The 55609-nt window shown below is 68.7% G+C and carries 59 protein-coding genes and 1 riboswitch (1 of these 60 running past the window's edge); of the genes, 18 read left to right on the plus strand and 41 right to left on the minus strand.

The annotated features are described in order from the left end of the window. Positions 1-203: 203 nt before the first annotated feature. Complete coding sequence (locus tag ACIQZO_RS13505; RefSeq protein ID WP_403624713.1) at positions 204-1847, plus strand: DNA repair helicase XPB; 1644 nt, start codon at positions 204-206, stop codon at positions 1845-1847. On the opposite strand, the gene ACIQZO_RS13510 is transcribed toward ACIQZO_RS13505, so the two are convergent. Both ACIQZO_RS13510 and ACIQZO_RS13515 read right to left on the minus strand, forming a co-directional pair. Beyond that, positions 1805-2572: a glycosyltransferase 87 family protein gene (locus ACIQZO_RS13510; protein WP_403624716.1), complete on the minus strand. Its 768-nt coding sequence runs from the start codon at positions 2570-2572 to the stop codon at positions 1805-1807. The two genes, ACIQZO_RS13505 and ACIQZO_RS13510, sit on opposite strands and share 43 nt — an antisense overlap. Before the next feature lie 58 nt (positions 2573-2630). After that, positions 2631-2810 (minus strand): hypothetical protein, encoded by a 180-nt coding sequence (locus ACIQZO_RS13515; RefSeq protein ID WP_403624719.1) that lies wholly within the window; start codon positions 2808-2810, stop codon positions 2631-2633. A gap of 300 nt (positions 2811-3110) precedes the next feature. On the opposite strand from ACIQZO_RS13515, the gene ACIQZO_RS13520 reads away from it, so the two are divergent. Continuing rightward, the gene (locus tag ACIQZO_RS13520; RefSeq protein ID WP_403624722.1) at positions 3111-5174 is read left to right on the plus strand and encodes a HelD family protein; all 2064 of its coding nucleotides are present in this window, start codon (positions 3111-3113) and stop codon (positions 5172-5174) included. A gap of 159 nt (positions 5175-5333) precedes the next feature. On the opposite strand, the gene ACIQZO_RS13525 is transcribed toward ACIQZO_RS13520, so the two are convergent. Further along, positions 5334-6020: a copper homeostasis protein CutC gene (locus ACIQZO_RS13525; protein WP_403624725.1), complete on the minus strand. Its 687-nt coding sequence runs from the start codon at positions 6018-6020 to the stop codon at positions 5334-5336. Between the two features lie 124 nt (positions 6021-6144). On the opposite strand from ACIQZO_RS13525, the gene ACIQZO_RS13530 reads away from it, so the two are divergent. Together ACIQZO_RS13530 and ACIQZO_RS13535 are read left to right on the plus strand one after the other, a co-directional pair. Next, positions 6145-6810, plus strand: coding sequence for a hypothetical protein (locus tag ACIQZO_RS13530; protein WP_403624728.1), 666 nt, complete (start codon positions 6145-6147; stop codon positions 6808-6810). An 84-nt stretch (positions 6811-6894) separates the two neighbouring features. Continuing rightward, positions 6895-8109 carry a Cmx/CmrA family chloramphenicol efflux MFS transporter gene (locus ACIQZO_RS13535; protein WP_403625034.1) on the plus strand — a complete coding sequence of 405 codons (1215 nt, stop codon included), beginning with the start codon at positions 6895-6897 and terminating at the stop codon, positions 8107-8109. A 57-nt stretch (positions 8110-8166) separates the two neighbouring features. Here ACIQZO_RS13535 and ACIQZO_RS13540 read toward each other — a convergent pair whose 3' ends face one another. Continuing rightward, positions 8167-9075 (minus strand): hypothetical protein, encoded by a 909-nt coding sequence (locus ACIQZO_RS13540; RefSeq protein ID WP_403624731.1) that lies wholly within the window; start codon positions 9073-9075, stop codon positions 8167-8169. Positions 9076-9180: 105 nt separating this feature from the next. Beyond that, a complete protein-coding gene (locus ACIQZO_RS13545) occupies positions 9181-10077 on the minus strand; it encodes a helix-turn-helix domain-containing protein (protein WP_403624734.1) in 897 nt (298 codons plus the stop codon). A gap of 709 nt (positions 10078-10786) precedes the next feature. Here ACIQZO_RS13545 and ACIQZO_RS13550 point away from each other — a divergent pair. Further along, positions 10787-12043 carry a serine hydrolase domain-containing protein gene (locus tag ACIQZO_RS13550; RefSeq protein ID WP_403624737.1) on the plus strand — a complete coding sequence of 419 codons (1257 nt, stop codon included), beginning with the start codon at positions 10787-10789 and terminating at the stop codon, positions 12041-12043. 33 nt (positions 12044-12076) lie between these two features. On the opposite strand, the gene ACIQZO_RS13555 is transcribed toward ACIQZO_RS13550, so the two are convergent. Both ACIQZO_RS13555 and ACIQZO_RS13560 read right to left on the minus strand, forming a co-directional pair. Then, positions 12077-12346, minus strand: coding sequence for a DUF4031 domain-containing protein (locus ACIQZO_RS13555; protein ID WP_398676636.1), 270 nt, complete (start codon positions 12344-12346; stop codon positions 12077-12079). Positions 12347-12353: 7 nt separating this feature from the next. Further along, positions 12354-12728 carry a hypothetical protein gene (locus ACIQZO_RS13560; protein ID WP_030727652.1) on the minus strand — a complete coding sequence of 125 codons (375 nt, stop codon included), beginning with the start codon at positions 12726-12728 and terminating at the stop codon, positions 12354-12356. Positions 12729-12924: 196 nt separating this feature from the next. Here ACIQZO_RS13560 and ACIQZO_RS13565 point away from each other — a divergent pair, with 196 nt between their 5' ends. The 4 genes from ACIQZO_RS13565 to ACIQZO_RS13580 all read left to right on the plus strand — a co-directional run bounded on the left by ACIQZO_RS13565 (position 12925) and on the right by ACIQZO_RS13580 (position 18141). Next, positions 12925-13776, plus strand: a complete 852-nt coding sequence (locus tag ACIQZO_RS13565) for a MurR/RpiR family transcriptional regulator (RefSeq protein WP_403625037.1) — start codon at positions 12925-12927, stop codon at positions 13774-13776. A 118-nt stretch (positions 13777-13894) separates the two neighbouring features. Beyond that, positions 13895-14824 carry an N-acetylmuramic acid 6-phosphate etherase gene (gene murQ / locus ACIQZO_RS13570; RefSeq protein ID WP_403624741.1) on the plus strand — a complete coding sequence of 310 codons (930 nt, stop codon included), beginning with the start codon at positions 13895-13897 and terminating at the stop codon, positions 14822-14824. A 38-nt stretch (positions 14825-14862) separates the two neighbouring features. Beyond that, on the plus strand, positions 14863-16401 hold the full coding sequence (locus ACIQZO_RS13575) for a PTS transporter subunit EIIC (protein ID WP_403624744.1): 1539 nt from the start codon (positions 14863-14865) through the stop codon (positions 16399-16401). Between the two features lie 408 nt (positions 16402-16809). Further along, positions 16810-18141 carry an alpha/beta hydrolase gene (locus ACIQZO_RS13580; RefSeq protein ID WP_403624747.1) on the plus strand — a complete coding sequence of 444 codons (1332 nt, stop codon included), beginning with the start codon at positions 16810-16812 and terminating at the stop codon, positions 18139-18141. On the opposite strand, the gene ACIQZO_RS13585 is transcribed toward ACIQZO_RS13580, so the two are convergent. Next, positions 18138-18755, minus strand: a complete 618-nt coding sequence (locus ACIQZO_RS13585) for a TetR/AcrR family transcriptional regulator (protein WP_403624750.1) — start codon at positions 18753-18755, stop codon at positions 18138-18140. The two genes, ACIQZO_RS13580 and ACIQZO_RS13585, sit on opposite strands and share 4 nt — an antisense overlap. Positions 18756-18875: 120 nt before the next feature. On the opposite strand from ACIQZO_RS13585, the gene ACIQZO_RS13590 reads away from it, so the two are divergent. Beyond that, on the plus strand, positions 18876-20174 hold the full coding sequence (locus ACIQZO_RS13590) for an amidase (RefSeq protein WP_403624753.1): 1299 nt from the start codon (positions 18876-18878) through the stop codon (positions 20172-20174). Between the two features lie 219 nt (positions 20175-20393). Here ACIQZO_RS13590 and ACIQZO_RS13595 read toward each other — a convergent pair whose 3' ends face one another. Then, positions 20394-20927 (minus strand): amidase, encoded by a 534-nt coding sequence (locus tag ACIQZO_RS13595; RefSeq protein ID WP_403624756.1) that lies wholly within the window; start codon positions 20925-20927, stop codon positions 20394-20396. Beyond that, positions 20924-21145 (minus strand): hypothetical protein, encoded by a 222-nt coding sequence (locus ACIQZO_RS13600; protein WP_393785780.1) that lies wholly within the window; start codon positions 21143-21145, stop codon positions 20924-20926. Before ACIQZO_RS13600 ends, ACIQZO_RS13595 begins: the two co-directional genes overlap by 4 nt. A 116-nt stretch (positions 21146-21261) precedes the next feature. On the opposite strand from ACIQZO_RS13600, the gene ACIQZO_RS13605 reads away from it, so the two are divergent. Together ACIQZO_RS13605 and ACIQZO_RS13610 are read left to right on the plus strand one after the other, a co-directional pair. Next, positions 21262-22098 carry a Scr1 family TA system antitoxin-like transcriptional regulator gene (locus ACIQZO_RS13605; protein WP_403624759.1) on the plus strand — a complete coding sequence of 279 codons (837 nt, stop codon included), beginning with the start codon at positions 21262-21264 and terminating at the stop codon, positions 22096-22098. Continuing rightward, complete coding sequence (locus ACIQZO_RS13610) at positions 22082-22348, plus strand: DUF397 domain-containing protein (protein WP_403624761.1); 267 nt, start codon at positions 22082-22084, stop codon at positions 22346-22348. The genes ACIQZO_RS13605 and ACIQZO_RS13610 overlap by 17 nt, the downstream gene beginning before the upstream one ends. Here ACIQZO_RS13610 and ACIQZO_RS13615 read toward each other — a convergent pair. After that, complete coding sequence (locus ACIQZO_RS13615) at positions 22332-23513, minus strand: S8 family peptidase (RefSeq protein WP_403624764.1); 1182 nt, start codon at positions 23511-23513, stop codon at positions 22332-22334. The two genes, ACIQZO_RS13610 and ACIQZO_RS13615, sit on opposite strands and share 17 nt — an antisense overlap. Positions 23514-23875: 362 nt before the next feature. On the opposite strand from ACIQZO_RS13615, the gene ACIQZO_RS13620 reads away from it, so the two are divergent. Continuing rightward, positions 23876-24208: a protease inhibitor I9 family protein gene (locus tag ACIQZO_RS13620; protein ID WP_403624767.1), complete on the plus strand. Its 333-nt coding sequence runs from the start codon at positions 23876-23878 to the stop codon at positions 24206-24208. A gap of 39 nt (positions 24209-24247) precedes the next feature. Here ACIQZO_RS13620 and ACIQZO_RS13625 read toward each other — a convergent pair whose 3' ends face one another. From ACIQZO_RS13625 to thrC, 8 genes are all read right to left on the minus strand, one after another. Then, entirely contained in the window at positions 24248-25033 is a 786-nt protein-coding gene (locus tag ACIQZO_RS13625) for a CocE/NonD family hydrolase C-terminal non-catalytic domain-containing protein (RefSeq protein ID WP_403624770.1), read from the minus strand. Then, entirely contained in the window at positions 24933-25460 is a 528-nt protein-coding gene (locus ACIQZO_RS13630) for a hypothetical protein (protein WP_403624773.1), read from the minus strand. The genes ACIQZO_RS13625 and ACIQZO_RS13630 overlap by 101 nt, the downstream gene beginning before the upstream one ends. A 353-nt stretch (positions 25461-25813) precedes the next feature. Continuing rightward, positions 25814-26419, minus strand: a complete 606-nt coding sequence (locus ACIQZO_RS13635) for a phosphoribosylanthranilate isomerase (protein WP_403624776.1) — start codon at positions 26417-26419, stop codon at positions 25814-25816. 41 nt (positions 26420-26460) lie between these two features. After that, positions 26461-27039, minus strand: a complete 579-nt coding sequence (locus ACIQZO_RS13640; RefSeq protein ID WP_403624779.1) for a hypothetical protein — start codon at positions 27037-27039, stop codon at positions 26461-26463. A gap of 158 nt (positions 27040-27197) precedes the next feature. Next, positions 27198-28820, minus strand: coding sequence for a chaperonin GroEL (gene groL / locus ACIQZO_RS13645; protein WP_403624781.1), 1623 nt, complete (start codon positions 28818-28820; stop codon positions 27198-27200). Between the two features lie 309 nt (positions 28821-29129). After that, complete coding sequence (locus ACIQZO_RS13650; protein ID WP_030009783.1) at positions 29130-29336, minus strand: cold-shock protein; 207 nt, start codon at positions 29334-29336, stop codon at positions 29130-29132. Positions 29337-29751: 415 nt separating this feature from the next. Then, positions 29752-30030 carry a MoaD/ThiS family protein gene (locus ACIQZO_RS13655; RefSeq protein WP_403624785.1) on the minus strand — a complete coding sequence of 93 codons (279 nt, stop codon included), beginning with the start codon at positions 30028-30030 and terminating at the stop codon, positions 29752-29754. A gap of 38 nt (positions 30031-30068) precedes the next feature. Further along, positions 30069-31367 carry a threonine synthase gene (gene thrC, locus ACIQZO_RS13660; RefSeq protein WP_403624788.1) on the minus strand — a complete coding sequence of 433 codons (1299 nt, stop codon included), beginning with the start codon at positions 31365-31367 and terminating at the stop codon, positions 30069-30071. After that, positions 31361-31516, minus strand: a riboswitch (SAM riboswitch). It overlaps the preceding gene by 7 nt. Before the next feature lie 184 nt (positions 31517-31700). On the opposite strand from thrC, the gene ACIQZO_RS13665 reads away from it, so the two are divergent. Together ACIQZO_RS13665 and ACIQZO_RS13670 are read left to right on the plus strand one after the other, a co-directional pair. Beyond that, on the plus strand, positions 31701-32678 hold the full coding sequence (locus tag ACIQZO_RS13665; protein ID WP_403625040.1) for a glucosyl-3-phosphoglycerate synthase: 978 nt from the start codon (positions 31701-31703) through the stop codon (positions 32676-32678). Between the two features lie 46 nt (positions 32679-32724). Continuing rightward, the gene (locus ACIQZO_RS13670; RefSeq protein ID WP_403624791.1) at positions 32725-34155 is read left to right on the plus strand and encodes a trehalose-6-phosphate synthase; all 1431 of its coding nucleotides are present in this window, start codon (positions 32725-32727) and stop codon (positions 34153-34155) included. A 146-nt stretch (positions 34156-34301) separates the two neighbouring features. Here the strand turns inward: ACIQZO_RS13670 and ACIQZO_RS13675 are convergent, their stop codons facing one another. The 4 genes from ACIQZO_RS13675 to ACIQZO_RS13690 all read right to left on the minus strand — a co-directional run bounded on the left by ACIQZO_RS13675 (position 34302) and on the right by ACIQZO_RS13690 (position 35569). Continuing rightward, positions 34302-34553 carry a hypothetical protein gene (locus tag ACIQZO_RS13675; protein WP_403624794.1) on the minus strand — a complete coding sequence of 84 codons (252 nt, stop codon included), beginning with the start codon at positions 34551-34553 and terminating at the stop codon, positions 34302-34304. Between the two features lie 100 nt (positions 34554-34653). After that, positions 34654-34962 carry a hypothetical protein gene (locus ACIQZO_RS13680; protein ID WP_403624797.1) on the minus strand — a complete coding sequence of 103 codons (309 nt, stop codon included), beginning with the start codon at positions 34960-34962 and terminating at the stop codon, positions 34654-34656. A gap of 35 nt (positions 34963-34997) precedes the next feature. Beyond that, complete coding sequence (locus ACIQZO_RS13685; protein ID WP_403624800.1) at positions 34998-35207, minus strand: hypothetical protein; 210 nt, start codon at positions 35205-35207, stop codon at positions 34998-35000. Further along, on the minus strand, positions 35204-35569 hold the full coding sequence (locus tag ACIQZO_RS13690) for a hypothetical protein (protein ID WP_403624803.1): 366 nt from the start codon (positions 35567-35569) through the stop codon (positions 35204-35206). Before ACIQZO_RS13690 ends, ACIQZO_RS13685 begins: the two co-directional genes overlap by 4 nt. Before the next feature lie 178 nt (positions 35570-35747). Between ACIQZO_RS13690 and ACIQZO_RS13695 the strand changes: the two genes are divergently transcribed. Next, the gene (locus tag ACIQZO_RS13695) at positions 35748-36017 is read left to right on the plus strand and encodes a GntR family transcriptional regulator (protein ID WP_403624806.1); all 270 of its coding nucleotides are present in this window, start codon (positions 35748-35750) and stop codon (positions 36015-36017) included. On the opposite strand, the gene ACIQZO_RS13700 is transcribed toward ACIQZO_RS13695, so the two are convergent. The 4 genes from ACIQZO_RS13700 to ACIQZO_RS13715 form a co-directional block, all read right to left on the minus strand. Beyond that, positions 36014-36451 (minus strand): hypothetical protein, encoded by a 438-nt coding sequence (locus ACIQZO_RS13700; protein ID WP_403624809.1) that lies wholly within the window; start codon positions 36449-36451, stop codon positions 36014-36016. The two genes, ACIQZO_RS13695 and ACIQZO_RS13700, sit on opposite strands and share 4 nt — an antisense overlap. A gap of 85 nt (positions 36452-36536) precedes the next feature. Further along, positions 36537-37682 carry a methyltransferase domain-containing protein gene (locus tag ACIQZO_RS13705; RefSeq protein ID WP_403624812.1) on the minus strand — a complete coding sequence of 382 codons (1146 nt, stop codon included), beginning with the start codon at positions 37680-37682 and terminating at the stop codon, positions 36537-36539. 16 nt (positions 37683-37698) lie between these two features. Beyond that, positions 37699-38568 carry a radical SAM/SPASM domain-containing protein gene (locus ACIQZO_RS13710; RefSeq protein ID WP_403624815.1) on the minus strand — a complete coding sequence of 290 codons (870 nt, stop codon included), beginning with the start codon at positions 38566-38568 and terminating at the stop codon, positions 37699-37701. 466 nt (positions 38569-39034) lie between these two features. Continuing rightward, positions 39035-39322: a hypothetical protein gene (locus ACIQZO_RS13715; protein WP_403624818.1), complete on the minus strand. Its 288-nt coding sequence runs from the start codon at positions 39320-39322 to the stop codon at positions 39035-39037. A 106-nt stretch (positions 39323-39428) separates the two neighbouring features. On the opposite strand from ACIQZO_RS13715, the gene ACIQZO_RS13720 reads away from it, so the two are divergent. Then, positions 39429-40265, plus strand: coding sequence for a helix-turn-helix transcriptional regulator (locus tag ACIQZO_RS13720; RefSeq protein WP_403624821.1), 837 nt, complete (start codon positions 39429-39431; stop codon positions 40263-40265). Then, positions 40262-40468: a DUF397 domain-containing protein gene (locus tag ACIQZO_RS13725; RefSeq protein ID WP_403624824.1), complete on the plus strand. Its 207-nt coding sequence runs from the start codon at positions 40262-40264 to the stop codon at positions 40466-40468. Before ACIQZO_RS13720 ends, ACIQZO_RS13725 begins: the two co-directional genes overlap by 4 nt. Before the next feature lie 64 nt (positions 40469-40532). Here ACIQZO_RS13725 and ACIQZO_RS13730 read toward each other — a convergent pair whose 3' ends face one another. The 14 genes from ACIQZO_RS13730 to ACIQZO_RS13795 all read right to left on the minus strand — a co-directional run. Further along, positions 40533-40763, minus strand: a complete 231-nt coding sequence (locus ACIQZO_RS13730; RefSeq protein ID WP_403624827.1) for a hypothetical protein — start codon at positions 40761-40763, stop codon at positions 40533-40535. An 884-nt stretch (positions 40764-41647) separates the two neighbouring features. Then, a complete protein-coding gene (locus tag ACIQZO_RS13735) occupies positions 41648-42172 on the minus strand; it encodes an HNH endonuclease (protein ID WP_403624830.1) in 525 nt (174 codons plus the stop codon). Then, the gene (locus ACIQZO_RS13740) at positions 42166-42978 is read right to left on the minus strand and encodes a sigma-70 family RNA polymerase sigma factor (RefSeq protein WP_403624833.1); all 813 of its coding nucleotides are present in this window, start codon (positions 42976-42978) and stop codon (positions 42166-42168) included. Before ACIQZO_RS13740 ends, ACIQZO_RS13735 begins: the two co-directional genes overlap by 7 nt. A gap of 479 nt (positions 42979-43457) precedes the next feature. After that, a complete protein-coding gene (locus ACIQZO_RS13745) occupies positions 43458-45311 on the minus strand; it encodes a DNA polymerase (RefSeq protein ID WP_403624836.1) in 1854 nt (617 codons plus the stop codon). A gap of 69 nt (positions 45312-45380) precedes the next feature. Continuing rightward, a complete protein-coding gene (locus ACIQZO_RS13750; RefSeq protein ID WP_403624839.1) occupies positions 45381-47645 on the minus strand; it encodes a phage/plasmid primase, P4 family in 2265 nt (754 codons plus the stop codon). Between the two features lie 157 nt (positions 47646-47802). Then, positions 47803-48003 (minus strand): hypothetical protein, encoded by a 201-nt coding sequence (locus ACIQZO_RS13755; RefSeq protein ID WP_403624842.1) that lies wholly within the window; start codon positions 48001-48003, stop codon positions 47803-47805. 1380 nt (positions 48004-49383) lie between these two features. Continuing rightward, positions 49384-49998, minus strand: a complete 615-nt coding sequence (locus ACIQZO_RS13760; RefSeq protein ID WP_403625043.1) for a DNA cytosine methyltransferase — start codon at positions 49996-49998, stop codon at positions 49384-49386. Next, positions 49965-50660: a hypothetical protein gene (locus tag ACIQZO_RS13765; protein ID WP_403624845.1), complete on the minus strand. Its 696-nt coding sequence runs from the start codon at positions 50658-50660 to the stop codon at positions 49965-49967. The genes ACIQZO_RS13760 and ACIQZO_RS13765 overlap by 34 nt, the downstream gene beginning before the upstream one ends. An 81-nt stretch (positions 50661-50741) precedes the next feature. After that, positions 50742-51578 (minus strand): hypothetical protein, encoded by an 837-nt coding sequence (locus ACIQZO_RS13770; protein WP_403624848.1) that lies wholly within the window; start codon positions 51576-51578, stop codon positions 50742-50744. 134 nt (positions 51579-51712) lie between these two features. Continuing rightward, positions 51713-52201 carry a hypothetical protein gene (locus tag ACIQZO_RS13775; RefSeq protein WP_403624851.1) on the minus strand — a complete coding sequence of 163 codons (489 nt, stop codon included), beginning with the start codon at positions 52199-52201 and terminating at the stop codon, positions 51713-51715. Between the two features lie 89 nt (positions 52202-52290). Then, entirely contained in the window at positions 52291-52512 is a 222-nt protein-coding gene (locus ACIQZO_RS13780) for a hypothetical protein (RefSeq protein ID WP_403624854.1), read from the minus strand. 24 nt (positions 52513-52536) lie between these two features. Beyond that, positions 52537-53229: a peptidoglycan-binding protein gene (locus ACIQZO_RS13785; protein WP_403624857.1), complete on the minus strand. Its 693-nt coding sequence runs from the start codon at positions 53227-53229 to the stop codon at positions 52537-52539. A gap of 157 nt (positions 53230-53386) precedes the next feature. Then, positions 53387-53641 carry a hypothetical protein gene (locus ACIQZO_RS13790; protein ID WP_403624860.1) on the minus strand — a complete coding sequence of 85 codons (255 nt, stop codon included), beginning with the start codon at positions 53639-53641 and terminating at the stop codon, positions 53387-53389. A gap of 12 nt (positions 53642-53653) precedes the next feature. Next, positions 53654-55609, minus strand: partial view of a hypothetical protein gene (locus ACIQZO_RS13795; protein WP_403624863.1) — the 3' portion only. Its footprint extends 288 nt past the window's final position; only the last 1956 of its 2244 coding nucleotides appear in the window; the start codon falls outside the window, past its right edge; the stop codon is at positions 53654-53656.

Consider the following 55609-nt stretch of genomic DNA (forward strand, 5'->3'; position numbering starts at 1 on the left):
GGGGGGCCCGCCCCCACCCCGGGCCGCGCTTGGCCGGGGGGGGGCCCGCGGGGGCCCGGGGGGGGGGGGGCGGGGCCCGGGGGGGCCCCGGGGGGGGGCCCCGGGGGGCCCCCGCCCGGGTGCCCCGCCGAAGCGCCGTGTTCCCAGCCTCCGCGCCGTACGGCACACTGGAGGTTTGACCTGAATGAAACGGGGCGCCGCGCGTGAATGGTCCACTCATCGTCCAGAGCGACAAAACCCTCCTTCTCGAAGTCGACCACGAGCTCTCCGGGGCCGCCCGGCGCGCCATCGCCCCCTTCGCCGAGCTGGAGCGGGCCCCCGAGCACATCCACACCTACCGGATCACCCCGCTCGGCCTGTGGAACGCCCGGGCCGCCGGCCATGACGCCGAGCAGGTCGTCGACGCGCTCGTCGAGTTCTCCCGCTACCCCGTCCCGCACGCGCTCCTCGTCGACGTCGCCGAGACCATGGCGCGCTACGGCCGGCTGACCCTCTCCAAGCACCCCGTGCACGGACTGGTGCTGACCAGCACCGACCGGCCGGTGCTGGAGGAGATCCTGCGCTCCAAGAAGGTCGCCCCGCTCGTCGGCGCGCGCCTCGACGCCGACACCGTCGCCGTGCACCCCTCCGAGCGCGGCCAGATCAAGCAGACCCTGCTCAAGCTGGGCTGGCCCGCCGAGGACCTCGCCGGTTACGTGGACGGCGAGGCGCACCCGATCGACCTGGCCGAGGACGGCTGGGCGCTGCGCCCCTACCAGCAGCAGGCCGTCGAGGGCTTCTGGCACGGCGGCTCCGGTGTGGTCGTGCTGCCCTGCGGCGCCGGCAAGACGCTGGTCGGCGCCGGGGCCATGGCGATGGCCAAGGCGACGACGCTGATCCTGGTGACGAACACCGTCTCGGCCCGCCAGTGGAAGCACGAGCTGGTCAAGCGGACCTCGCTGACGGAGGACGAGATCGGCGAGTACTCCGGCACCCGCAAGGAGATCCGGCCCGTCACCATCGCCACGTACCAGGTCCTGACGACGAAGCGGAAGGGCGTCTACCCGCACCTGGAGCTCTTCGACTCCCGGGACTGGGGCCTGATCGTCTACGACGAGGTGCACCTGCTGCCCGCGCCGGTCTTCAAGTTCACCGCCGACCTCCAGGCCCGCCGGCGCCTCGGCCTGACCGCGACGCTGGTGCGCGAGGACGGGCGGGAGTCGGACGTCTTCTCGCTCATCGGGCCGAAGCGGTTCGACGCCCCGTGGAAGGAGATCGAGGCGCAGGGCTACATCGCGCCCGCCGACTGCGTGGAGGTCCGGGTCAATCTGACGGAGGCGGAGCGGCTCGCCTACGCGACCGCCGAGACGGAGGAGAAGTACCGCTTCTGCGCGACGACGGCGACGAAGCGGAAGGTCACCGAGGCTCTCGTGGCCAAGCACCGCGGTGAACAGACCCTGGTCATCGGGCAGTACATCGACCAGCTCGACGAGCTGGGCGAGCACCTGAACGCGCCCGTCATCAAGGGCGAGACCTCCAACGCGCAGCGCGAGAAGCTCTTCAACGCCTTCCGCGAGGGCGAGATCAGCGTGCTGGTCGTGTCGAAGGTCGCGAACTTCTCCATCGACCTGCCGGAGGCCACCGTCGCCATCCAGGTGTCGGGCACCTTCGGATCCCGCCAGGAGGAGGCCCAGCGCCTGGGCCGCGTGCTGCGGCCGAAGGCGGACGGCCACGAGGCGCGCTTCTACTCGGTCGTCGCGCGCGACACGATCGACCAGGACTTCGCGGCGCACCGCCAGCGGTTCCTCGCCGAGCAGGGGTACGCCTACCGGATCATGGACGCCGACGAGTTGCTGGCCAGCGACTGACCCCGGCAGGTCCGGGCCGCGAGGACGGCCAGTAAGGGCGCGCACCACACCCACAGGGGCGGCCAGTCCAGGACGAGTGCCCGGGCCGCAGCGGGCAGCTGCCCGGTCCAGAAGGCGGCGGAGGCCTCCGGAAGGACGAGCAGCCCCAGCAGGGCGGTGCCGACCGAGGCCGCCAGGGCCGTGAGCCCGGCCCGGACACGACGGGTCAGCAGGAGGTACGCGGCGATGGCCGCCGGGGCGAGGGTGATCCCGGCGGCGATGCCCAGCGCGAAGCCCTTGCCGAGCGCCGAGCGGGGCCGGCCGAGGTCCCACAGGACCAGGCAGGCGAAGGCCAGGTTGATCTGACCGGGCAGCGGCGCCTGGAACAGCGGCTGCAGCCACAGCCCCACGATGGTCGCGGCCAGCACGGGTCCGGGCCGGGACCGCAGTCCCGCGAGGCGGCAGGACAGCGTGATCAGCAGGGCGAGCAGGCCGGCGTTGCCGAGGACGAGGAAGGCCTTCAGCGCGCCGGCCGGCAGCCACGCGGCCGGCGTGAACAGGATCGCGGCGAACGGCGGATACGTGGCGGGCGGGCTCCACTCGGCGGCGGAGAAACCCTGGACAAGAGCGTCGGCCACCGGAATGCGCAGGGCGATGCAGAGCACGCCCAGCACCAGCAGCGAGCCGGTCAGCAGCACATCGGCGAGAGACGACGACGAGCGGCTGGGAACGGGGCTCCGGGTCACCCGCGTGACCCTAGTGGATCAGTGGGCGCGCTGTGCGGTCCCCGGATCCGCCCGCAGGTCAGTGACGTATGACGCCGGCGTCCTCGGCGTAGTCGCCGAGGACGACGACGCTGACGGCGGTCGCCGCGAAGATTTTGACGGCGCGCAGCATGCCGCCCAGGCCGTTGTGCGCACGGGAGTCGTAGTCGGCGCCGCTAGGACGGCTGCCCTGGATCGGGGTGAAGGTTGCGGGGCTCATGCATCCATGGTGCGTTTCCGCACCGTCCCGCACATCGCTCCCGGGAGGGAACTTCCCGGCCTCCCGAGTCCTCCTCCCGTCGTATGCACACCCCTAGGGGTGGCGACCGAGGTCTGACACTCCCAGGTATGACACCCATCCGGATCCGTCGGCGGGCGCCCCTCAATCCGTTCGCGCCGCACCGCCCCGGTGGCTAGAATCTCCGCTCTTCCGCCTCCCGCCGTCTCAACGGGGAGAGCCGCCCTCCGGCCGGAAACCGGCGGGCCATCTGTTCCGACCCCCGCAGCTGGAGGCAGTTCCGTGCCCGCGCACGCCCCTGAGACCACGCACGACGACCCGCTGGGCCGCGAACGCGCCCACCTCACCGCCTCGCGCTCCGCCCTGCGCGCCATGCGCGAGGACGTCGAAGCCCTCGACATCCGCGACGTCACGGCGAACTGGGTCAACGCGATCGTCCTCCAGGCCCAGATCGACGACCGCATCAAGGCCCTCGCCGACCTCGCCCACACCCCGCTCTTCTTCGGCCGCCTCAACTACCAGCACGCACCCGGCGCCGAGCTCGCCGAGGGCGCGGAGGGCGAGCAGTTCTACATCGGCCGCCGCCACGTCCACGACGCCGGCGGCGACCCCATGGTCATCGACTGGCGCGCGCCCGTCTCCCAGCCCTTCTACCGCGCCTCCAAGAAGGACCCGCAGGACATCTCCCTGCGCCGCCGCTTCGGCTACACCGGCGGCGAGATGACCGCGTACGAGGACGAGCACCTGTCGGACCCGGCCGAGGCGGCCGCCGTCAGCAAGCTGCTCCAGCAGGAGATCGAGCGCCCGCGCGTCGGCCCGATGCGCGACATCGTCGCGACGATCCAGCCCGAGCAGGACGAGATCGTCCGCTCCGGCCTGTCCGGCTCCGTCTGCGTGCAGGGCGGCCCCGGCACCGGAAAGACCGCCGTCGGCCTGCACCGGGTCGCCTACCTCCTCTACGCGCACCGCGACCGCCTCGCCCGCACGGGCACGCTCGTCATCGGGCCGAACCGTTCCTTCCTGCACTACATCGAGCAGGTCCTGCCGGCCCTGGGCGAGCTGGAGGTCAAGCAGGCCACCGTCGACGACCTGGTGGCACGCCCCGGCCTGGAGGTACGCGGCACGGACGCCGCCGAAACCGCCGTGGTCAAGGGCGACGCCCGGATGGCGCAGGTGCTGAGCCGCGCGGTCCGCTCGCACGTCACCCGCCCCACGGAGCCGCTGATGGTGGTCCGCGGCTCGCGCCGCTGGCGGGTGCCCGCGTACGAGCTGGAGGAGATGGTCGAGGAGCTGCAGAAGCGCGACATCCGCTACGGCTCCGCCCGCGAGGCCCTGCCGCAGCGCATCGCCCACACGGTGCTCGTACGGATGGAGCAGGCGGGCGAGGCGCCGGACGACCGGGTGCAGGACGCGGTGGCCCGCAACCCGGCCGTGAAGGCGGCCGTGAAGGAGATCTGGCCGCCCGTCGAACCGGCGAAGCTCGTCCTGCGTCTGCTGTCCGACCCCGAGTTCCTCGCACTGCACGCGGCGGACGTACTCACCGAGGACGAGCAGAAGCTGCTCCTGTGGCCGAAGCCGTTCCGGAGCGTGAAGTCGGCGAAGTGGTCGGCGGCCGACCTGGTCCTGATCGACGAGGCGACCGACCTGGTGGAGCGGACGCACTCGCTGGGCCACGTGGTCATCGACGAGGCGCAGGACCTGTCGCCGATGCAGTACCGGGCGGTGGGACGGCGCTGCACCACGGGCTCGGCGACGGTCCTCGGCGACCTCGCGCAGGGCACCACCCCGTGGGCCACGCGCAGCTGGGACGAGGCCCTCGCGCACCTGGGCAAGCCGCAGGCGGTGCTGGAGGAGCTGACGGCGGGCTTCCGCGTACCGCGCGAGGTGATCGCCTACGCCTCCCGGCTGCTGCCGGCCATCTCCCCGGGCCTGGCCCCGGTCTCCTCGGTCCGTGAGACCCCGGGGTCGCTGCGGATCGAGGAGACGTCCGACCTGACGGCGGCGGTGGTCGCCGCGTGCCGTGACGCCCTGGTGCACGAGGGATCGATCGGGCTGATCGCGGCGGACGCGCGGATCCCGGCGCTGGCGGACGCCGTGCTGGCGGCCGGGCTGCCGTACCTGTCTCCCGGTGAGGAGACGACCTCGCAGTCCCGGCTGACGCTGGTGCCGGCGTCGCTGGCGAAGGGTCTGGAGTACGACTACGTGGTCCTGGACGAGCCCGCGGCGATCGTGGACGGCGAGCCGGACGAACGGACGGGCCTGCGCCGCCTGTACGTCTGCCTCACCCGAGCGGTCTCGGGCCTCTCCGTCCTCCACGCGACCGCCCTGCCCGACGCCCTGACCTGACCTGACCTGAGGGCCCCCTCCTGGGGCTCCGCCCCAACACTTCAGCCTCGCCGGCGTTCGAGGCGCGAGGTTCGGGGGCGGAGCCGCGGTATTCCAGCCTCGCCGGCGTTCGAGGCGCGGGGTTCGGGGGCGGAGCCCCCGGTCCTGGCGGCGCGGCCGTCAGGCGAGGGCGGCGCGCCAGTCGGCGACGGCGTCCGCCGAGACGGGGCGGCCCCACCCGGAGGGACGGGCCGCGCCGCCGATGTGGAACCCGTCGATGCCACCGGCGACCAGCACCGGCAGGTGCCCGAGCGTCAGGCCGCCGCCGACCAGGATCCGCGCCCCGTACCCCGGCTCACCCCGCCGCGCCGCCTCCGCGAGCAGCACTGGCAGCCCCGCCTCCACACCCTCCGGCGAGCCCGCCGTCAGGAACGTGTCCAGCCCGGGCAGATCGGCCAGCGCCTTCCGCAGCTGGTCCCGGTCCGCCGCACGGTCGATCGCCCGGTGGAAGGTCCAGCGGCAGCCGTCCAGCTCCGCGACGACCGCCTCGACGGCGGCCAGGTCGGGGGCGCCGTCCGCGTCCAGGAAGCCGAGGACGAACTCCTGCGCGCCCTCCGCCCGCAGCTCCCGCGCCACCCGGACCAGCTCGGACACGTCACCGGCAGCGAAACCGTCGGCCCTGCGGAGCATCACGCGCAGCGGGATGTCGACGGCCGCCCTGATCGCCGCGAAGGTCTCGCGCGGCGGGGTGAGCCCGTCGGCGGCCATGTCGGTGACCAGTTCGAGTCGGTCCGCCCCACCGGCCTGGGCCGCGACCGCGTCCTCCACGTCGAGGGCGATCACCTCCAGGAGCGCACGGTTGCTCATTCGATCCCATCCTTCGGAAGCCAGCTCGGGAAAACTGTGGGGGAAATAGGTCTAGTCCAATATTCAGAATACGGGGCTCCACCCGCCCTTCACCAGCACAATCACGCCACCCCACAATGTGCCCATGGACACAGACAGCCTGGGCAGCGACACCGCCGATCTCCGGGCCCGCTGGCAGGCGGCCGTCACCGCCGCCGGCGCCCCCGCCGACCTCGATCCCGCCCCCTACGCGGACCGCCTCCTCACCGCCTGGGCGGAACCGCAGCGCCGCTACCACACCACCGCGCACCTGGCCGACGTACTCGCGCGGATCGACGTACTCGCCCCGCACGCCGCCGACCCGGCCGCCGTACGGCTCGCCGCCTGGTTCCACGACGCCGTCTACCGCCCCGACCGCTCCGAGAACGAGGAGCGCAGCGCCGCCCTCGCCGAGCGCGCCCTCCCCGAGCTCGGCATCGACCCCGCGCGCACCGCCGAGGTGGCCCGCCTGGTCCGGCTCACCGTCACCCACGACCCCGCCCCCGGCGACACCGACGGCGAGGCCCTCTGCGACGCCGACCTGGCCGTTCTGGCCGGGGCGCCCGGCGCCTACGCCGCGTACGCGGCCGCCGTGCGCGCCGAGTACGACTTCGTCCCCGACGACGCCTTCCGCACCGGCCGCGCCGCCGTCCTGCGCCAGCTCCTCGACCTGCCGCGGCTCTTCCGCACGCCCTACGGAGCCGCGCACTGGGAGGCCCCTGCGCGCGCCAACCTCGCCGCCGAGCTCGCCGCGCTCACGGCGCACCCCTGACATACGAATGACACACCCCGGGGAATTCGATCGCGTTCGCACTGGTTGGTGACAGTCATGCCCGCAGCAGCCGCACGCCCCCGCATGCCCGTAGCCGTCTACGTACTCGGACTCTCCGTCTTCGCACTCGGCACCAGTGAATTCATGCTCTCCGGGCTGCTGCCACCCATCGCCGAGGACATGGGCGTCACCATTCCGCAGGCGGGTCTGCTCATATCCGCCTTCGCGATCGGCATGGTCGTCGGGGCGCCGCTGCTGGCCGTGGCCACCCTGCGGCTCCCCCGCCGCACCACCCTCATCTCCCTCATCAGCCTCTTCGGCCTCGGGCAGGTCGCGGGCGCGCTGGCCCCCTCGTACGAGCTCCTCTTCGCGTCCCGCGTGGTCTCCGCCCTCGCCTGCGCCGGCTTCTGGGCCGTGGGCGCGGCCGTCGCCATCGCCATGGTCGACAAGGACCAGCGGGCCCGCGCGATGGCCGTCATGATCGGCGGCCTGTCCATCGCGAACGTCCTCGGCGTCCCCGTCGGCGCCTTCCTCGGCGAGCACCTGGGCTGGCGCTCCGCCTTCTGGTCGGTCGGCGCGGCCTCCGCCGTCGCCCTCGTCGGCATCCTGGCCCTGATCCCGAAGATCCCGCTGCCCGCCGAGAAGCCCTCGCTCGGGCGCGAGCTGCGCATCTACCGCGACCGCCAGGTGTGGCTCTCCATCGGCATCACCGCGCTGGCCGCGGGCGGCGTCTTCTGCGCCTTCAGCTACTTCTCGCCGCTGCTCACGGACGTGGCCGGGCTGGACGCGCAGTGGGTCCCGTGGATCCTCGGCCTCTTCGGCATCGGCGCGCTGGCCGGGACCACGGTCGGCGGCCGGGTCGCCGACGCGCACCTGTTCGGCGTGATGATCTGGGGCATCACCGCCTCGACCGTCTTCCTCGCCGCGCTCGCGCTGCTGGCCTCCACCGCCGCCGCGGCGGTCGCCCTCGCCTTCCTGCTCGGCTTCTCGGCCTTCTTCACCGCCCCGGCGCTCAACGCCCGCATGTTCAACGTGGCCGGCGCCGCCCCGACCCTGGCCGGCGCCACCACCACGGCCGCCTTCAACCTCGGCAACACCGGTGGCCCCTGGCTCGGCGGCACCGTCATCGACGCGGGCATGGGCTTCGCCGCCACCGCCTGGGCGGGCGGCGCCATGACGGTCACCGCGATCGCCCTCACCGTGCTCGCCCTGCGCCTGGACCGCCGTACGCGCCCGAAGGCGACCCGCGTCGTGGCCTCCTCGGCGCCGGCCCCGACCACGGCCCGCGTCAGCGCCTGAGCCGGACCCTGCGCGCCCGCGTACGAGCGCGCACCGCCCCCGGTCGGCGTGCCGGGATCACTCGTCCGTGAAGATCCCCTCGGCGGAGGGGGAGGTGACGGCACGCCGGAGCCAGCGGCTCAGGGTCTCGGGGTCACCGCAGCCGGTGATGCGCTCACGGGCCTCCTCGGGGACATCGACGCCCCGTTCGGCGAGGACAGCAAGAACGTCCTCCGCAGCGCGTCGTGCCTCACCCTGGGCCCGGCCCTCGGCCCGGCCCTCGGCCCGGCCCTCGTCACGGAGTTCTTCGGAAAGGGGCGACTTGTAGAAAGAGAGGTCCACGGCCACCAGTTTCCTCCAGAGTTCTGCGGACGGGTGCTTGCCCAGGCCTTGTGCGATGAGTTCGATGATCGGGTTTGCGAGCTCTGCCGGTGTGTCCGGCAGCACATTGGTCATTGCTTTGAGTATGGCCCCGATGTCCGGACTCGCGGCGTGGGTGATCGCGGCAAGGGCGGCGAGCGCGAGGTCCTTTCGGACTTCGGCGGGGTTGGTGATCAGCGGCATGTTGTGCGGCCCCGCAACCAGCGGGCACAAGGTGAGCAGGGGCCACTGGGGAGGGCCGAAGCGCACCGGGCGAGCAGCCCATTCGGCGGTCGAGCGGTCCTGGCAGACGACCAGCAGGACCGGCTGCAGCCGGTACTTCGTGAGGAGGTAAGAGGCGTAGTACGCCCAGCTTGCGGGCTTGTCCGGGTCCTTCTTGCCCTGGGCCTCGACGGCGAGGAGGAAAGACCCTTCGTCCTCCGTGTCGAACCGCAGCAGCGTGTCGACACGGCGTTCGAGTGGCTGGGTCTCGGTGAGGTCGTTGGGCAGGACGGTGAACGACGTGGGTGGGGCGAAGTCGACGCCGAGCACCTCCGACACCCGGGAGAAGAGCTCCGGATGTTCCTGGAAGATGCGGTGCATCGCCTCGTGGGACGAGCCGACCATGGGGGTTCCTGTGAGAATAGAAATTGCCTCTGGCATATGCGTAAGACTTCTTTGCGGCGAGCGTAAGGGGACAACGCGGTCCTGAATGGGGCCTGTTGGCGATATTCACCCGGAGGGGTGAGCCGTGGTGGCCGGTTGCCGGAGACCGCGGCAGACGCGGCAGCCACCCCGTTCCGGGCCGCGGAAGGCGCGGTCGCAGAGGTCGCAGTTCTGGAGCGGGTGCCTGACGGCCTCAGGTGCTGCCGGGGCGCGGAACGGCGGCACCGGCGGGAGCTGGGCGGCGAGGCGGTGGGCAAGGAGGGCGGCCGGGCGGTGCAAGGGCTCCGCCGGCAGGTCGGCGGTCAGGGCGTGGTGTACGGCGCTCGGAGGCAGATCGCGCTCCAGCCAGGCCGCGACTCCGGGGGCGAGGTGATCGACATCCGTGACGGAGAGCAGGAGTCGGGGATCCCCACGCCGGAGGCCGGCGAGGACCTCGATGGCGGACCGGAGGAGGTCAGGGGCACGGTACGCGGGCTGCGGTACGGCGGGGAGGGCGCGGCGCGGCGGCTCGCCCTCCCGGCGGGCGGGGCGTCGGGGTGTCGGTTTCGGCTCGTCCGTGGCGCCGGACCGGCCCGGCTGGTTGCAGGAGACCGTGCGGGTGACGACGCGGCCGCCGCTGGTGCGTTCGCAGGTGCGGCGCAGATAGCCGTGGGCCTCCAGTTCGCGCAGGGCGGCGGCGATCCGGGCCTTCCCCTCGGGGAAACGGGCTGCGAGGGTCCTGATGTCGATGAGCGCGCCGCCGGGAAGGGACTGGATGTGCACGGCCAGGCCGATGGCCAGCAGCGACAGCTCGGCGTGCTGGGCGAGGTGGTTGCCGATCACCGTGAAGCGGGTGGTGTGGCGGGCGTTGTCGTGGATGACACCGCCGGAGCGTGTGTTCGCACCGGCTCGCCGGGAGGGGTGGCTTTCCCCGTCGTTCCGGGACTGGGCGTGCGGGCGCGCGCTAATGTTCTGAGTATCCATCGGGAAGGGCTGCTTCCTCGGTGGTCAGGCCCTCGCCTTGGGATTGCAGTCCCGGCGGGGGCCGACGCATGTCGGCGGTGATGTGGTCTGTCGCGCTGAGCGTAGATCAGGCAACCCTCCCCGAAGCCAGCCAAGTTGGCATTTTTCACTCAAGCGAGTGAGCGTGCCCCATGGGCGGGAGGGGTGGGGTTTGGTGGGGTGCTTTTCCTCTCGTGTCTTGATTCCTGGGATCGTCCCTGCCACCGGAGTCCCACCGCGCGGGCTCCGGTGCGCGAGCGATGTCCGCAGGTCAGGGGCACGGCGGGGCGGCTTCGGCCCATACGGTCTTCCGGGGGACGGGACCGAGCCCGACGCCCCAACGGTCGGCGAGCGCCTCGACGAGGACCAGGCCGCGCCCGAGGCGGACGAGCCCGGCCGGGCCGGGAGGTGGACCCGGACGCCGGCTGGGGAGTGGCCGTCGCCGCCACCGTCGAACGGCAGTTGAGGCTGCGGAGAGCCGCGGTGCGTGCAGGCCCTCGTCAGTTCCTCCCCGCGAGGAGCCGGCCCGCGCGTGCGCCGCCTGCCCGGCCCGACAGGGCCCGGACCCCGGTCCCCTTCCCGGCCCCGGTCGTCGCCCCGGTCGCCGCCCCGGACCCGGCTTCCTACGATGGGAACGTCAGCTCGGGGATACGGGGACCGCTCGGGGACGTGCGTCAGAGGGTGATCCTCCATGGGCCGGTACCGCACGCCCACCGTCCTGGCAGCCGCTTCGCTGCTGCTGACCGCGCTGTGTGCGGGCCAGGCCCCCGCCGCCGCCCCACCGGGCCGCGTCGGCATCGACCCCGTGATCGCCGAGCAGCTCGACGACGCGATCACCGAGGCGATGCGCAAGGCCGCCATCCCCGGGGTGGGCGTCGGCCTGTGGGTCGACGGCGAGGACTCCTACGTGCGCGCCTTCGGCACCGCCGACAAGGCCACGGGCGTCCCCATCAAGACCGACATGCACACCCGCATCGGCAGCGTCACCAAGACCTTCGCCATCACGGCCGTGCTCCAGCTCGTCGACGACGGGAGGATACGGCTCGACGCGCCGATCTCGGCGTACCTCGACGGCGTGCCCGGCGGGGACAGGATCACCGTCCGGCAGCTCGCCGACATGCGCAGCGGCCTCTACAACTACACCGAGGACCCGCGCTGGCAAGCCACCTTCAAGGCCGATCCGCACCGCGCCTGGACCCCGCAGGAGCTGCTGGACATCGCCTTCGGGCACCCGGCCGATTTCGCGCCCGGCGCGAAATGGGAGTACTCCAACACCAACACCGTCCTGCTCGGCCTCCTCGTCGAGAAGGTCGGCGGACAGCCCCTGCACACCTACCTGGAGCAGAACGTCTTCGAACCGGCCGACCTGGACGCGACCTCGCTGCCGACCGGCGCGGAGATCACCGAACCGTTCGTGCACGGCTACACCAACTTCACCCCGGACGGCGCGACCGTCGATGCCTCCACCTGGAATCCTTCCTGGGGCTGGGCGGCCGGCGCGATGATCTCCACCATGGATGACTTGCGCTCCTGGGTTCCGACCCTGGTCACCGGGCGGCTGCCCGACGGCGGCCGGCTGCTGGAGCCGGGCACCCAGGCCCAGCGGCTGCGCATGCTGCCCACCGGGCACGCCGACGTGGGCTACGGGCTCGGTATCGCCGAGCTCGACGGCTGGATCGGCCACAACGGCGAGCTGCCCGGCTACGAGACCATCGCCGTCCGGCTCCCGCAGGCCCGCGCCACCATGGTGATCGTGGTGAACTCCGATATCGACGGGAAGTTCGGCAGCCTGAGCTCCCTCATCGCCAACACCGTCACCAAGATCGTGACCCCCGAGCACGTCTGGGGGCTCCCGGCCGCGGCCCAGCCCAACACCGTGCCGGAGCCGTCCACATCAACCTCCACGTCACCCCCGACCCCCGCCCCGACCCCGGCCCCCAGCCCCTGAGCCCCCAGCCCCCGGCCCGCCCGGACCACACACCTAAGCGGCCGGCCGGCCCTTCGGGCGGCGCAGTCCCGCCGCGGTGAGCCGGCGGACGAGTTCCTTGCTGCCGATCTCCACCGCCCCGGCGCCGACCGCGTCCGCGTACCGGTACGAGGGCACGTCGTAGTGGTCCCGCTCGAAAGCCCGCAGCGGACAGCCGATGCCCGCCGCGAAGGCGTGCAGCTCCTCGTACGAGACGTCGCTGACCAGGTGCGACCACATGCGGCCGTGGCCCGGCCAGGTCGGCGGGTCGATGTAGACGGTCACCGGCTGCTCACCGGAGGCCGAAGACCGGGCCCAGGCCGCCGATCGCGGCCACCTTCACGCCCGCCTCCGAGCACACCCAGTGCGGGTCGGGTCCGAGCTCCGGCTCCACGTCCAGCGCATGCGGCTCACCGTGGTTGCAGACCGGGCACAGCGGCCAGCGTCCGTACTTCTCCAGCAGCGCGTCCTTCACGTCCTGAGCGACGAGTCCGGCAAGGTAGTCGACGCCCTCCGGCCACTGCTCCACCCACCACCGGCGGTGCGTGACCGAGTCCTCGACGAGGGAGACGACATCGGCATCGGCGACCTCGCCGGCAGCGAGATCGGCGAGTACGAGGGCACGGGCGACGTGCAGCGCCTGTTCCAGGGGGGTCGCGTGGTCCATGCGCCCATTGTGGACCCGTGAGGGGCCGGTGATGAAGGCCCTCTTTCCGAGGGCCTTGTGGCGTATTGACCGCCGCCGCCTCTGAAAATAAGTTTCAGGCGTGAGCCAGAATCAGAAGGATACTTCCAGCACGCCTGAGCCCCCCGCCGCCGCCCCCGCCGCCCCGGCCCCACCGGCGCACGCCCTCCGGGCCCGGATCCGCAGCCTCGGCCCGTCCCTGCCCCGCTCCGTACAGGCCGTCGCCGACGCCGTAGCCGCCGACCCCGCCACCTGCGCCCGGCTCACCGTCTCCGCCCTCGCGGAGCACACCGGCACCAGCGAGGCCACCGTCGTGCGCACCGCCCGCCTCCTCGGCTACCCCGGCTACCGCGACCTGCGCCTCGCGCTCGCCGCCCTCGCCGCCCTCGCCGCGCAGCAGGAGTCCGGCGCCGCCCCCGCCATCACCGTCGACATAGCCGTCGACGACCCCCTCGCGGACGTCGTCGCCAAGCTGGCCCACGAGGAGGCGCAGACCCTCACCGACACCGCCGCCGCCCTCGATCTCACCCAGCTCGCCGCCGCCGTCACCGCCCTCGCCACCGCCCGCCGCATCGACATCTACGGCGTCGGCGCCTCCGCCCTCGTCGGCCAGGACCTCGCCCAGAAGCTGCTGCGCATCGGCCTCGTCGCCCACGCACACAGCGACCCGCACCTGGCCGTCACGGGCGCCGTGCAGCTGCGCCCCGGCGATGTCGCCGTCGCGATCACCCACTCCGGCACCACCGGCGATGTGATCGAACCGCTGCGCGTCGCCTTCGGCCGCGGCGCCACCACGCTCGCCCTCACCGGCCGCCCGAACAGCCCCGTCACCCGCCACGCCGACCTCGTCCTGGCCACCTCCGCCGCCCGCGAGACCCAGCTGCGCCCGGCCGCCATGTCCAGCCGGACCAGCCAGCTGCTCGTCGTCGACTGCCTCTTCGTCGGCATCGCGCAGCGGACCTACGACACCGCCGCACCCGCCCTCGCCGCCTCCTACGAAGCCCTCGCCCACCGCCACAGGCCCCGCTGACACACCCAGCCCCGCCCCCACCTCCAGCCCCGCCGGCGTTTGAGGCGCGGGGTCCGGGGCGGAGCCCCGATCTTTGACCGGACCACACGCACCCCCGCCACCCGCCAGGGAGTCACCCATGACCGCCCACGCAGACCTCCGCGCCCACCTGGACACCCTCACCACCGAGGCCTTCCGCCAGGACCTCGCCGAGATCGACCGGCTGTCCACCCTTGACATCGCCCGCACCATGAACGCCGAGGACGCCACCGTCCCGGCCGCCGTCGCCGCACAGCTCCCGCAGATCGCCGCCGCCGTCGACGCGATCGCCGAGCGGATGGCCCGCGGCGGCCGTCTCGTCTACGCGGGCGCCGGCACGGCCGGCCGGATGGGCGTCCTGGACGCGAGCGAGTGCCCGCCCACCTTCAACACCGACCCGGCCGATGTCGTCGGACTGATCGCGGGCGGCCCGTCCGCGATGGTCAAGGCCGTCGAGGGCGCCGAGGACTCGAAGGAGCTGGCCGCCGAGGACCTCACCGCGCTGGGGATCGGACCGGACGACACGGTCGTCGGCATCTCCGCCTCGGGCCGCACCCCGTACGCGATCGGCGCCGTCGAGTTCGCCCGTACCCGCGGGGCGCTCACCGTCGGGCTCTCCTGCAACGCCGGCTCCGCCCTCGCCGCGGCCGCCGACCACGGCATCGAGGTCGTCGTCGGACCCGAACTCGTCACCGGCTCCACCCGCCTGAAGGCCGGCACCGCGCAGAAGCTCGTCCTCAACCTCGTCTCGACGATCACGATGATCCGGCTCGGCAAGACGTACGGGAACCTCATGGTCGACATGCGCTCCTCGAACGAGAAGCTGCGCGCCCGCGCCCGCCGCATCGTCGCGCTGGCCACCGGCGCGCCCGACGAGGAGATCGAGGCCGCGCTCGCCGTCACCGGCGGCGAGGTCAAGAACGCCGTCCTCGTCGTCCTCGGCGGAGTCGACGGGCCCACGGCCGCCGAACTGCTCGCCGCCTCGCGGGGCCACCTGCGCGCCGCCCTCGACCGCGCCCACACCGGCTGACCCCCGAACCCCCGACCCCTGAACCGAGGCGATCCCCCATGCCCACTGACAAGAACCGCGCCACCGCCGCCGCGATCCTTCCGCTGGTCGGCGGCCCGGACAACATCACCTCGATCGCGCACTGCATGACCCGCCTGCGCATCTCGCTGCGCGACCGCTCGCTGGTCCGGGACGAGGCCCTGCGCGCCCTCCCCGCCGTCCTCGGCGTGGTCGAGGACGACACCTACCAGATCGTGCTGGGCCCGGGCGCCGTCGCCCGCGTGACCCCGGAGTTCGAGGCACTGGTCGAGGAGGGCCGCTCGGCGACACCGCCCCCGACAGCGGCACCCGCGTCGGCTCCGGCTCCGGCTGCGGCTGCGGCCGCCGACCGCACCATCACCGCGGACGACCTCGCCGCGCAGGGCGCGGCACTGAAGGAGGCGCAGAAGGCCCGCAACGCCACCCCCTTCAAGCTGTTCCTGCGCCGCATCGCGAACATCTTCGTCCCGCTGATCCCGGCGCTCATCGGCTGCGGCATCATCGCCGGGCTGAACGGCCTGCTGACGAATCTGGGCTGGGTGCCCGCGGTCGTCCCCGCCCTCGCCGCCATCGCGTCCGGCTTCATGTCCCTGATCGCCGTCTTCGTCGGGTACAACACGGCCAAGGAGTTCGGCGGTACGCCGATCCTGGGCGGTGCGGTCGCCGCGATCATCGTGTTCCCGGGCGTCGCGAAGATCGACGCCTTCGGTCTGGAGCTCAGGCCCGGCCAGGGCGGCGTCCTCGGCGCGCTCGCCGCCGCCCTCCTCGCCGTGTACGTGGAGAAGTGGTGCCGCACCTGGGTCCCCGAGGCCCTGGACGTCCTCGTCACCCCCACCCTCACCGTGCTGATCTCGGGCCTGGTCACCCTCTTCGGCCTGATGTACCTCGCCGGTGAGGCCTCCGCCGCCATCGGCACCTTCGCGAACTGGCTCCTCGCCACCGGCGGCGCGTTCGCGGGCCTGATCCTGGGCGGCCTCTTCCTCCCCCTCGTGATGCTGGGCCTGCACCAGGCCCTGATCCCCATCCACACCACCCTCATCGAGCAGGACGGCTACACCGTCCTGCTGCCCATCCTCGCCATGGCGGGCGCGGGCCAGGTCGGCGCGGCCATCGCCGTCTACTACCGGCTCCCGCGCAACGGCTCGCTGCGCGCCACCATCAAGTCCGCGCTCCCGGCCGGCTTCCTGGGCATCGGCGAACCACTGATCTACGGCGTCTCCCTGCCGCTGGGCCGCCCCTTCGTCACCGCCTGCATCGGCGGCGCGGCCGGCGGCGCCTTCGTCGGCCTCTTCCACCAACTGGGCGTCGCCTTCGGCTCCACCGCCATCGGCCCCTCGGGCTGGGCCCTCTTCCCCCTGCTGGACGGCAGGTCCAGCGTCGGCATCACCCTGGCGATCTACGCGGGCGGCCTGCTGGTCGGCTACCTGACGGGCTTCGTCGCCACCTACTTCTTCGGCTTCACCCGCCGGATGCTGGCCGACCTCAACACCGACCCGGAACCGGACCCGAACACCACGACCGCCGCCGAAGCACCCCCGAAGGAACGCGTCCCGGCCTAGGTTCCGCCGATCCCGTCGTGGGTGTCCGCCGCCCCCAGCAGCAGCCGCGGAACCTGTTCGGGTGCGCAGCGGGTGCTGACCGTACGGGTTCCGTGGTGAGGTGAATCAAGATCGCGGGCCTTGCGGCATCGGTGGCCGGCTCACGGCGGAAGGAAACCAATGTCAGGTCCGATATCCGGCGGGCGCGGGCGCGTGGCGCCACGCGCCGCCGCGCTGGCCGCGTGCCTGTTCCTCATGACCGCTGCGGCTGCGCCGCAAGCCGTTCGTGGCGGGGGAAGCGGGGAAAGTGGAGGATCGGGGCTGAAGTGGGAGCCGTGCGAGGAGCCTGCTGAGCAGGGATCCGAGTGCGCGACGTTGCCGGTCCCGCTCGACTACGACCATCCGTCGGGGAAGGTCGTAGATCTTGCTGTGATCCGGCGCAGAGCCACCAGCCCGTCGACAAGAATCGGTTCGCTGTTCTTCAATCCCGGCGGACCCGGAGGAGCCGGCACCGACGCTCTGCCGGCCTGGTACGACCGCTTCTTCCCTGCTGAGCTGCGCAAGCGCTTCGACATCGTGAGCTGGGACCCGCGCGGCGTGGGCCGCAGCACGGCGGTGCGGTGCTTCGGCGACGCCGAGGAAGCGACGGCCTTCTGGGCACGGCAGCCCGTGGGGTTCCCGGTGGGTGAGAAAGAGCGGCAGGTCTGGTTCGCCGGCAGGGCGGAACTGGCCGAAGGCTGCAAGAAGCGTGCCGCGAACCTGCTGCCGTACGTCTCCACGTACTACAGCGCCCGCGACCTGGACCAGTTGCGCCGGGCCGTGGGTGACGAGCAACTGCACTACTGGGGCGTCTCGTACGGCACGTTCCTCGGCGCGGTCTACGCCAACACCTTCCCGGACAAGGTGGGCGGCCTCGTCCTGGACGGGAACGTCGACCCCCGTAGCTACGTGGACGGTGCGATGAACGGCGAACCGCGGCAGACCACGTCGTTGCGCATGGGATCGGACCTGGGTTCGGCCGACACCTTGGACCAGTTCCTCAACCTGTGCGGCGAGGCCCCCGCATCCCGCTGTGCCTTCTCGGCGGGCACCCCCAAGGCGACCCACGCCAAATACACGGACCTGATGCGACGACTCCAGCGTCGCTCGGTGGGCCGGTGGACCTACGCGAGGGCCGTCACGGAACTGCGGCAGGACCTGTACATCGTCCACCCGGGCTGGACAAGCGCCGCGGAGATGCTGCAGGCACTCTGGCAGGAGCGCGAGCCCGAGGCGGCCGCGCCGCCTCCGGCGGGGAAGTACCCCGGAACCGAGCAGGAGGCCGCCGTGGTCTGCTCGGACAGCCCCAACCCCCGTGTGCTCAGCCGCTACGCCCAGCTCGACGCATTCAGCGCCGAACGCGCGGGCGACCTCGGCCGCCGCTGGGTCTGGGACTACGAGTGGTGCGCGCAGTGGCCGACCACGGCCGCCAAGCGCTACACAGGCCCGTTCGACCGGACCACCGCCCACCCGATCCTCGTCGTCAACCCCGTCTACGACACGGCCACTTCGTATCAGGCAGCCCAGTCCATGACGAGCCAACTGGCCGATGCCCGGCTGTTGACCCTGCAGGGCTACGGCCACACGGCCCTGCTCAATCCAAGCACCTGCGTGAACGACTACGCCGTGCGCTACCTCACCACCGGTGCCCTGCCGCCCGCCAGGGCCACCTGCCGACAGGACACCCCGCCCTTCGCCCCGGCCATGCCGACAGGCTCCTAGGGCTCCCGTACCGCCGTCCCTCTGTCCAGAACTGCCTCGACCGCCGCCACGAGCCTGTCCCCCGCGCGGTCGACGCTGCCGTTCTGCGCGCTGACCTGGGCGCCTTCCAGCAGGAAGGTGATCTCCGCGGAGACGTCATCGGGCACGTGCGCGCCCGCCCGCTCGCACATGGCCGTGAGGCGACGCCGCTGATTGGCCTTGTGGTCCTCGATCAGCCGACGGGCCGGATGGCCGGTGTCGCCCAGGCCCGCGACGGAGTTCACGAAGGGGCAGCCGCGTTGGACGATGGCCGGTAGCCCGTCGGCGACGAAATCTGCCACCGCCAGCACCTGGGCCCGGCCGTCGTCCGCGTGCTCGGCCTCCACCCGGTCGAAGGCGGTCGAGTACTCCGCCGCGACGATCCTCAGCCACTCCTCGATCAGCGCGTCCTTGGTGGCGAAGTGACGGTAGAGCGCCATCTTCGTGGTCTTCGCCCGTTCGGCGATGGCCTGGACCCCGACCGCCCTGACGCCCTCCCGGAGGAAGAGTTCCTCGGCCGCGTCGAGGATGCGCTCGCGCGGCGGGAGGCGGGCGACTCTCGAGTCCCTGCCCGGCCTCGGGGTGCTGCTCGTCATGCTGTGCCTCGCTTCGGTCGCGCCGGCCGGCTCCTCCCGACCCATGCTACGTTACCGATCACCCCCAAACGATACCGATCGGTATCGCACGGGACCGATCGGGGACGTAAGGAGAGTGCCGTGGAGTTGCGCGAATACACCCAGTACGACGCGGCGGGGCCGGCCGGGCTCGTGGCCCGGGGAGAGGTGACCGCGGCCGAGCTCACCGGCGCGGCCCAGGCCGCGATGGCGGCCGTGAACCCGCAGATCAACGCCGTGGTGGAGAGCTGGCCCGCCGAGGACACCCCGGCCCCGGGCAGCACACCGCTCGCGGGCGTGCCGTTCCTCATCAAGGACCTGGCCGTGTCCATGCGGGGCAAGCGCGTCGAGCTGGGCAGTCGCCTCGCCGCCGGCAACGTGGCAGGGGAGGACTCCTTCCTCATGCGGCGGTTCCGCCGGGCCGGCCTGGTCACGCTGGGCCGCACGGCCACGCCCGAATTCGCCTACAGCACCACCACGGAGCCGGTCCTGTACGGCGCCACCCGCAACCCCTGGGACCCCACCCGCACACCGGGCGGCTCCAGCGGCGGTGCCGCCGCGGCCGTCGCCGCCGGAATAACCCCCCTCGCGCACGCCACCGATGCGGCCGGATCGATCCGGGTGCCGGCCTCCAGCACCGGACTGTTCGGGCTCAAGCCCACCCGGGGCCGGATCTCCCTGGGCCCGGACGCCGACGAGGTCTTCAACGGCCTCGCGGTGCACGGCGGGCTCAGCCGGACCGTGCGCGACAGCGCGGCCCTGCTCGACCTGATCCAGGGACCGGAGACCGGCGACCCCTACTTCGCGGAGCGCCCCCGCCGCCCGTACAGCGAAGAGATCACCATGGAACCCGGCCGCCTCCGCGTCGGCCTGGTCACCACCCCCTGGAGCGGGCGCGCCGTGGAACCGGCCGTGAGCGACGCCGCTCTGGCCGCCGCCCGACTGCTGGAATCACTCGGCCACCAGGTCGCCGTCACCCCCGTGGATCTCGGCGTGAGCTGGGAGGAGTTCGTCCACGCCCTCGACGTCCGCAACCGCGTCGCCCGCTCGATCGGGGCCCACTTCGACCAGCAGGACCTGGTGCTGACGCCCACCCTCCCCGAGATACCGGCGGCCCTGGGCACCTACGGCCACGGCGCGGAGAACGCCGACGGGCTGGGCCGGCTCGAGCACCTGTTCCACCGCTCGCCGTTCACCGCCGCCTTCAACGTCGCCGGCACGCCCGCCATGTCGGTACCGCTCGCGTCCGACCCGGCCACCGGCATGCCGATCGGGGTCCAGTTCGCCGCGGGCTACGGACGCGAGGACGTACTGTTCCGGCTCGCCGCACAACTGGAGCAGGCCGCGCCCTGGGCCGGACGCAAGCCTGCCGTATGGGCAGGCTCGGCCCGGCCCGCCTGACCCCCGTCGCCGCGAACGCCCCCGCCCGCCGTCGCGGAGATGTTCGGCGTCATGCGCAGGATTCCCACCGCCGCTCCCACCCTGTGCGGGTTCGCCCCCGGCCGGGGCATCCGCGCATACGCCGACCCGGCCGGGCCGCCCCGCTTCGACGCAGCGTTCCGCTACGGCTGCGACATCGCCCGGGTCTGCGGCGCCCGGGCCTCACCGGCCCCATCGGTCTCAGCGCCCGGGGCTGCCCGCCCCGGCGGCCTCCTTCAGGAAGCCGGTCAGATCGTCCACGCCGTAGCCGAGCTTCGGACCACGCTCGGCCGCCATCAGCAGCAACTGCCCCACGATCTCGGCGCCCCAGCCGTCGGTACCGTCCGCCGACCACTCCCACAGCTTGTCGATGCCGAGCCCGGTCATGAGCAGCCCGTACCGGGTACGGATCTCCGCGCACAGCTCGGCCACCGCGTCGAGCAGCCGCCCACCCGGCCGCTCGCACCGCAGCCCGAGGCAGCCGCCGAAGTCCTCCACCGCGCACCCCTGGGGCGGGCGCGCCCGGAGCCCCTCGTAGCGCGGGTCGTCGAACCCCGGATATCCCTCCACCGGGCAGTGCACCAGCGTGAACCGCTGCCGGCCGGGCGGCGGAGGCGGCTTCGGATCGCCCGCCTCGGGCCCGCACACCCCGCGCGGCGCGAGCGCCGTCTCCAGGCCGCGCAGCTTCCAGCCGAGCTCGAAGGCGAACTCCGCCGCCTCCACGGCCTCGCTCACGAACCGGCCGCCCGCTCGTGCAGGACGGCGGCCAGCCGCAGCGCGGTGTCCAGGTTGCAGCGGCCCAGGTCGACCAGCGGCAGCCCGTACGTACCGGCGGCCGAGACCCGTTCCACGTCCAGCGAGGGGAACAGCACCCCGACCCCGGCGAGGGATTCCCGCAGCTGCTGGACGGCCTCTTCGGCCGCCTGCATGCGCTCCTGTGGGGAGAGCACCATGACATGTCACCTTTCTACTCTGAGTATTCAACTTCTTCACACAGAGTGGCGACGCGCTCACTAGCCTTTCAAGTGAGGGCCCCTCAACAACCGCACATGTTGCTCAGGGAGTTGCCATGCCACGAAAGAACCTCGATCCCTCCTCCTCACCCCGCGCCCTCCTGGGCGCGGAGCTGCGCGTAGCGCGCGAACGCGCGGGCATGAGCCAGGCGGAACTCGGCGAACGCCTCTTCGTGAGCGGGTCGTTCATCGGCCAGCTCGAATCGGGCACGCGTCGTATGCACCTGGAGTTCGCCGAGCAGATCGACGAGATCCTCGCCACGGGAGGCTTCTTCGCCCGCAACTGCGAGGCGGCGGCCGAGTCCAAGTATCCGGACCACTTTGCGGCGGCTGCCGAAGCCGAGGCCTTGGCGACGGCCATCCGCGAGTACGCGCCACAACTGATCCCCGGGCTGCTCCAGACAGAGGCTTACGCGCGCGAGGTGTTCCGCGCGTACCAGCCGACCGCCACGGAGGGGACCATCGACGAGCTGGTCACGAATCGCCTGGCCAGGGCCTCGCTGCTCAGCGACCCAACAACCCCACTGTTGTGGTGTGTCCTCGACGAAGCGGTACTGCGGCGTGCCGGAGACAACACAGCGATCCTGGCAGGGGCCCTGCGCCACATCGCGAGCCTGATCCGCTCTCGCCGGATCATCGTCCAAGTCCTACCATTCAGCGCAGGGCTCCACGCTGGCATGTTGGGGTCGCTCAAGCTGATGTCCTTCGACGAGGCACCACCATTGGCCTACATCCAAGGCATGGGTACGGGGCAGCTGTTCGACGATCCTGCCACGGTCGCCCAACACACCCTGACCTACGATCTGCTCACGGCCAACGCGCTGTCACCACGCAAGTCTCTGGCCTTGATCGAATCGGTCGCGGAGGATTACGAACATGACCAGCACGCCTGAGTACGACCTCACGACGGCCGCATGGCACAAGTCCAGCTACAGCGGTGGCGACGGCGGCGACTGCCTGGAGATGGCCACCTGGCGGAAGTCGACCTACAGCGACGGCACTGGCGGGGACTGCCTCGAAGTCGCCGACGGACACCCCGACCTCGTCCCCGTGAGGGACTCCAAGCAGCCCGAAGGCCCGCACGTGGTGTTCCACGCGCAGGCCTGGGCCCGGTTCGTCGGGTCGGTCAGAGACCGTTGGTGAACAGCAGCTGGTTCGGGCTGTTGTCGCTGAGGTTCTCGATGACGTCCTTGGTGGACTTGTCGGAGAGGAAGTTGTGCACCTCGGCCGGCAGCGCGTTGGGGTGCTCGGCCTTGTAGAGGGCCGCCACCCCGGTGACGTGCGGCGCGGCCATCGACGTGCCGTTCAGGGCCACGCTGCCGCCGCCCAGCCTCGCGGAGACGATGTCCTGGCCCGGGGCGTAGATGTCCAGGCACTCGCCCCAGTTCGAGAAGCCGGTCTCCTCGTCGAAGCGGTTCGTCGCGCCGACCGTCTCCACGCGCACGGCGGACGCGGGCGACACCTGGCAGGCGTCACGGTTGTCGTTGCCCGCCGCGATGACCGGCAGCACGCCTCGGTCGGACACGGCGGTCGCGGCGTTGTTGACGGCGGTCGAGCGGTCGCCGCCCAGGGAGGCGTTCAGAACGGCCGGCTGGTGGGCGTTGCGGGCCACCCAGTCGAAGCCCGCGATGATGCCCGACCAGGGACCGCGGCCGTCGCAGCCGAGGACGCGGACGCTGACCAGGGTCGACTTGCGCGCCACGCCGAACGAGGCGCCGCCGACCGTGCCCGCGACGTGCGTGCCGTGGCCGTTGCAGTCCGCGCCGTTGCGGCCGTCACCGATCGCGTCGAAGCCGCGGACCGCCCGGCCGCCGAAGTCCGGGTGGGTGAAGTCGATGCCGCTGTCGACGATGTACGCGGTCACGCCCTGACCGCTGCCGTGCGCGCTGAAGTTGTTGTCGAGCGGCAGGAACCGCTGGTCGATCCGGTCCAGGCCCCAGGAAAACGCCGGCGACTTCGTCCCGCTCGCCGGACCCGGTACGGGCGGGGCGCTGACCTGCGAGTCCTCCTCGACTGACACCACGCCCTTGCTCAGCCGGGCGTTGCGCAGCTGGGTCGCGTTGAGCGTGGTCGCGAAGCCGTTGATCGCCGTGGTGTAGGTGAACGTCGGCTTCACCCCGACGGACGCGGCGAACTTCGCCGGGTCCAGAGACTTGTCGAGCGTGACGATGTAGCTGCCGGGGATCGCGTTCTTGGACGTGAGGAGCGGCGCCGGGGTCGGCTCCGGGGCCGCGGCGGAGGCGGTGCCGGCCGCGACAGGGGTGACGGTGAGCAGTACGGCCGTGGCCAGACGTGCGAGCAGACGCATGGAAGGAGCTCCCTGACGGGCTGTGGGGGGGCATGGAGGAGCCGCCCCCGCGACCTGGTGTCCTCCGCGGGTGCGGCCCTCCTATGCATCGGAAGGCGCCCCGGCGCGGCTTGAACCATCGCCTCCACCTGGCCGATCGTCCGATTGCCGCGTCAACCTGCCGTGTCGGACACGCTGCAGAAAGGGTTAATCCCTTGGGCCGCCCGGGGTGTGGCCCGCTGCGGTCCGGCCGCGGAAACCGCTGCGGGTTCACCCGTATGCCCCGCCCCCGGATCAGGGAGCGCACGGCTCCCGCCCGCCGCGCACCCGCCACACCCGCGGGCGTCGTTGACCTGCCCCGCCGCGCGTGATCGCCTCGGGCCATGCGCATCCGTCCGATCCGAACCCTGACCGCGGCCGTCGCCGTACTGGCCGCCGTCGCCGCCCTGCCCGTGTCCGGGGCCACCGCCGACGTGCCGGAACCCGTACCGCACACGGCTCCCGCCGACCACGCCCCGTACATCGTCACCGTGCGGGAGGAGGTCGACCCGGCCGAGGTGGCCGAGCGGGTCGGCGCCACCCCGGTCCACGTCTACCGCACCGTGCTGCACGGCTTCTCCGCCCGGCTGAGCCCCGAACAGGTCGAGGCCCTGCGGGAGATGCCGGACGTCGAGGCCGTCGAGGAGGACGGCCGGGCCGGCGGCTTCGGCGCGTGACGCTCGCCGCCCGCCGCCGGCCGGGCCCTCGCGGGCGGGTCAGCCGAGGGGCAGTTCCAGGCGGGACGGCTGCCCGGCCGGTGAGGTGACGGTGGTCGTGCTGCCGTCGACGGTGGCGTCGGAGTACAGCTGGTCCTTGCTGTTGATCACCAGTGCCACCCGGTGTCCGGCGGGCACGTCGTAGGCGGCGGCCTGGAGCTTCCAGGTGATGGTGACGTCCTGGTCCGGGACGAGTTCGGACAGCGTGTACGGCTCGTGCGTGATGATCCTGGCGGTGTTGTCCTCGGCGATGTCGAAGAGGTAGGCCGCCAGGGTCGTGGACGCGGCGGAGCTGCGGACGCTCAGGTGGACGGTGGGGATGCCGCGAATCCGGCGCCCCGCGTCCTGCCCGGCGTCGGCGCTCAGCGGTGCGGTGGCCCATACCGCGAGGGCCTGCCGGTCGAACTTCTCGATCTCGTAGACCTTCGGGTTACCGCTCCACTCGGCCTTGCCGGTCTGCACGATCCCGTCCATCGCCGTGGCGTCGGTCAGGGCCCCGGCGGTGAAGGCGCGCGACCAGCCGTCGGCGGGATCGGTGGTCAGGGACCCGTCCCGGCTCCCGAAGGCCGCGTCGGCCAGGAACCAGCGCTCGGTGGAGGTGGTGACCTCCTCCCAGGTCTGCCGGGGTTCCCGCCGCGCCGGGACGACGACGGTGTTCGGCCCGCCGCCCGGGGCGGGCGCGGTCTCATACGTGAACATGACCTGGTTGTTGACCTCGGTCCAGGTGGGCACCTCGTTCTCCACACCCCGCAGGTGGTGGTCGAGCCAGGCATAGGCCTCGGCCATCGGGAGGTTGGGGCCGGTCGGACCGGCCAGCGGTCCGGTCAGTCCGGCCCTCGGGCACGGCGTGGTCGCCGATCCACATGTTCAGCCGCTTCGGGACGGTGAGCCGGTTGAAGGTCTCCAGGACCTGGTTGACCGGGAACAGGCCCTCGTGCCAGGTGTTGGAGAAGAAGGTCGGCACGCCACGGCGGTTGGTGCCGCCGATCCGGGACTCCGGGGCGCGCTCGGTGCCCCACGCGACGACCTCGTCCATGTTCTCGTTCGCCGCGAAGTCCGCCAGGATCTGCTGCGTCGCCGCGTCGGACTTGCGCTCCACGGGACCGCCGGTCAGACCCAGCAGCACGTCGACGGCCTTGAGGTGGCGGGTGTCGTGGTCGTAGAGGCTGGTCGCCAGATTGCCCCAGGTGCTCAGCGCGACGACCGCGTCCACCCGCTCGTCCTCGGCCGCGACGAGCTGGCTTCATAGTCCGGCGGCAAAACCCGCCAGCCGGGTCGCGCGGGCGGGATGCGGAGCACGGTACGGCCGGTGGCGGCGCGGGTGAGGACCCCACCCGGTGCGCCGGTCCGTCAAGCCCCGAATATCCGCGCCGTGACGCGGGTACGCGCACGAGGCGCAATGGAGATCAGACCGCTCCCCCGAAACCGCAGAGGACCGCTCCCATGGCCTTCACGAGGACCCGCCGCCTGGCCTTCGCACTCGTCACCCTGCTGGCCGGCCGCCCGGCTCCCGCCCCCGCCGCCGGCTGACCCCGGCCGGGCCGTCAGCAGGACGTCAGCGGGCCGTCAGCGGCAGCGAGCCGCGGCCTCGATGAAGGCACGGATCAGCTCCGGCGACTTCACGCCGCGTTCCCGCTCCACCCCGCTGGACACGTCCACGCCCCAGGCCCCGGTGGTCGTGAGCGCCTCGCGCACGTTGCCCGGGTTGAGCCCGCCCGCGAGCAGCCAGCGGCCCTCCGGTGCGGTGAACTCGGCGGCGCCCCAGTTCCACGGCTTGCCGGAGCCCGGGTCGGGCGCGTCCAGCAGCAGCAGGTCCTCGCCGTACTCGCCGCAGCGCTTCACGTGCTCCGCGGTGGCCCGCAGCAGGGTCCGGCCCTCGGCGCGCAGCGCCGCGAAGTCCTCGGGGCCCTCCTCGCCGTGCAGCTGCACCCCGCGCACCCCGCTCTCCTCGGCGAACCGGCGCACCTCCGCCACCGACTGACCCCGGAACACCCCGACGGTCAGCACCCCTTCGGGCACCCGCGCGGCCAGCTCACGCGCGGTGACGGCATCGACCGTCCGCGGGCTCCCCGGCGCGAAGACGAACCCGACGGCATCGGCCCCGGCGGCCACGGCCACGTCGACGTCGTGCGCGGTCCGCAGCCCACAGATCTTGATGAACGGCTCAGCCATGCGCCCAGCCTAAGCCGACCGGGACGGCCGGGGCGTCCCCTTCACCGGCCCACCTGCACGGGGCCGAGGACGGCCCCGCCGATCGCGGCGGCGAGATGGGCGGCGCCAGCGGGGTCCTCGTACCGGAAGTGCACGTGGACCGTGTGCCGGCCGTCGGGATGCTCCTCGTTCAGGTCCAGTTCCACGCGCTGGTTCGTCGAGTCCTCCGACTGGTCCGCGATCTCGGGTCTCTCCTCCCGGACTCCGCGCCAGAGCATCGTGCCCGCCCCGTCGCCCAGCGCCCGCAGGAACGACTCCTCGACGGCCGGGCCCGGAGCCGCGTACCCGTCGACGGTCAGCGGCAGTACGGCCGCCAGCTCACGGTCATGGGCGGGCAGGTCCGAGCCCGGGTACCAGAGGTCCGGATCGTAGGCGTCCGAGTCCGGGTCGTACGACGACTCGAACAGGCCCGCCGGCAGCAGCTCCCCCATCGCCCGGGCCTCCTCGACGGTGTGCAGCCGCGCGCACAGCCACACCTCCCCGTCGAGCCGCTGCATCCGCGCGCAGAGCAGGCGGGCCCGCCGGCATGCCTCGGCGGTGTCGTCGGCCCGGTACACGGCATAGGCCCTCGAGCTCCCCATGGGCCCACCGTCGCACGTCCGCAACCGGCCCGGCCAGCGGTTTTCCCGACCGGTCGGGGGACGGGCGCGCGCCGGAAACGCCCGAGGGCGGCACCCCCGTCGGGGTGCCGCCCTCGTTCGAGAACAGCCGATCAACCAGTGGCCGGAGCCGGGGTCGATCAGAAGTCCATGTCACCACCCGGCATGCCGCCGCCCGCGGGGGCACCGGCCTTCTCGGGCTTGTCGGCGATGACGGCCTCGGTCGTCAGGAACAGCGCGGCGATCGACGCGGCGTTCTGCAGCGCGGAGCGCGTGACCTTCGCCGGGTCGATGATGCCCTCGGCGATCATGTCGACGTACTCGCCGGTCGCGGCGTTCAGGCCGTGACCGATCGGCAGGTTGCGCACCTTCTCGACGACGACGCCACCCTCGAGACCACCGTTGACGGCGATCTGCTTGAGCGGGGCCTCCAGGGCGAGCTTCACGGCGTTGGCGCCGGTCGCCTCGTCACCCTCGAGCTCCAGCTTCTCGAAGACCGCGGAGGCCTGCAGCAGGGCCACGCCGCCACCGGCGACGATGCCCTCCTCGACGGCCGCCTTCGCGTTGCGAACGGCGTCCTCGATGCGGTGCTTGCGCTCCTTGAGCTCGACCTCGGTCGCGGCGCCGGCCTTGATGACGGCCACGCCGCCGGCCAGCTTCGCGAGGCGCTCCTGGAGCTTCTCGCGGTCGTAGTCCGAGTCGGAGTTCTCGATCTCGGCGCGGATCTGGTTCACGCGACCCTGGACCTGGTCGCTCTCACCGGAACCGTCGACGATGGTGGTCTCGTCCTTGGTGATGACGACCTTGCGGGCGCGGCCGAGCAGGTCGAGACCGGCGTTCTCGAGCTTGAGGCCGACCTCCTCGGAGATGACCGTGCCGCCCGTGAGGATGGCGATGTCACCGAGCATGGCCTTGCGGCGGTCACCGAAGCCCGGGGCCTTGACGGCGACGGACTTGAAGGTGCCACGGATCTTGTTGACGACGAGGGTGGAGAGCGCCTCGCCCTCGACGTCCTCGGCGATGATCAGCAGCGGCTTGCCGGACTGCATGACCTTCTCCAGGAGCGGCAGCAGGTCCTTGACCGAGCCGATCTTGGAGTTGACGATCAGGATGTACGGGTCGTCGAGGGACGACTCCATGCGCTCCATGTCGGTGGCGAAGTACGCCGAGATGTAGCCCTTGTCGAAGCGCATGCCCTCGGTGAGCTCGAGCTCCAGACCGAAGGTCTGGGACTCCTCGACGGTGATGACGCCTTCCTTGCCGACCTTGTCCATGGCCTCGGCGATGAGCTCGCCGATCTGGGTGTCGGCGGCGGAGATGGAGGCCGTCGAAGCGATCTGCTCCTTGGTCTCGACATCCTTGGCCTGGGCGAGCAGCGCGGCGGAGACGGCCTCGACGGCCTTCTCGATACCGCGCTTGAGGGCCATCGGGTTCGCACCGGCGGCCACGTTGCGCAGGCCCTCACGGACGAGCGCCTGGGCCAGAACGGTGGCGGTGGTCGTACCGTCGCCGGCGACGTCGTCCGTCTTCTTGGCGACTTCCTTGACCAGCTCGGCGCCGATCTTCTCGTACGGGTCCTCGAGCTCGATCTCCTTGGCGATGGAGACACCATCGTTGGTGATCGTGGGGGCGCCCCACTTCTTCTCAAGGACGACGTTGCGACCCTTGGGGCCAAGGGTGACCTTGACGGCGTCGGCGAGCTGGTTCATCCCACGCTCGAGACCGCGCCGGGCCTCCTCGTTGAACGCAATGATCTTGGCCATCTGAAGTGGTCCTCCCGGACAGCGGTGGATTGCTCCCAGGACCGCGCCCGCGCCCGCGACGGACGGCCTGCGTGCCCGGCGGTTCCTTCCCGCCGAACACTGCGGGCCTCACCGACCCGGTCCTCGTTTCAGTAGCACTCTCACCTGGAGAGTGCTAACGCCAATGATTAGCACTCGACCCCCTCGAGTGCAAGCTGCTTGGGTGAACGCCCCGCCGTTGCAGGGCATACGCACGAGGGGCCCACATCCCGTGTCCAGGATGTGGGCCCCTCGTGGTGTTCCAGGTGTCGGCGGTCGATCGCGCCAGGACTAGCCGAGTGCGAGCTTGACCATGTCCGCCTGCGGACCCTTCTGGCCCTGCGAGATCTCGAACTCGACCCGCTGACCCTCTTCAAGGGTGCGGTACCCGTCCATCTGGATGGCGCTGTAGTGGACGAACACATCCGCACCACCGTCGACCGCGATGAAGCCGTAGCCCTTCTCCGCGTTGAACCACTTGACGGTGCCCTGAGCCATGCCTAACTCCCCTATTACTGGCCCTTGCGCAGGAACGCACTTCGCGATCCCGGGTCAGAACTTGCGTCGGAACGCGTCGACCGAGGCTGAATGTATCTGCGCGGATGCTGTCTGCAACAGGTCAATCCGATGAGAATTCTGGACACCGGGAAACATTGAAATAGAGTGAAAATTTGCCATACTCCCGGGCAACTCGGGCCTGACATAACTCGCCAAAGCCCCATAGCGCACTCGCATGTTGGCCCAATGTCGACCCTTGCGCGGCCCGTTCATATGCAGGGGGCAAGAACAGCGGAGGGGACTTCCCCAACCTTACCGCGCCCAATCAAGCAGAATTGCCCCCTCCGCTTTTAGCGGAGGGGGCAATTTCGGTTTGCGCGTGTCACCTGGGAGGTGACCCCGGAGATCCGGGCAATCAGCAACCGCCCGCGACGGCCGGGATGATCGAGACACCGGCGCCGTCAGGCGTCACCGCCTGCAGCCCGCCCTCGAAGCGCACGTCGTCGTCGTTCACGTAGACGTTCACGAAACGGCGCAGCTTGCCCTGGTCGTCCAGGACGCGCGCGGCGATGCCCGGGTGGCTCTTCTCCAGGGACTCGATGACCTCGGCGAGGGTCGCGCCCTCGGCCGGGACCTCGGCGACGCCGCCGGTGTAGGTGCGCAGGATGGTGGGGATGCGGACGTTGACGCTCATGGCGCTACTGCCTTTCCGGTAGGGCGGAGGAGAAGGGGTCAGACCAGGCCGGCGGCGCGGAACGCGTCCAGGCTCGGGCGGATGGTGGCGGTCTGCCCGCTGTCCGCGGCCACCGCCTCCAGGGTCTTGAGGCCGTCACCGGTGTTGAGGACGACAGTGGTCAGCGTCGGGTCGAGCTGCCCGTTGTCGATGAGCTTCTTCGTCACGCCGACGGTCACACCGCCCGCGGTCTCGGCGAAGATGCCCTCGGTCTGCGCGAGGATCTTGATGGCCTCGACGACCTGCTCGTCGTTCACGTCCTCGACGAATCCGCCGGTGCGGCGCGCGATGTCCAGGACGTACGGGCCGTCCGCCGGGTTGCCGATGGCCAGCGACTTGGCGATGGTGTTCGGCTTCTGCGGGCGCACCACGTCGTGACCGGCCTTGAAGGCGGTCGACACCGGGGAGCAGCCCTCGGCCTGCGCACCGAAGATCTTGTACGGCTTGTCCTCGACGAGGCCGAGCTTGATGAGCTCCTGCAAACCCTTGTCGATCTTCGTCAGCTGCGAGCCGGACGCGATCGGGATCACGATCTGGTCGGGCAGCTGCCAGCCGAGCTGCTCGCAGATCTCGTACGCCAGGGTCTTGGAGCCCTCGCCGTAGTACGGGCGGAGGTTGACGTTGACGAAGCCCCAGCCCTCGCCCAGCGGGTCGCCGATGAGCTCGGAGCAGAAGCGGTTGACGTCGTCGTAGTTGCCCTCGATGCCGATCAGGTCACCGCCGTACACACCGGCCATGACGACCTTGCCCTGCTCCAGGTCGTGCGGGATGAACACGCAGGAGCGGAAACCGGCCCGGGCGGCCGCGGCGCCGACGGCGCCGGCCAGGTTGCCGGTCGAGGAGCAGGACAGGGTGGTGAAGCCGAAGGCGCGGGCGGCCTCGACGGCGATGGCCACCACGCGGTCCTTGAAGGAGTGCGTCGGGTTGCCGGAGTCGTCCTTGACGTACAGCTTGCCGGTGACGCCCAGCTCTTTGGCCAGGTTGGCCGCGTCCACGAGCTTGGTGAAGCCCGGGTTCAGGCTGGGCTTGGAGGCCACGTCCGCGGGGACGGGCAGCAGCGGCGCGTAGCGCCAGATGTTGTCGGGGCCGGCCTCGATCGCGGCGCGCAGGGCCTCGGGGTCACCGGTCGGGAGGTCGTAGGCGACTTCCAGCGGCCCGAAGCACTCGGCACACGCGAAGATGGGGCCGAGCTCGAAACGGGTACCGCACTCACGACAGGAAAGGCCGGTGGCAGGTCCGAGATCAACAGAGGTGGAAGCAGTCTGTGCAGCCATGATGGCGAGGCCCTTTCTCCTCATCTTCCCCATGGCGCACTTCGCCATGAGACGGAATTGGCACCTTCCCTAGCCGGGGACCTCGCTGATGTCGCTGAGTGCGATCGCGAGAACCGACTGGAGGGTTGCCGGGGCTTCAACGGGCCGTGTCCCTCTGCCCCTCTGGATGAGCGGTATGGCACCGGGCGGCGCGCTCTTCGGCGCACCCGGGCGTTTGTCGCGGGGACCCCCGGCATGCGGTGGTCCTTCGCGTTGTTCAAGACTGTAACCGAAGGGCCGGGCGGTTGAGACAGCCGTCCGAACCGCGAGATGGATCACATACCGGCGAATATCGCCGACACGCAGGGAGTGCTGAGGGTGCTGGAAGAGGTGGAGCGATGGCTGGCCGACCGCTCCTGGTCCGCCGCCGACCGACCGCTCGACCAGCTGCTCGACCGGAAACGGGCGGCCGGGACAACGGTCAGCGTGGTGCTGCCCGCGCTGGACGAGGAGGCGACGGTCGGCGCGATCGTCGAGGTGATCCGGCGTGAGCTGATCGAGTCACTGCCCGTCCCCCTGGTCGACGAGCTGGTCGTCGTCGACTCGGGCTCCACCGACGGAACCGCGGAGGTCGCGGCCAAGGCCGGGGCCCGGGTGGTGCACCGCGACGACGTGCTGCCGCGCATCCCGGCGCTGCCCGGCAAGGGCGAGGTGCTGTGGCGCTCGCTGCTGGCCACCGACGGGGACATCGTCTGCTTCGTCGACGCCGACCTGCGGGACTTCTCCGCCTCTTTCGTCTCCGGGATCGTGGGGCCGCTGCTGACCGACCCGGACGTGCAGTTCGTCAAGGCGATGTACGACCGCCCGCTGGGCCCGGAATTCGACGGGCTCGCCTCCGGCAGGGCCCCCGGCCAGGGCGGCCGGGTCACCGAGCTCGTCGCCCGCCCGCTCCTCAACCTGCACTGGCCGCAGCTGGCCGGCTTCGTCCAGCCGCTGGGGGGCGAGTACGCCGTACGCCGCTCCCTGCTGGAGCGGCTGCCGTTCCCCGTCGGGTACGGCGTCGAGCTGGGCCTGCTGGTCGACGCGCTGCACACGGTCGGGCTGGACGCGATGGCCCAAGTGGACGTGGGCGTACGGCTCCACCGCCATCAGGACGGGCAGGCGCTGGGCCGGATGGCCGCGGCGATCTACCGCACCGCCCAGCTACGGCTCTCGCGCGGGCACCTCGTCCGGCCGGAGCTGACGCAGTTCGAGCGCGGCCCGGAGGGCTTCGTACCGCGGACGTACCCGGTGGACACCGAGGAACGGCCGCCGATGGCGGGCATCAAGGAGTACGCGCGGCGTCGCGTGGCGTGAGGGAACGTACGGTTTGAGCGGGCACGGGCCGGGCTAGGTTGGCCGCATGGCTTCCCAGGTACTCGTTGCAGCGAACCGCGGCCCCCTCTCCTACGCCCTCGACGACGGGACGCTCAGCGCCCGGCGCGGCGGGGGCGGACTCGTCTCCGGACTCTCCACGGCCCTCGCGGAGCAACCGGAGGCGGTGTGGATCTGCGCGGCGCTCTCGGAAGCGGACCGGGAGGCGGTCCGCCGGGGCGTGTCCGAACCGGGCGTCCGGATGCTGGACATCGATCCCAGCATGTACGACGACGCGTACAACGGCATCGCCAACTCTGTGCTGTGGTTCACCCACCACCACCTGTACGACATCCCGCGCGAGCCGGTCTTCGACGCCGAGTTCCGCCGCCGGTGGGAGTCGTACGAGCGCTACAACCAGGCCTTCGCCGACGCACTGGCCGAGGAGGCGGCGCAGGGCGCCTCTGTACTGGTGCAGGACTACCACCTGGCGCTGGTCCCCGGGCTGCTGCGGGTGCTGCGCCCCGACCTGCGGATCGCGCACTTCACGCACACGCCGTGGGCCGCGCCCGGCTACCTCTCGATGCTGCCGGACGTGGTCCGCGAGACCCTGCTGTGGGGCATGCTCGGCGCGGACGTGCTCGGCTTCCACACCGAGGCCTGGGCGGCCGAGTTCCTGGGCTCGGCACGGCTCGACGACGCGTGGGGGCAGGCCGAGGTCCTCGAGGGCTCGGTGGTGGAGCACCGCCGGTACACGGTGTGGCCCACCCGCACCACGCGGGTACGGGCCTACCCGCTGGGCGTGGACGGCGACGAACTGCGGGCGCTGGCGCACCGGCCGGAGGTGAACGACAAGCTGGCGGAGCTGCGGGCGGAGGTGGACGGCCTGCGGACGATCGTCCGCGTGGACCGCACGGAACTCTCGAAGAACATCCTGCGCGGCCTGCTGGCCTACCGCGAACTGCTCACCACGCGCCCGCAGTGGCACGGCCGGGTGGTCCACCTGGCGTCGGCGTACCCGTCACGGCAGGACCTGCGGGTCTACCGGGAGTACACGGCCGCGGTGGCGGAGCTGGCGGCGGAGATCAACGCGGAGTTCGGTACGGAGGACTGGCAGCCGGTGCTGGTCTCGGTGAAGGACGACTTCGCGCGCTCGCTGGCGGCGTACCGGCTGGCGGACGTGGCGCTGGTGAACCCGGTGCGGGACGGAATGAACCTGGTGGCGAAGGAGATCCCGGTGGTGTCGGAGGCGGGGTGCGTGCTGGTGCTGTCCACCGGGGCGGGGGCGTACGAGGAGCTCCGCCAGGACGCGCTGACGGTGAACCCGTACGACGTGACGCAGACGGCGGAGGCGCTGCACGCGGCGCTGTCGATGCCGATGGCGGAGCGCGCGGAACGCTGCAAACGCCTTTCCGCTGCCGCGACGTCCCTCCCCCCGACGGCCTGGTTCACAGCCCAGATGTCTGCCCTTGACAGTTAGCCCCGCCGGCGCCAAATCCGGCGGCGCCGCTGCTGCTGGGGCTCCGCCCCGGTGGACCATACACCCCGGGACCTAGAAAAACAGCAGGTCCGGGCATGCAAAAGGCCCCGCCCGACATGTGGTCGGACGGGGCTCGCGTGCGTTGGTCAGTCGTCGTACGCCTCGCCAGACAGGATGTCGCGCGCCATGGCAGCGATGATGTCCCGTCGTGATACGTCGCCCGTTGTGTGGCTCGGGTAGTCCGGGGGTAGCTCGTCTTCTACGCGCTGCACGATGTCGTCGACCTTGAACGTGATACCTGTGTCCACGGCGAGGGCAGCAACGGTCTCGACTGCCCGTTCTGTGCGCTGGAGTAGGTCCACGGCGAGGGCTTCATAGGCATCGTCCACAGCGGTCATACGGGGACGGTAGCGGAGTGGGTACCGGCGGACAGCGGGAACGGCAAAGCCCCGCCCGACACGTGGTCGAACGGGGCTCGTCGCGCTCTCTGGGGCTCGTCTACAGGGCAGCGTCGATGTCTGCCCGGTCTGCCTTCCATGCCGTCTCATAGCGCTCTCTGTCGCGCTTGAGACGCTTCTCCGGGGTCAAGCTCGGGTCCGCGTACTCCGCGCGCTTGAGGGCGAGTAGGGCCGCGCGCTCCATCCCTTCGACGTTCTGTCGCACGGTCTTGAGTCGAGCGGCGGACATGTGCCGCTGCGCCGTCAAGAGCGTGCCCCATGCGTCACACAGGATGTCCGCGTAGACCGCAGAAACTTCCTCGGTAAGTTCCTGGTGCAGGTACTGCCGCTCACGTGATGCAAGAGCCATCGTCGGCCCCTCCCTTCCGTCTGGTGTCGATGGTGTCAGTCGGTACTGACACGGTGCACGTCTTCCGCTGTAGGTCCCGCGCCGAGCTGCACAGCGTGGTCGGGACAGGCCCACAGCGTGGTTCCGGGGCCGCTGGTGCTGTGGATCTCGCGTACCGCTACGGGCGCTTCGGTCTGCTCATGGCAGACGATGCACACCGCTACGTCACCGGTCGGGGGCGGGCTCATCAGTCCGTCGCGCGTCATGCCGACACCGCCACGGCGAACGCGGAGCGCGGGAACGCGGAGCGCGGGAACGGTGCCCCCTTGTACGTGTACGGGTAGTCCACGCCGATGGCCGCGAACTCTGCCGCGTATCGCCTCTCGCGCTGGACCGGGGAGAGTACGAGGGTCGTCTCTGCGTCGGTTTCGGGGCGGAAGATCCTGCGTGCGTCTGCACTGCTAGGCCCGGTCCACGGACGGGACCACGGGCTCACGGTCGCGGGGGCGGGCTTGGGGCGGTAGGCGCCGGAGTGCTTTCCCGGGGCTCGCCGGCTCGGCAGGAGTACGAGGAGTAGGGCGGTAACGGACGTGAGTCCAAGCACCATGGGGGCGATAAGCTCGGGCATGTCGGTTCAGCTCCCAAAAGCTGGTTCGGCGGAGCCCCGGCAACCGGTCCTAAGCGGTTGTCGGGGCGTTTTCGTGTTCGTGGAATCACGCTAAGGCAACACGTCTAACTCGTCTACCTGTCTAGCTCGTCTACCTGTCTAAGTCGCCTAGAGATGACCGGTTGTCTACGCTCTCCCCATGCCAGAGAGCTCGCCCGACTCGTCCCGCGCACGCGCCCCGTACATGCGGGTGCTGGACGCGCTTACTGCCGACATTGAGTCGGGCGCGCTGCCGCCGGGGGCACGGCTGCCGAGTGAGGCAGAGCTCTGCCAGACACACGGGGTTGCCCGGATGACCGCACGCCGCGCTGTGTCCGTTCTTCGGGAACGCGGGCTCGTCGTGACCGAGTGGGGCAAGGGCAGCCACGTAGCCGAGCGAGCCGGCGAGGGCGAGCACCAGGGCGACTAGTCCGGGTCCTGGTCGTACTGGTCGAACCGGCGGTAGGCCTCTTCCTTCGCTTGCTGTTTGACCAGGTCCCCGAGCGGGTCTGAGATCTCCCAGGAGTGCACTGCGGGGTGCTCGGCGAACAGGATGCAGTGCCAAGCGTTCGGGCGGCCCCGGTTGATTGCTTCCGGGCACGGGGGCAGTTCCGCGAGGCGTTCTCTCCGCCTCCCGCCCTCATCTGTCCAAAGGAGCCACAGGTCTCGCGGGTCATCCCGCACGTCGCTGTTACACAGCATGGTTGCGTGTTCGGCGTGGCCGTCTCCAGCGAGCTCACACAACCGGTACTCGCCGAGCTGGTAGAGCCACAGCGATGCGTTGTCGGGACCGTTCTCCATCCGTGTAAGGGCAATGAGCGCATCCCTTGTAGGGATCTTGCTGATAGCGGTGCACTGCAACACGTCGTGATCCTCGGATAGGGGACAGCAGAGCCCCGCCCGTCCCGAGGGGAGGAGTGCCGGAACGGACGGGGCTCGGGTGTTTGGTCTACTGATCGCCCATGGATGCGCGCCACTGTCCGCGAGACAGGTGCACAACCCCGTTCGGGGTGATGCGGACCCGCGCGCCGAGCAGCGGCAACGAGCCTTCCATGGCATGGCGGTTGCGGATGCGCTCCAACGCTGTCCAGAGCCGGCGGGGGCCACCCTGGTGCACTTTCGGAGGGTCAGCCCATTCGGCGGACGCACGGGCCCATGAGCCGTCTGCGTGGACCATGTAGGCGGTGCGGTGACGGTTGCGCTGTTCGTAGGTGTGCTCAACCCCGGGGGTCGTGACTTCGAGCATGGAAGACAGCTCCCATGCGTTCGCCACGTCCACCACGGGATAGCGGCCCGTGCTCCGCTCGTCTCCTTCCGAACTCTTCGCGAGGGCGAGTAGCTCGGAGAGCGCGGGCGGGTAGTTGTCGCCGGAGCGGGTCAGCATGAAGCCGGCGGTGTCGCGCTCCACTACGCCTACAACATCGCCGTTGGTCTCCTTCCATCCCGTGACGATGAGCGATGTACGCCCGAGGGTCGTGGCGATCCGCCCACCAGTCACCAGCGCAGCGAGCACGGGACGGAGCCCGGGGCCTGCGGGCAGTCCGACCGTGGACACGATCCGCTCATAGGTCCCCGGAACGTGGTCCGTGGCGTCTGCCGTAATGAAGTCCGGGTGCAGCCCCATTGCGCCGAGCCGGGGTTTTGCTGCATGCGTCAGGTACGGATCTATGTCCAGGCTCGTGACGTTGTGGTCTCCGATGCGAAGCGACGCATAGGCAGTAAGCCCACCGGCTCCGGTCCCCAGGTCCAGAGTCCGGAGACCGTCCCTGAGCCGTACGTGACGGAGCATGCGAACGACCAGGCTCGGCAGCGTGGCGGACGATGTAGGTAAGCCCTCGGGCCGGTCGTCAGGCTCGGCGTGATCGGCGTGAAGCGCGCCAACCTTCGTGACCAACGAACGGTCTGCGTACGCAGCCTTTGCCCAAGCCTTCAGATCATGGGCCCCGATGTGCAGCGTCCACGCGCCCGACTCGTCCTTGTCCCACCAGCGGGGAACGAGCTCGTGCCGGGCAACGTCCGAAACGATGTCGAGCCACCGGGAATCGGGGTGCGCTACTCGGTCGGCAAGGGCGATTGCCTGTCTGTCCCAATCCATGTGCTCAGCCTCTCTGTCAGTCGTACGCGGGACCGCATGCCGTCGTGTTCGCGGGGCCGCAGTCGCCGGAATCGTCGGGCGGGCACGCGTCCGCTCGAACCGGCGAAATGCTTGCGGCGAGATCAGCCCAAGCCTTCCCCCCGAGGAGCTCGGCGAGCCTGGTGTGCAACACGTTGCCCGCCGGAAAATCGCGCGAAAGCACGCATCCGGTGAGATCGCCCGTCGGCAGGATGGCCGCTCGTCCTCGCGTGCATCGTCCGCACATCTCGTCAAGGCTTGGCTTGACCCCGGGCAGGGCCGCACGTCCGACCGCCCGAGCTCGGTCCACGATGATGTTGGTAATGCCCATCGCTTCGAGCTCGGCGCGTCCCTCGGCTACACGCTGGCCGGGGAGTACGTCAACGATTCCGGCACGTACTTCGATGCCGCGCTCAAGCGCTTGCACGATGTTGGCGCGGGTCCGGACGTAGCTTCCCTCCTTCTGCGTTACCGCGTCGTGTTCCTCGGGACGGTCGCTGTAGTAGCTCGTTCCGAGAGTGACGCGCGGGTCCGCGAACAGCGACCAGTCCCGTTCCTTGACTTCGTAGAGATTGCTGTAGATCTCCACGTGACGCCCGAGGGACAGCGCGAGGGTGACGAACTCCCGCCACTTCGGGTGCATGGTCGGCTCGCCCCCGATCATCTGAATGGTGCGGACCCCGAGCGCGGCAGCGTCGAAGATGACCGCGCGCCAATCCTTCGGGGTCATGTCGCCGTGAGATGCCTGCGGGCTCGAACTCGACAGACACATACGGCACTTGAGCTGACATGCGGACGTGATCTCAAGTTCAAGCGAGTGGATGCCCGCTATCGGCTTCTGAGCCGGCGGGTCCAGCAGAACGGTCATGGTGCCCGACCTTTCTCGTAGACGAGTGGTGCTGTGCCCCGCCCTCGCCGAGGACTGCCGTAGGGGGACCGAGCGGCGTCGACTCGGCGAGGGCGGGAATCTAGGGGAGGTCCGCCACGTTCACGTGCCCCACCCGCGAGCGACCAGCAGAGCAACCGTGGTAACCCAAATCGCCGTCCCGACAACTGTCAGGGTGACGCTCGCGCGGGTGTGTTGTGCGTGCGCCTGGTGCTCGTTGTCGTCGGTCACTGCACACGCTCCACAACGGCCATGTCCGTGAACGTCCGCTGAAAGCTCTGATGCTTCGACGTGCCCGAGTGCCCGATGCACGCGAGGTCGCACTCATCCGCTGTCAGTCCCGGACGCGTCAGCCATCCGCAGTCAAGAGCGACGCAGCGCGCCCCGACGAGCGGGACCGTTCCGGGGTGCCTACGAATGCGATGGTCTACCAGCCCGAACACCCGCTTCACGCCGCACGCTCCTCGGAGTCGGGACGGATCGCGTTCCGCAGGTCGAGTAGGGCCGCTTCCGCGTTCTGGACGATCGCCGTGTCGAGCTCGGCGCGGAACTGCGCACGGAACGCGGGGTCCGTCTCCAGCCGCTGTAACTCGGCGAACGGTTCGCTCCTCGCCGGCGAGTGCGGACTGAGCGCCCGTACGAGTCGGGGGAAGCGCTGGTGCAACCGGTGTTCTGCGACCGCCACAGCGAGGGCGAGCCGTACCGGGACGTGCATGACGAACGCGGTTCCGAGCATGACCGCTCCTCTCCGTAGCCGTTCCACTACCAAGCCCCGTCAGCGTGACCTACGCTCTGAGAACTATCAACTTCCCGTTTCCTGACTGAGAGTTGGGGAAGTCGCCATGAACAGAAACGAGCTAGACCCCGACGCGGGTCCGAGTGCCGCGTTCGGCGTACGTTTACGCAGGTTGCGCGAAGAACACGGGTGGACCTTGCCCGAGCTCGGCGAGCGTATGGACTACTCCGGTTCGCATATTTCCGGGGTTGAAAATGCCACCCGAGCTGCAACTGTCAAATTTGCGAGACGCGCTGACGCGGTGTTTGGACTCGCCGACTCGGCGGACTCCTTCGAGCGTGAGTCCCGCCGGATTCACCAGGGCGTACTACTCGAAGGGTTCCCGGAGTACGTCGGCTACGAGGGTCGCGCCGTGGAAATCCGGCTGTTTCAGATCGGAATCGTCCCCGGACTGTTGCAGACACCGGAGTACGCAAGGGCGCTGGCCACGAGCGACATACGGCGCGGCTCCATCACTCCTGACCAGGCCGAAGAACGTGTCTCGTTCCTGATGCAACGGCAAGCGACTCTGACCCGAGATCAGCCACCGATGTTGCTTGTCGTGATGGATGAAAGCTGCATCTTGCGCCCGATCGGCGGTCCAGCGATCATGGCCGCGCAGTTGGAAAAGCTGGCCGCGTTCGCCGAACTACCGAACAGCGTTCTGCAAGTAGCACCCTTTGCCATAGGCGAGCGGCGACCGTTCCACCTGCCGGTCAACCTGCTGACTTTGGGCGACCGATCGTTGGTCGCGTACGCCGAGACTCACGCGCAAGGGCACGTCGACCGCGAGAGCACTGCGGTTCTGCCTCTACTGGCGGGCTACCATCACCTACAGGCCGAATCGCTGCCCCAAGCGGCATCCGTGGCCATGATCCATGAGGTACGAAAGGGCACCCCGTGACGACATCCCCTCGCTGGTTCACGTCCTCTTACAGCGCCAACGGCGGTGACTGCGTGGAGGTCGCTACCAACCTTGCCGGGGCACACGGCGTGGTCCCCGTTCGAGACTCAAAGGTCACAGCCGGCCCGGTCCTGTCCTTCCCTGCCGCCGCGTTCAGCGCGTTCGTCACGGCTGTCAAGGCTGACGAGCTCGGCGCGCTCTGACCCCCGAGCTCGCGCACCAGGCCCCGCCACTCCACCCCCTTCGGAGCGGCGGGGCTTTGCTGTGTCAGGCAGCGAGCGGCGCGAACGAGAGACCGTCCGGCGGAGTCTGATCCGGCGCCCGGTCCGTGAGGTACACGCCCCACCCATCGTCACCCCGGTTGCCGACGATGCGGCGGGTACTGACTCCGTACCGATCGGCGAGCCCCGCACGGACGATCACAGCGGCGAGCCTGAACATGTCCGCCGATGCTGCGTCGCGCTCCTGGTGCCCGAGGACAAAAATCCGGGCGCTCACGCTGCAACCCCCAGCGTGGAAGTGGACGCGGGGACCGAGGGAGCGTGCTGCCCCCACTCGCACGCTGTCCACACCTCATCCCACATCACCCAAAGCCCGCTATCGCTGCACCGCTGGTAGTGGACGGAGCCGGCGAGCCCGCCCGTCCGCCTGTACCGCGTCAGCATCCGAAACGCGGGATAGCTCGCCCCCAGCAGCATCCGTGCGACAACACCCCCAGCGGTCCCGATGACGGTCCGCAGGTCTGAACATGACGACACAACACCCTCCCCCAATTTTCCGGGCATCTCGGGACAGTCCTGCCATGTCCCGCTAGTGCCCCATCCGTGATCCCCCGTGGCCGGAACTATCACGTATGACTCAACGGCAAACCTTTCGCTGTGCGTAACCATGTCCCAGACCCTAGAGCACGGGTCCGACAACGGCCAGGAACTTTCGAACGCGTTCACGGTAACGAAATGATCACGGTCAACTCCGATGCTTCGACTTCTTGACCTGCGAATAGGTTGTACGGGTGAGTCCGTCGTGACCACTCCGTGACAAGTGAAAGTTTGACAACGCAAGAATCCCCCCGCCGAAGCGAGGGGATCAATGTCCGCTGGTAGCGGAATCTAGTGACGTTAAGTGAGCATGCTAACGAGGGTTGTTGGCCGGTCCAAGATTCGTGCGTGCGTTCGATTGCCCTCAACGCACCTTTGGTACAGACCAGTTGAGCGAGGCGTAAACTGGGCGGGCAAGGTACTCCCCGAGAGCGTCGCGTCCCTCGCCGGCTCGACGCGTCACCGTGGCTACGCTCCGTCCCGAAGCATCACGGACGTGGATGTCTACCAGGGTCCCGGAGCGGGTGATCTCGACCGTTCCGCCATCGTGAGTCCGCAGCGTGATCATGACGCCGCCCACTCTGCGAGGGTCTTGCGGCCCTTGCTGGAGTTGCACGACTTGCAGCACGGAACCGCATTCGCTTCGACGTCATGGCCCCCACGGCTGAGGGGCACCACGTGGTCAATGCTCGTCGCGGGCTCGTTGCAGTAGCAGCAGCGCGAGCCCCACCGTGCGAACACTTCGGCACGGCTGTACGGCTCATGCTCGGCACCGTAACGGCGGGCCCGATCCTTGGACTTGTGGCGCGCGTGAGCATCGGGGTTGGCACGCTTCCACTCGGCGGAACGGGCGGCATGCAACTCGGGGTTGGCCAGTCGCCAGCGTCGCCGCGCTTCGGCTATCGCCACTGCGTTCGCCTGTCGGTATTCGCGGCGGGCAGCCTGTACGTCTGCGCGAGCGTCGTAATTCGCTTGCCGCCGCAGACAACATGACTTGCAAGGGTTGCGCTGTCCGTCGCGCGTCCCGGCTGACGCGTAGAACTCGCTGTAGGGCTTGGTTTCGCCGTACTTGCTGCACGTCTTCACCATGACTGCGCACCAGCCTGGTACAGGGTGCGGAACCGAGTGGCTCCCTTGGTGCGTGCTTGCTGCACCTGATACGGGGTGACGTCCATGTAATCGGCCAATTCAGCGTCATCGACTCCGGGGCGGTACTGCGGCACGGGGGAGATCCCGAACCCCGCTTTCAGTACGTGCCGTTGACGGTCCGAGAGCACGCCGAGCGTCTTGTGAACCTGGTCTCGTATGACGTTCCGGCGATGGGTGGCCACGTCTCGCGGCTCGACCAGTTCGGTCGGAATTTCCATTTCTTGGGCGATCACGTCGCCCAAGCTGATGTTTTCTCCGGTGATATCGACGTTAAAGGGCCGGTCGAGCGAGTCATTACCCATCCAGGAAATGCGTGCAGCATGGGCAAGATCCTTGCTCATCCTGTCTCTTCCCATTGCGTCTGTTGCCGCTATGCGTTCGGCCTCGTACGGGTCACCCACTGCCATGCATATGGCGTCCTCGAACGCCTTTGCAATGAATGGGTCAACGCCAGGGCGTGTAGCTGCTCGGCGCGCATCGGCCATAGCTCGGCTCACGATGCGGCCAAGGTAGGTCATGAACTCTGTCGGCTCCGAGCCCGAGAAACCTGCAAGGGATTCCCAGATTGCTATGCGTCCGACCTGCGTCAGATCTTCGACCAAATCACTGTCAGAATGCCCGCTAGTGCTCGCAAACCGTAGGGCGCGACGGGACACGTACTCTTCGGTCTCCCGAACTATTGCCGACACCGCTTCAAGGTCATTCTCTTTGGCGGCAGAAATCTGGGCATGCGTGAGCTGAGTCAAGAGGCACCGTTCCAAGTGGGATGTGATGCCCCTCTGTAGGGAGGGGCAGATTCCCGGAACGGAGCGCACGGGGTCGCAAAGGGATCCGCCGCTCTAGCTCAATGCGCTTTGAAAAAGGGCATAGAAATGCCCCGTCCCGGGTTAGCAGGACGGGGCTTGCGCATTGCCTGTTTCGCTGCTTGACAACAAATCTAAGAATGCGAAATTGATCGAACAATCGGTAATAACGGGAGCATCGGGCGTGTCTATGACAGATAGGCGTTCATTGACAGTGGAGCCGTTACCGACACGTCACGGGGGGTTATACCGTTACCAAATCCATAGACAGCGAGTAGTCGAAAGCACCCGCAGGGCGAGGATCTGTAATCACGCCGTGACTCAAATCAGCACAACCGCCAAGCGGTCTCGCGGGTCTGAATAAGGCCGCTTTTCGGCTACGCAGCGTTGCGGAAAACCGCTCGTAAGGCGGCACTCTGTGATCAGAAGTCGGCCCCGTACAGCGAGCCCCACGACCGTCCGCCAATCTCGGCGCCCGCCACGATGGGCACGCCGTACAGCGGAAACGTCATGCACCTCTCGAACTCGCGGGCAATCTCTTCCGCCTCGCCGGCTGGTGCTGACGCCAACAGCTCGTCATGAATAGGCAAGCGGCAGTATTCGAGCAGACCAGCCGACTGGACATTCAGCATGGCCATTCCGAGGACGTCACGCGCTGCACTTTGGCAGGCGTAATTAACCACGGCGTATGTACGGTCCCGGTCCAGTGGAAGCCTGCGGCCCGTCGCCGAAACGAATACCATGCCGTTTTGGAAAGCCTGTCGCCGCCATCGCGAGGACGCCCGTTTGATCTCCGGAAAGGCTCGGTCATAGGCCGTGACCGCCTGCGCAATCTCTGCTTCTGACGCCCCGGTCTGACGTGCAATCGTCTGGACGCCGCCCCCGTAAACCTTTCCGAACCCGGCTCCCTTAAAAACCTTTCGATCCTTCGGGGTGGCAGCGTCGCCCTTGATTAGGCGCGCGGTGTATTCGTGAATGTCGAAGCTGTCGCCGCCGCTGACGAATCCGGATTTCATGGCTTTGACGTCTGCGAGGGCTGCCAACACGCGCATCTCGACTGCCTGAAAGTCGGTGCTGATCATGACGTGTCCGGGCTCGGCAAGAATGGCGCGGCGAATTACGTGGTCCGAGCTCGGCAATTGGTGCAGCCCGTCCGTGACAGACATCCGGCCCGTCCTCGCAGCCAGCGGCGATATCGTCGGGTGAATTCGTCCCGCAGTGTCGAGCTTTGACATGAACCGCTCGGCGTAGCTCACGCCCCACTTGTTGGCGCGCTTCGCGTGAAGTACCGCATGGGCAACGGGATTTGGTTTCCTCGCGCCGATGCGCTGCCAGTCCCGGTCAAGGTCCGCCAAGGGCAGCAGTACGGCCTTATCGACCTTGACGGCCCCGGAGTCGGTCCGCTCTGTGAGCGTCTCGCCCATGCCCTGTAGTGCTTCGGCTACCTGCCCCGGGCTGCCCACCGAGGACACCCCGTACCGGGCCGCTATGGCGCTGTGCTCGGCTGCCTCCTCGGCGAGCCGGCGAGCGAGCGGGACCGCATACTCCTGGTCAACGAGGAGTCCCCGCCGCTGCATAACCGCGCACAGCTCGGCGATTTGGTGTTCGTAGCTCACCAGGTCCTCGCGGACCCCGAGCCGTGCGAGCTCCCGCCGGAGCATCGGAGCCAGACGCGCAGTGAGCAACACGTCAAGTCCCGCGTACAGCAGATAAGTTGGATTCGTGAGCGGGATTCCCGCCCATCCGGTCTCTTTGGTCAGCCCAAGGGACCTGAATACCTTTGTAAGCCCGCCCTGAGTGTCCGGGGCGGAAGGGTCCACCCAACGGGCTGCAAGAGGCTTGAGCGCCGTTCCTGCCCCGCCCTCGGACGGTTGGCGCGGATCGCAGAGCGCGGCAAGGATGCGGGTATCCGTTGTGTACGGTGCGAGCTCTTCCAGCGGGATTCCGGCGCACTGCCCGAGTACGAGCCAGTCATAGGCTGCGTTGTGGATCAGGATTTCTCGGGAGCGCTGGAGTGCGTCACGGGCGTACGTTGCGAAAGGCGCGCCCCGCTCGTACAGGATCACCCATGCGTTCCGCTCGTCGCCGAATTGCACCGTGCGGAGCCGAAAGGTTGGGCTGAATATGTCGAGACCTGTCGTCTCGGTGTCCACGGCAATTGCGCCCCGCGCTCGCGCTCGGTAGAACCACTTCCAGAATTTGCCGAGATCCTCCGTGGTTTCCGGCACGTGAACCGTGACAGGTTCACCGGCTAGCTGGTGTCGATAGGTGATCATGTCTCCCCTGTGAAATAAAAAAGGGGGCCGCCCACCCGTTAAGGTGAGCAGCCCCCTTGGATGCCGTTTCTACTTTCCGAAGATTCCCGGACCTACTGCGTCGGGGCTTTCGTCCGCGAGCCGAAGGCCGCCAAGTGCGATCCCCTTGTTTGTGCGCTTCCGGATTGCCCCGCGTTCTTCCATCGCGTCGTAAAAGGCACGGCGTGTCCACTGCTCCTTTGCGGGCAAATTCTCTTCCTGGCACCAGTCCAAATAGAAGTTGAACGCGTCGTTTCCGTTCATTACGACTGTTTCGTCTGCCCAGTCAAGAATGCCCGGCAGGAAGCCGGCGAGCGGGTCTGATGTCTCGCGGTATTCCTGGCTTGCGCTCGTAATGAGCTGCGGGTCCCGGAGCCCGCCCCGGTACCAGTCAACGGCCCCGTGTACGGCCCACGCTGCGATGCCCTCGGCCTCGCGCAGTAGCTTCGTGTCCAACTCGGGGTCCCGCTCATGCGGTGCAAACCAGCGCTTAAAGGGAATCAGCTTGACGCGTCGCCACAGCCCCTCATCCTGCGACCGGAATTTGGGCTTGTGGTTCGTGGCGAGCAGTAGCAGGAACGAGGGCTTGAACTCGAAATATTCCTGCCGGAGGAACCTTGCCGCAATCATGTCCTTACCGGTGACGCGCTTAATGATTGACTCCGACATGGCCTTACCTGATTCACCCTCGGATGCCATGACGAGCCGAGACCCGCGCAATGCCGCTACATCGTTCGGAATGCCGCCGCTCTTCCGCTCTTCAAATGTGCTGAACGGAGTCGTTCGGGTGATGCTGCGGAACACTGACGTAATGGTGTCCACAAGCACGCTCTTACCGTTCGCCCCCTTCCCCCACAGCACGCCGAAACCTTGCTCTGTGGTGTGACCCGTGATCCCGTAGCCGATGAGCCGTTGAATGTAGGCGGGCATCTCCGACATGTTCGGAAAGACTTCGGCGAGGAACGATTCCCAACGCGGGCACTGTGCGTCCGGGACGTAATCCACGTCGAGCCGGTACGTCAGTAGGTCTGCCTGGTCGTGAGGGCGCAGCCGGCCCGTCTTCAAATCGACTGTCCCGTTACGGAAGTTGAGTACGTCGGGGCGGTCATCAAAGTCCGTTGCTTCGATGCTGACGTTGGGAACGGAACAAAGCTCGGTCAGCAGTGCGTCAATGCGTGAGGTCATGGTGAATCCGCGCGCTAGCTGATTCTGTCCGGCGAGGACGAGCGCGGCCCCCATGCGATGGATTTCCTGCCGCACCCGCATATCGGAGCGGACCCAAACGCGTCCGTCCCACGTATAGAAACCGAGCCCTGCCGCGTACCGAATACGGCCCCCGGACCATGCGACGAGCGCGTGAGCGTTCATTGCGTCGCTCTCGCCATACGTGCTGACGAGCTTGGACAGAATCTCGGCAGCCTCGGCGCCTTGGCCCCGGGACACGGTGTCTGCGCCGGTCCGGTTGGCGAGCTCGGCGGACCGCTCGTCAGCCTGTACGTCAGCGCTTTGACGTACAGGGCGAGCCGACTTAACGGCACGGTGCAGCTCGGCGGGGAACGCGCTCGGGTTGCGTGCACGCCAGTCGGTCAGGTCATCGCCCTGATGCGGGACATCGAGCACGTATGCCGTGACCCCGTGGTCGGACAGTCCCTCGGCGAGACGCTGCGAGAATCCCGAGCCCGCACGGTCAGCGTCCCCGCACAGGATGACGAGCTGTCCGCGCAGTCCCTCGGCGAGCTCGGCAACCAGCTCGGGCGAGCCGGCGAGCGAGGCACCGCGTACGGCCACTGCGTCGTAGCCAACCGCCACGGCCGTAAGCGCGTCTCCGGGCCCCTCGGTAATCAGGACCGTGCTGTATCCGCCCTGCCCCCGCATCACGCCGTACGGGGCCCAACGGTGGCCGCGCGGGTTGGCGAGGGACAGCCATCGGCCCGGACACTCGCCCGTCAAGTCCCGGCCCTGTAGGCCCCTGGTGACGCCGTCGAATCCGACCAGCGGAACCGTAAGGCGGGGATAGGCCTGGTAGGCACGGGACACGTACGGGAAGCCCTCGGCCTGGTTCCCGTGGTCCACGCCGAGCCCGAGATCCGCAGCGGTCTCTAGGTCGAGCCCGAAGCGGTCGGCAAGGTAGGTGCGAGCTCGCTGCGGCCAGTCGCCGGCAAAGTCCGCAAGGGCGAGCGAGGCCCGATCCGCGTACGCGGCGAGCGAGGCAGTCAGTGCGACGGGAACCAGCTTCGGGCGGTCCGCAGGAACTACGGCACCAGGCCCGTTCACGTCGAAGAGATCGCCCCACGTGAGCCGAGCCGCTGCGATCACGTCTGCGGTCTGACAGCCGGCTCGGCAGGTGATCCGTACTTTGTTGTCAGTGCCTCGCCAGATACGGAGAGACGGGCGCGAGTCAGGGTGTGCGGGGCACAACGCGACGTATCCAGAGTCTGCCTCCTCGGTCACGCTCTCAAAGCGGCGGAGTAGGTCAGCGAAGATCACGGAACGCTCCCGCCGTGGTGACGTTCGCTCGGTAGTCGTTGATCAGGTGTCCGAGATCCCGTGTGGTCGTCGTCATGTACCAGCGGCCGGAGTCGAGACCCCGCAGCGAGACAGACCAGCCGTACAGCGCGGCAAACTCCTGCGTCGGCATCCCGAGGGCGAGGCGAATACGCGTCCACGTCCTCACCGACACATGCACACGGCCCATTTCGACGCTCGCCCCCCGTACCTTTCGCACGGCGAGCCCGTAGGGGAATCCCGCGTGCGTTGCTTCGATTTCTGCCTGTCGAATCCACGCGGGAACGGCCGGAGACTTCACGTCCTTGCATTCCAGGATGAACGGGGGGGCATGAACGTCCCCAACATCCCTAGAACCCTCCTGTGCGGCCCTACGGACGTTGCCCGGATGGAATGGGTCCCGGAACGTCCCAGACTCGTCTACGAGCCCGAGGAACCGGTTTAGGTAGTCCCGTACGCTGCTTTCCCATGCGGTGCCGCGAGCCTTATTGGGGTTAGCCACGGTCGGCCCCCTGGTGAATCTGTGCGCCCCGAGCCATCGCGTGCGCTGCCGCAGCGAGAATCCGAATCCAGTCCCTACGGTTCTTCCAACCGGTCATCAGGTACAGCTCGTCACCCCGCCCGAGTGTGCGGATCTCGCCTAGTGCGGGCGCCTGGTGTTCTGTTACTGCAAGCTTCATAGTTCCCCCCATGCAAAAGGGCCGGAGTTACCCCGTAAGGTTTCTCCGGCCCTTTCTCTTGTGCTGTTACTGGTCTCGCTCGCCCGGGACAATCAGCCGGACGTGTTCCGAGCTGATCCATTCCTTTCGGAGAGAACGGCGCTTCGCGAATCCGGACTCTGTTCCGGTCGGATTGATTCGCAGCATCGGCCTTAGCCGGCCATCGACAAGACGCGCGGTCACCTTGTCCACAATGGCGTCAGCCATGCGCACACGGTTGGCCTGCCGAGCCGCGTAGGCGACTAGATCGCCCTTATAGAGTTCCTCGCCCGCATAATCGGTAACGACTCCCCGCTTACCCATTCCTCGGTTCCTCCTTGTAGTTCAGTAGATGCAGATAGGCCGTAAACGCTTGCTGCGATGCGACGCCGTTACCGGCCGCCTTAAGCTGCCGTGCTCGATTGAGTCCCGGAATGTGCGTGATCCACCCTCGGGGAAGTCCCATAAGCCACTCGGCAAAGACCGATGCGAGGCGACGTCCACCCCGGGGGCCGAACTCCACCGGAATAGGGGCAGGGGTGCCCAAGAGGGTTTCCCAACGGTGCACAGCGGGCCCGAACTCTGCCCACCATTCCGGCGGGCTGTGGAAGGCGCCCGGGGTTTCCTCGGCAACGTCCGGATCTACCGGCAGCAGGAATGAAACCTCATCATCGAGATTCGGACCGTGCCCTCCCGCACGCCGCTTATCCGGATGCTGCGCCGCCCCGTTCGAGCCGAGATTGGCCGTAGGGGTTTTGAACAGCTTGTGGGCCCGGTCCTTATCGAAGATTCGGGCTACTGCGGTAACGAGATCGTCCCCGCCGGCTCCGGCCCTTTCAGCCTTTGCGAAATCAGGTCCGCGCGATGCGTCGGAGGCTGTCGGAGTCGGCAACAGGGGTGGCGATACAGAACCACCTATCTCGCATGTGGGGGGCTCCAGTAGCGGACGCTCGGAAGCAACACCAGCGCGCGTCATACCCGCTCTCGGCCAGGCCCCCGAGTACATGCGCCATGCCTCGGTTTCGGATGGCGGATACGTTCTCCAGGAAAACGAGCCGTGGTCGAAGAACGCGAACGGCCCCGAGGACGCTTTCCCAAATACCCGACCTTTCGCCATGAATGCCCGCCCTCTTGCCCGCGTTAGAAATGTCCTGGCAGGGGAAACCTGCCGTAATGATTTCGACTCGGCCTTTAAGCTGAGACCAGTCGTATTGCGTGATATCGCCGATGTTCGGCGCGTGCGGGTATCGGGTGGCCAGGATCAGGGACGCGTACGGATCAACTTCCGCCACGTAACCGATTCTGTCCCCGGTCAGAGCTTCGACGGCCCGGCCGATCCCCCCGTATCCCGCGCAGAGTTCCAGGATCGGAATTGCGCTTCCCCCTTGAATAGGAAGGGGCCCCGAGGATCGCCCCGGGACCCCTCGGCCGGCTAGAAAGTGGGCTCGGCCACAGCGTCCGACCAGGACTTGAGAACCTTGATCACGGGCTTTCGGTACGACACGTCACGGCCCGTCTTAGTGGTGTACTCGACCAGCTCAAGTTCAATGGTCGCGAGAGCCTCGCCCCCGACCTTTTCAAGAGCGTTCTCTACCTCGTGAAGAACCTCGGCGAGCTTCCAAGAGCCCGTCTGGAATCGGAACAGCCCGAGGTCGTAATCCTCGGCGAGGCGGAACAGAACCGAAATCGACGGAGACGGACCGCGCTTAGACTTCGCTGCGGCCTTACGGTCCTCCATCAGAGCGGGGCAGCGGCACGGCATACCCCGATCTTCGTCCGGAGAAAGGAACTCCACCCCGTCGCAGTGGTGGATAAGCTGCGAGCTGTTCCACAGCTTCAGGTCCGAAGAGATAGCGTTCGGACCGGAAAGAACGACCTTGACCTTATTGGTGGTCGTCAGAATCTCGATGAAGTTTTCCGACGTGGAATCGGTTTCCACTGCGGAGCCGCCCATGAGCTGTGCAATAGCGTCGGCAACTTCCGGATCTCCGGTAGTCACGCGCCACTCGGAGAGAGCAACGGGGATACCGTTCTCCTGCTTACCGCCGTGGAATCGGCCAACGGTGTCATCGGAAAACGAGCCCTTAGGCTTGGCGTTCGGGTCGGTCTCGAAAATGCGAAGTGCCATGTGTTGAAATCCCCCTGGTTTTGGGCATGAAAAAAGACGAGCCGCATTCGTTGCGGGTCGCCTGGTGCTCGGTACTGGGTGTTAGCTCGCCCTACGCTGCGTTCCGGTGATAAGCCGGCGGACGCTCTGCGCAATCGGGCTGCCAAATACCGTCTTGGAAATCTCGCGGTCCCACTGGAAAACGTGCCGCAGTGTGAGAAAGACATTGAAAATCTCTTCGTCAATCCGAACGGGCTTGAACACCCAACCCTCCGGAGTGATGTGGAGAACTGCGGCCCCGTCCAACTTCGGCATGGGCTCGGAAGTGCCATCAGCCGAAACAATCCGGTCAGCGTGCGCGTATGCCGAGAGCTGTAGGGCAACGTCCGGATAGGCGCTCTTACTCGTCTTCCAGTCGACTAGCAGCGTGTGCCACTCGCCGTTTTCGTGATCGGGCTTTCCGTCCTCACCGAGCCTCACGCGCACAATGGCGTCAAAGCTGCCTGCGTAAGCGTGCTCGTCCGACCAACACACGTCCTCGGCCCTGATGAGCTGTGGACGCACAGCGAGCAGGAACTCAGCGAAACCGAGCCGGTACGGTTCAAGGTCCGGATGCACCCGGCCGATTTCCTCCAGCCGGATCATGCGCTCGAATAGGTCGTGTGCGTCCGTTCCGACCTTTGCCCGCAGGCTGGTGTACCGGGTATGGGAGTTCCGCAGAAAGTCAATCGCTCCGGCGGGGTCCCGCTCAGCGATAGCTCGCACCGCGTCGAGATTCTCGACGGCCGTTTCAGCGGTCATACGAGCCGCCCAGAACGTCAGGAACGGCTTTGGCAGCATCCCGACAACGGATGTGACCCCAGGAACCTTTTCGGCGGTCTCAGGGCTGATGTAGTAGCGCGAGCCACTGCGCTTGATAGTGCGGATCTGTCCGGGCATGGGTGTCCCCTCGGGGGTTAGTGGGTTGAGAGGGGTGGCAGAGTGACGGTTCTTTCCTATTTTTTTGAATCACAAGAAAAAATAAGAAAGAAGGGGAAGACGGGTCACTCTCGCCACCCCGTAACGCTGGTAGGTCAGCGCCGTACAGCGAGGCGGTCAGTGCCCTGGTGCAGCTCGGCGAGCGTGCCGCCGTTGACGAGCTCGGCGTCTGCCAGGTAACCGTCTAGCGCGGTCTCGCTCACGTGCTGCCGCTGGTCCTCGCCGGCTGGACCGGGAGCACCAGGGCGGACCACACGGACGAGCAGAAAGCCCCGGCGGGTCAGCGCGGACGCTTCGTTGGGATGACGCACGTCCGTGATGACCACGGGCAGGCCCCACCGGTCCGCAACGTCCACCTTGGCGAGGGCGAGGCGAATCCAGTGCTCGGGATCGTGAGCTCGGACGGACTCCCCGAGCCGCTGCAACGTGCGCCGAACTTCCGGGGCCTCCTTGGCCCGGTCCCATCCGTGACGCCGTACAGCGTCAGACAGGCGGAGCGGGATAGGGCCGTATCCGGTCGGCTCGCTGCCGATAATGGGGTCAAGCCCGAGGGCGGCAGCCCGCAGCGGATCGGCAAACGCCACCCGCGTGAACTGGTAGGCCCGAACGAGCCGAGCGGCAGCCGCATCCTTCCCGGCCCCCGCTCGACCCATCAGGGCTACGTGCCTGTAGCTCACTCGGTGTCGGCCTGGTGCTCCTCGATCTGCCCGAGCTCGCCGGCTACGGCGGTCTTAACGTCCTCGGTCCGCTGTACCGCCTCGCCGATACCGAGCACCGCCGCAGCGAGTCCGAGAATGAGCGCGGACGGGAGCGCCGGAGCATAGTGGACGACCAGGGCGAGCGCGGCAACGAGTACCGCGTAGATCCGGGCCGGATGAGTCTTGACGAACTGCATTGAGAATCCCCTCAGTTGGTTGTGTTAGATCGCAGGCACGCGCAGTGCGTCCCACGTGGACTTACCGGGCCACCCGTCCGCGTCGGAGCCGCTGAAACCCCGCTTGCGCTGCCATGCCGCGTAGCTCTGTCGGTCTGCGTCGGTCCACTGCGGACCGGGCCCGTCGCTGTAGCGACTGCACCCCTCGGAGACGAGCCGGCGACCCATGGCCGTGACGAGCGGCGAGCGAGGCGAGCCCTTGAACCAGGCAGCCCCGGGGAACGGCGCGAACTTCTGCGGGTCGGGCTTGGACGGGCCGGTACCGGGCTCCAGCGCACCGGACTGGACGAGCGCGTACAGCGGACCGCCGGGGCAACTCGTCGCGTATCCGTCGCGGTGTCCTCGGATCTCCCGTCCGGCCCCGTGCTGCCGCAGGTAACCGATTGCGTCCTTAATGCCGTCGACCTGTGCAGCAGTCGGAGCGGTGTGGCCCGAGGAACCAACGAATGCCAATACCGCGAAATGGTTGCGGTTTAGGGTCGTGTTTCCGTTCGCGGCATTCTGCGCGTTGGCGCCCCGGCCCTCGAAGACGTATCCGTGCTCGCAGACGGCAAGGTTGTAGGCGAAATCGGCCCAACCGTTTCCGTCCATGTGGTCGCGCTGAACACGCCGCATGTAAGCGGCGCACGTGCTGTGGTCTCCGGCGGTGTAGGGGCTGCCGAGATAGTGAATCTTCACCCCGAGATTGGTAGCCACTCGGGTATGACCGTTGTCGGGCTTACGGGCGCCCCACTCGGCCCGCGTTACAAACTGCATTAAGTTTCCCCCTGATTTCGGGCACGAAAAAGCCCCGCGCGGTAAGCCCGGATACGGGGCTGTGTGCTGTGCTGTGCGGTTATGCCTTGCCGGTAGCCTTTGCGACGGTCACGCCTGCGGCTACGACTCCAGAGACCGCAGCGATAGGCATTGCGTATCGCCACCGTTCAAGGTCCCGGATTCGGGTTTCGTGGTCGTCCACGTCGGTCCGTAGTTCCTCGCCCTTTTCGGCAACGGATCGCATGTCCTCGCGGAGCCCGACTACTTCGTCATAGATTTCGCGTGCGCCGATCTCGACTACGCCGAGCCGGTTTTCGTTGTCTCGTTCTGCCATTCATCCCCCTTGTTATGGCGGGGGCGCGTTCGGATTGGTGGGCGGATCGGGGACGAGCCCCGTATCAGCCGGAATTCCGTTGGCTTTGGTTCCCCGTAGCGTCAGGATTTGCGTCACGCGTCCGTCGTCGCCCCCGCTGGTTTTGATGCCGACAACCCATGCAAGCGTGTCGAGTGCTGCCCCCGTGCGATCCACAACGCGCACCACGTCGCCTAGTTCTAGGCGAGGGTCGGCGAGGATTTCCACGGATTGCAGCGAGGGAATCGGGTACTCGCCGGCTGCCAGGATCGCGCTCGCTAGGTCTGCGGCAGAGTCTCGATACTGGACCCAATCTGTTCCGGGGTGCTCGTAGGTCTGCACTCCGTATGAACGCTGCGACGTCGTGTTCTGAGCCGTGGTCAGCGTGTCCGTGGGCCCGGATGGGCTGTCAGTCGATGTGGTCCGCGCAAAGGCACTCAGGCCGTGGTAATAGACCGTGTACGTCGCACGGTTACGCATGGACACGCTGACTTGCCCACCGTCGCGGGAGAGCGTCACCTCTACCGCCCCGTATACCCCCGCAGAATCGCTGTCCGACGTTGCCTTGATCGCTACGCAGTCCGGCAGTCGATCCACATAGACATTGGGAGTGCGCGGGTCCCATTGATCTTCACCAATGGGCAGTACCCGTGTCAGCGTGGCTCCGGCTGCAATGGCCGTACCCGTGCGGGCTTCGGCTACCGGGGTTAGCTGGTCACCTTTCACGCGCCCCCAGTTGGACCATTTCACGGCCACATAATTCCGGCACGCGTCGATCTCCTCGCCCACCGTCAGCGATGCCAGTTCACGAGTAGACGAAACCGTTAGAGCCGGTTGCGTAGGGACGGTTTCCCACCGTGTGTGGTCCCGCCACCGGAAGAACCCGTTGCTGTCGAATTCGGCCGTTGCAAGCGTTGTCTTGGCTATCTGCGTGATGACATCCCATGCGCTTCCTTCGACGCGCGGAATGTTCTCCAGCGGAAACCGGGGCTTGCTGAGGGAAGCCCCACGCTTCCATGTTCCGGCCTGACTGAATTCGGCGGGAGTGTTGGGTCGGCTGGTCTGCTGTGAGACTTGAAAGCATTCGGCCCGTATCTGTTTGATGGACAGCCGAACCTGATCCAGATTCGCGGGCGGGACCGGGGTAGCGCTCAATACTGCATCGCTGAATGTCTGCACGATGCCGATCTGATTTGTAACCACCGGCGAAAGGGTCGGTACTCCGGTGGACGACCAGGAAAGCCACCACCCGATATGCCAGAGTCCCGGCGCCTTAAGCGGGTCGTACGTCCACTGGAGAGCTTGATTGGCGTTGTAATCGGCGCTGGTCCCATTCCAGACGGTAAGCTTCCCCGTCTTGAAATTTGCTTCCATAGTGACGTAACAGCGCCCAAAACCGTTGGCAATCCACGTTGTGTGGATTCGGGCAATACCCTCATCCGACGTCGTGTTCCCTGTGGTATCTAGCCAGTGTTCGAGCCACAGCCCATCGGAGCGGCGGTTTACGGGTTTCGTTCGCGGAATGTAGTCCGCATCAGATATTCGGTCGTCGCCGAGTGCGGCTGATTCCCAGGGCGCTTTGTAGTCAGTCCAGTAGGCCCACAGCCCCGAAGTACCTTCCAAGTAGCCGATGTTCGGGGCGACTCCGCCATGCAGCGAGGCATAGAGAATCGACGTCGACCGTGGGGGCGGGCACGTGTGGATGCCGCCGAGCCGTAGCAGGTGGTCCACAACCCATACCGGGGAAGCAACCCAACTCGTGGCGATTCCGAACGTGAGCTCGTTGGCCAACACCCTGTCAGGGCGCGGCAGTCGGGCGGGGAAGCGCAGTCGCTCGGCTCCGTCCAGCGCGGAAATCCTGACTGAGTCCTCGCCCGAGCTCGCCGAACGAGACCGCACCGTGCCCCGGAAGGAATCGAGCGGGTAGCCGGCGACGCCCCATGCCTGCAC

Source organism: Streptomyces sp. NPDC097617 (assembly GCF_044761485.1).
In the GTDB taxonomy this organism is placed as follows: Bacteria; Actinomycetota; Actinomycetes; order Streptomycetales; family Streptomycetaceae; genus Streptomyces.

Coding starts and splice junctions, on each gene's coding strand:
- ACIQZO_RS13675 (WP_403624794.1), bottom strand. CDS start 34,553: ATGACCGCTGTGGACGATGCCTATGAAGCCCTCGCCGTGGACCTACTC.
- ACIQZO_RS13610 (WP_403624761.1), top strand. CDS start 22,082: ATGACCAGCACGCCTGAGTACGACCTCACGACGGCCGCATGGCACAAG.
- ACIQZO_RS13705 (WP_403624812.1), bottom strand. CDS start 37,682: ATGGATTGGGACAGACAGGCAATCGCCCTTGCCGACCGAGTAGCGCAC.
- ACIQZO_RS13530 (WP_403624728.1), top strand. CDS start 6,145: ATGGACACAGACAGCCTGGGCAGCGACACCGCCGATCTCCGGGCCCGC.
- ACIQZO_RS13615 (WP_403624764.1), bottom strand. CDS start 23,513: ATGCGTCTGCTCGCACGTCTGGCCACGGCCGTACTGCTCACCGTCACC.
- ACIQZO_RS13780 (WP_403624854.1), bottom strand. CDS start 52,512: ATGCAGTTCGTCAAGACTCATCCGGCCCGGATCTACGCGGTACTCGTT.
- groL (WP_403624781.1), bottom strand. CDS start 28,820: ATGGCCAAGATCATTGCGTTCAACGAGGAGGCCCGGCGCGGTCTCGAG.
- ACIQZO_RS13770 (WP_403624848.1), bottom strand. CDS start 51,578: ATGCCCGGACAGATCCGCACTATCAAGCGCAGTGGCTCGCGCTACTAC.
- ACIQZO_RS13765 (WP_403624845.1), bottom strand. CDS start 50,660: ATGGCACTTCGCATTTTCGAGACCGACCCGAACGCCAAGCCTAAGGGC.
- ACIQZO_RS13735 (WP_403624830.1), bottom strand. CDS start 42,172: ATGGTGAAGACGTGCAGCAAGTACGGCGAAACCAAGCCCTACAGCGAG.
- ACIQZO_RS13690 (WP_403624803.1), bottom strand. CDS start 35,569: ATGCCCGAGCTTATCGCCCCCATGGTGCTTGGACTCACGTCCGTTACC.
- ACIQZO_RS13560 (WP_030727652.1), bottom strand. CDS start 12,728: ATGGACCACGCGACCCCCCTGGAACAGGCGCTGCACGTCGCCCGTGCC.
- ACIQZO_RS13715 (WP_403624818.1), bottom strand. CDS start 39,322: ATGCTCGGAACCGCGTTCGTCATGCACGTCCCGGTACGGCTCGCCCTC.
- ACIQZO_RS13655 (WP_403624785.1), bottom strand. CDS start 30,030: ATGAGCGTCAACGTCCGCATCCCCACCATCCTGCGCACCTACACCGGC.
- ACIQZO_RS13685 (WP_403624800.1), bottom strand. CDS start 35,207: ATGACGCGCGACGGACTGATGAGCCCGCCCCCGACCGGTGACGTAGCG.
- thrC (WP_403624788.1), bottom strand. CDS start 31,367: ATGAGGAGAAAGGGCCTCGCCATCATGGCTGCACAGACTGCTTCCACC.
- ACIQZO_RS13600 (WP_393785780.1), bottom strand. CDS start 21,145: ATGGTGCTCTCCCCACAGGAGCGCATGCAGGCGGCCGAAGAGGCCGTC.
- ACIQZO_RS13695 (WP_403624806.1), top strand. CDS start 35,748: ATGCCAGAGAGCTCGCCCGACTCGTCCCGCGCACGCGCCCCGTACATG.
- ACIQZO_RS13545 (WP_403624734.1), bottom strand. CDS start 10,077: ATGGATACTCAGAACATTAGCGCGCGCCCGCACGCCCAGTCCCGGAAC.
- ACIQZO_RS13680 (WP_403624797.1), bottom strand. CDS start 34,962: ATGGCTCTTGCATCACGTGAGCGGCAGTACCTGCACCAGGAACTTACC.
- ACIQZO_RS13585 (WP_403624750.1), bottom strand. CDS start 18,755: ATGACGAGCAGCACCCCGAGGCCGGGCAGGGACTCGAGAGTCGCCCGC.
- ACIQZO_RS13525 (WP_403624725.1), bottom strand. CDS start 6,020: ATGAGCAACCGTGCGCTCCTGGAGGTGATCGCCCTCGACGTGGAGGAC.
- ACIQZO_RS13790 (WP_403624860.1), bottom strand. CDS start 53,641: ATGGCAGAACGAGACAACGAAAACCGGCTCGGCGTAGTCGAGATCGGC.
- ACIQZO_RS13745 (WP_403624836.1), bottom strand. CDS start 45,311: ATGATCACCTATCGACACCAGCTAGCCGGTGAACCTGTCACGGTTCAC.
- ACIQZO_RS13720 (WP_403624821.1), top strand. CDS start 39,429: ATGAACAGAAACGAGCTAGACCCCGACGCGGGTCCGAGTGCCGCGTTC.
- ACIQZO_RS13620 (WP_403624767.1), top strand. CDS start 23,876: ATGCGCATCCGTCCGATCCGAACCCTGACCGCGGCCGTCGCCGTACTG.
- ACIQZO_RS13540 (WP_403624731.1), bottom strand. CDS start 9,075: ATGGTCGGCTCGTCCCACGAGGCGATGCACCGCATCTTCCAGGAACAT.
- murQ (WP_403624741.1), top strand. CDS start 13,895: ATGACCGCCCACGCAGACCTCCGCGCCCACCTGGACACCCTCACCACC.
- ACIQZO_RS13550 (WP_403624737.1), top strand. CDS start 10,787: ATGGGCCGGTACCGCACGCCCACCGTCCTGGCAGCCGCTTCGCTGCTG.
- ACIQZO_RS13635 (WP_403624776.1), bottom strand. CDS start 26,419: ATGGCTGAGCCGTTCATCAAGATCTGTGGGCTGCGGACCGCGCACGAC.
- ACIQZO_RS13650 (WP_030009783.1), bottom strand. CDS start 29,336: ATGGCTCAGGGCACCGTCAAGTGGTTCAACGCGGAGAAGGGCTACGGC.
- ACIQZO_RS13575 (WP_403624744.1), top strand. CDS start 14,863: ATGCCCACTGACAAGAACCGCGCCACCGCCGCCGCGATCCTTCCGCTG.
- ACIQZO_RS13670 (WP_403624791.1), top strand. CDS start 32,725: ATGGCTTCCCAGGTACTCGTTGCAGCGAACCGCGGCCCCCTCTCCTAC.
- ACIQZO_RS13605 (WP_403624759.1), top strand. CDS start 21,262: ATGCCACGAAAGAACCTCGATCCCTCCTCCTCACCCCGCGCCCTCCTG.
- ACIQZO_RS13640 (WP_403624779.1), bottom strand. CDS start 27,039: ATGGGGAGCTCGAGGGCCTATGCCGTGTACCGGGCCGACGACACCGCC.
- ACIQZO_RS13515 (WP_403624719.1), bottom strand. CDS start 2,810: ATGAGCCCCGCAACCTTCACCCCGATCCAGGGCAGCCGTCCTAGCGGC.
- ACIQZO_RS13535 (WP_403625034.1), top strand. CDS start 6,895: ATGCCCGTAGCCGTCTACGTACTCGGACTCTCCGTCTTCGCACTCGGC.
- ACIQZO_RS13625 (WP_403624770.1), bottom strand. CDS start 25,033: ATGGCCGAGGCCTATGCCTGGCTCGACCACCACCTGCGGGGTGTGGAG.
- ACIQZO_RS13710 (WP_403624815.1), bottom strand. CDS start 38,568: ATGACCGTTCTGCTGGACCCGCCGGCTCAGAAGCCGATAGCGGGCATC.